The organism is Plantibacter sp. MDV22-iso1 (assembly GCF_058408345.1).
The window spans coordinates 54056-110205 of sequence record NZ_JBZVDY010000002.1 but is presented as its reverse complement, the minus strand read 5'-3'; the positions used below and the strand labels follow the sequence as shown (position 1 = coordinate 110205).

Below are 56150 nucleotides of genomic sequence, written 5' to 3'. Positions count from 1 at the left end.
GCGTCCTGCCGGGGGCCACCATGACGAGTGGCATGGAGGGGGACCTGGTCTGCGTGCGGGTCGACGCCGTCGGCGGATCCGGCCTCGCCGGCGTCGTCCCGGTGTCGGCGTCCTCGTGCGCCATGGGTGGCGGTCGGTGAACGTGCAGCTGCGCCGTATCGCCCTCCGCGCGACGGAAGGCCTGCGCGACGAGACCGGAGCCGGGTCGGTTCTGGCGGCAGGCATCCTCGGAGCGCTGGTCGCCGTCCTCCTGGCGACCCTGCCCGTGGTGACGCTGTTCGCCGCTCATCAGCGAGCGGCCAACGCGGCCGACGCAGCCGCGTTGGCGGCAGCCGACACCGCGTCCGGTCGTCTCCCAGGCTTCCCCTGCGAAACTGCTCGCATGGTCGCGGCGCGCAATGCGGCGTCGCTCGGCACCTGCAGTGTGGAGGGCGTCACCGTCCTCGTCGACGCCACTGTCGACACGGCCTTCGGCGCCATCACGGTCGCCGCGAGAGCCGGGCCTCCTCCGGAGGCCTCCAGCGCCGTCGTCGGGGTGTCCGTGACCGCCACCTATTAAGAGGTAGCGGTGCGATCGGTCAGCCCTGACCGGAGTCGGTCGTGAAGACCGCCTCCAGGAAGCGGTAGTCGACGGCGCTCGGGGCTCCGGAGTCGTCGTACTCCTCGCCGGTCGTCCGGGCGTACCGGTAGACCTTGCCGGCGGTGCCGCTCGGCACGTCGACGGTGGGCGTCGGTGATCCATGGTCGCTGAGTCGGGCGCTGATCGTCTTGCCCTCCAGTGGACCGTCGGTCAACTTCACGGTGTAACTCGTCTGGGTACTCATGGCAGACATTCTGCTCCGAACGCCGCAGAACGCAAGGGGTTGGACACGCGCGTGGCCGCCCCACGATTGGACAAGCCTGCTGTGCACGTGTGTATGGTGTGCCTGATGGAAGGAGCCTCGTGGCAGGCAAGAAACTCGTGATCGTAGAGTCACCGACCAAGATGAAGTCGATCGCCGGATATCTCGGTGACGACTACGAGGTGCTGTCCTCGGTCGGTCACATCCGCGACCTCATCGAGCCGAAGAACCTTCCCGCCGAGCTCAAGAAGGGCTCGCTCGGCAAGTTCTCGGTCGACGTCGACAACGGCTTCGAGCCGTACTACGTCGTCTCCGACGCGAAGAAGAAGACCGTCGCGGACCTCAAGCGCGCACTCAAGAACGCCGACGAACTCCTCCTCGCGACTGATGAGGACCGCGAAGGCGAAGCCATCGCGTGGCACCTCCTGCAGGTCCTGCAGCCCAAGGTCCCCGTCAGCCGCATGGTCTTCCACGAGATCACCAAGGACGCCATCCTCGCCGCGAAGGACAAGACGCGGCCCCTCGACACCGACCTCGTCGACGCCCAGGAGACCCGCCGGATCCTCGACCGCCTCTACGGGTACGAGATCTCGCCCGTGCTCTGGCGCAAGGTCGGCCCCGGGCTGAGCGCCGGACGCGTGCAGTCCGCCGCCACCCGACTCGTCGTCGACCGGGAGCGCGAGCGCCTTGCCTTCCGCGCCGCCTCCTACTGGGACGTCATCGCCCGCTTCCTCCCCGAAGCCGACGCCACCGGGGCGCCCTTCACCGCGCGTCTCGTCCGGCTCGACGGCGACCGCGTCGCCACCGGCCGCGACTTCGACGACCTCGGACAGCTCAAGGGCAGTGCCGTCCCGCTCGACGAACAGCGCGCCACGGCGCTCGCCGCAGCACTCGAGCACTCGAAGGCGACCGTCCTCTCCGTCGAGTCCAAGCCGTACTCCCGCCGACCGGCGGCTCCCTTCACGACCTCCACGCTCCAGCAGGAGGCCGGACGCAAGCTCCGGTTCTCCGCTCGCCAGACGATGAGCGTCGCGCAGTCGCTGTACGAGAACGGCTACATCACCTACATGCGTACCGACTCGCCGTCGCTGAGCAAGCAGGCGATCGACGCGGCCCGGAAGCAGGCTGCTGCCCTCTACGGCGCCGAGACGGTGCCCGACAAGCCGCGCCTCTACAGCGGCAAGAGCAAGAACGCTCAGGAGGCGCACGAGGCGATCCGTCCCTCGGGCGACACGTTCCGCACGCCGTCCTCACTCGCCTCGACGCTCCGCGGCAACGACTTCAAGCTGTATGACCTGATCTGGAAGCGCACGGTCGCAAGCCAGATGGCCGACGCGAAGGGCTCGACCGCGACGATCACGCTCGAGTCGAAGACCGACGTGGGCCGCGCCGAGTTCACCGCCTCCGGCACCGTCATCACCTTCCGCGGCTTCCTCGCCGCCTACGAAGAGGGCCAGGACGAGGACCGCAACTCCCAGGACGACGCGTCCGAGGCGAAGTTGCCGCCCCTCACCGAAGGCCAGCAGCTCGGCATCGAGGACCCGGAGGCGAAGGGGCACGAGACCTCGCCGCCCCCGCGCTACACGGAGGCCAGCCTGGTGAAGCGGCTCGAGGAGCTCGGCATCGGCCGACCGTCCACGTTCGCATCGATCATCTCCACGATCATCGATCGCGGTTACGTGACGCAGCGCGGTCAGGCGCTCATCCCCAGCTGGGTGGCGTTCAGCGTCGTCCGTCTCCTGGAGGAGTACTTCGAGGAGCTCGTCGAGTACGACTTCACCGCAGAGATGGAGAACGACCTCGACCGGATTGCCGGCGGCTCGGTCGACCGCGTCGACTGGCTCAAGGGCTTCTACTTCGGCGACGACTCGGGTCGCGGCCTGCGTCAGGTCATCGACAACCTCGGCGACATCGACGCCCGCCGCATCAACTCGATCGTCATCGACGACGGGGTCACGCTCCGCATCGGCAAGTACGGCCCGTACCTCGAGGTCACGCCCGACGGTCCGCCGCCGGCCGAGGGAGAGGAAGCCCCGACACCGCGTCGAGTCAACCTGCCCGAGGACCTCGCGCCCGATGAACTGACGCCCGCGAAGGCGCACGAGCTCATCGACGCACCCGTCGTCGGCGATCGCGTCATCGGCGTGAACCCGACGACCGGTAAGGAGATCGTCGCGAAGGACGGACGCTTCGGCCCGTACATCACCGAGGTCGACCCGGAGCCCGAGGCGGAGCTCTCCGTCGACACGGCGACCGGCGAGGTGACCGAGCCCGCAGCGGGTGCCAAGAAGAAGGCTCCCGCCAAGAAGAAGGCGGCGGCCGAGAAGCCGCGCACCGCATCGCTCTTCAAGTCGATGGACCTCGCGACCATCGACCTCGAGACCGCGCTCAAGCTCCTCGACCTGCCGCGGGTCGTCGGCGCCGACCCCGAGTCGGGCGAGGAGATCCTCGCGCAGAACGGCCGCTACGGTCCGTACCTGAAGAAGGGCACCGACACCCGGTCGCTCACCTCCGAGGACGACATCTTCGCGGTCGACCTCGCCGGTGCCGTCGAGCTGTTCGCCCAGCCCAAGTACGGAGCCAGGAAGGCGTCGAGCGCCCTCAAGGAGTTCGAGGCCGACCCCGAGAGCGGGAAGCCGATCAAGATCAAGGACGGCCGGTTCGGCGCGTACGTGACGGACGGCGTGACCAACGCGACGATCCCGCGTGGCGAGCAGGTCGAGGACGTCGACTTCGAGCGAGCGGTCCAGCTCCTGGCGGACAAGCGTGCGAAGGGCCCGGCGAAGCCGAAGGCCGGTCGCAAGGCTCCCGCGAAGAAGGCACCCGCGAAGAAGGCTCCGGCCAAGAAGACCCCCGCCGCGAAGACGGGGACCGCCAAGGCGACGGCCACGAAGTCCGCGTCGGCCACGTCGATCGCCCGTTCGGAAGCGGCGAAGAAGGCTGCCGCGACGCGCGCCGCGAACAAGGCGGCTGCGGCGAAGGCCGACGCCGTCACGTGAGCGGGGGAGGACGCCCTCGGGGCCTGTTCATCACCCTCGAGGGCGGCGACGGCGTCGGGAAATCGACGCAGGCGCGGCTGTTGAGCGACTGGTTCGAGCAGCAGGGGCGGACGGTCGTCCGGACCCGCGAGCCGGGCGGCAGTGAGCTCGGTGTCGAGATCCGCGAGATCGTGTTGCATCACCGAGGCGACATCAGCCCGCGTGCCGAGGCCCTGCTCTACGCGGCGGACCGCGCACACCACATCGCCACCGTCGTGCGCCCGGCTCTCGCGAGGGGCGAGGTCGTCCTGCAGGACCGGTACCTGGACTCGTCCGTCGCCTATCAGGGCAGCGGACGCGTGCTCGACGCCCAGCAGATCCGCGACATCTCGCTCTGGGCCGCCGAGGACCTCCTGCCCGACGTGACCGTCCTGCTCGACTTGGACGTCGCCGTCGCCCGCGGCCGTCTCGACAACGCCAACAAGCGCTTCGACCGGCTCGAGGCCGAGGCGCAGGACTTCCACACCCGGGTGCGGGAGTCGTTCCTCGCCCTCGCGGCCGCGGAGCCCGAGCGGTTCCTCGTCGTCGACGCCGCGCTCCCACCCGAGCGACTGGCCGCCGACATCCAGGCCCGCATCGCGCCGCTCCTCTGAGCGCACACCGTCCCGGTCCCTGAGCCCGCGCCCTTCCGGTCCCGGAGCGCGCGCCCTTCCGGTCTTCGTGCGCATGCCCTTCCGGTTCCTGAGCCTGTCGAAGGGCGAGCGTGAGGGGTCGGCACTTCGACAAGCTCAATGACCGGTGGAGCAGCTCAGTGACCGGTGGAGCAGCTCAGTGACCGGTGGGTCGGCTCGGTGACCGGCACTGACCCCGCCGGCTCACGTCGGTACCGCCCGGTATCGTAGTCGCATGGCTTCCTGGACCGACTTGACGGGTCAACGCGACGCGATCGAGCTCCTCCAGTCGGCGTCGGACCCGATCACGCCCAAGGGCCTCACCCACGCTTGGCTCATCACCGGGCCGCCCGGTTCCGGTCGCTCAACCCTCGCCTACGCCTTCGCCGCCGCGCTCCTCAGCCGCGAGCCCGGGGGCGACGACGTCACCCGTCGTCAGGTGGAGGCGCGCACCCACCCCGACCTCTCCGCGCTGAGCACCGATCGCGTGATCATCACGATCGACGAGGTCCGCGACCTCGTCCGGAACGCCTACCGCGCGCCGTCCGTCGGTCGCTTCCGCGTCATGGTCGTCGAGGACGCCGACCGCATGACCGAGCGCACCTCCAACCTGCTGCTGAAGTCGCTCGAGGAACCGCCGAGCAGCACGATCTGGGTGCTGTGCGCGCCGAGCGAGGCCGACCTGTTGCCCACCATCCGGTCGCGCGTCCGCTCGGTCCGCCTCGGCGTCCCCACCATCGACGACGTCGCCGAGCTGCTGGAACGGCGGGACGGCGTGGCGCCCGAGCTCGCCGAACGCGCCGCCCGCGAGGCGCAGAGCCACGTCGGCATGGCCCACCGCCTCGCGACCGACCCCGGCGCGCGGCAGCGCCGTGAGTCCACGCTCCGTGCCGTGCTCGACATCCGTAGCGCCGGCCAGGCGGTCGTCACCGCTGGCCGCCTCCTCGAGCTGGCGGGCGACGATGCGAAGGCGTACACCTCGCTGCGCGACGAGGCCGAGCGGGAGAGCACCCTGCGCTCGCTCGGCGTCGAGCCCGGTCAATCGGTCCCGCCGGCCCTCCGCTCGCAGGTGCGGGCGATGGAGGAGGACCAGAAGCGGCGCGCCACCCGCAGCCTGCGCGATGGCCTCGACCGGATCATGGTCGACCTGCTCTCGCTGTACCGCGACATCGTGCTCCTGCAGCTGGGGCACGACGCCACGATCATCAACCGTGAATTGCGTCCGGAACTCGAGGAAGCCGCTCGCCGGACGACGCCTGCGGTTACGATCGAAACCTTGGAGGCGATCTCCGTCGCCCGCACACGAATCGAAGGGAACGTCGCCCCGGCGCTGGCCTTGGAGGCCATGCTCGTGTCGGCGGTCCGGTAGGGAGCCTCTGTGACTTCGCCCAGGCAGCAGCCGTCGGACTCGACGGGATCGACCGGTGCGCCCCGTCGCAGGGGTCCCGGTGCGCGCCGTACGGCGCGGGTCGCCCTGGTGGCCGGTCTCGCGGTCGCGGCGCTCACCCTGAGCGGGTGCGTAACCGCCTTCCTGCCGCCGAAGGCCGCCGAGCCGACGACGTCGTCCTCCTCGCCGGCGACGAGCGACGTCGACGCCGAGCTGAAGCCCTTCTACGAGCAGAAACTCGACTGGAAGACCAGCGGCTGTGCCGACGGCTTCGAGTGCGCCACGGCGAAGGCGCCCATCGACTGGGACAACCCCTCCGACGGCGAACTCTCCCTGGCGCTCGTGCGGCACCAGGCCACGAACGGCAAGCCGATCGGCTCGCTCTTCATGAACCCCGGCGGCCCGGGTGGTTCCGGTTACAGCCTCGTCGCCGACAGCCTCGATTTCGCGGTCGACAAGGACCTCCAGGAGAACTTCGACGTCGTCGGCTTCGACCCCCGCGGTGTCGGGAAGTCGACGCCGGTGAAATGTCTGACCGACTCGGAGATGGACGCCTACCTGTACGACGTCACGCCGGGGAAGCGCGGTTCCGACGAGTGGATCGCCGCGAACGAGAAGGCCGCGAAGGACTTCGGCGACGCGTGTGCGGAGGAGACGGGCAAGATGCTCGAGTTCGTCGACACGCAGAGCGCCGCGAAGGACCTCGACATGCTGCGCGCCGCCGTCGGCGACAAGCAGCTCTACTACCTCGGGTACTCGTACGGCACGTTCCTCGGAGCGACCTACGCGGAGCTCTTCCCGAAGAACGTCGGGCGCCTCGTGCTCGACGGCGCGATCGACCCGTCGACGTCGAACTTCGAGGTCGTCAAGGAGCAGGCCAAGGGCTTCGAGAGTGCTCTGCGCGCCTACCTCGAGGACTGCATGACGGGCAAGGACTGCCCGTTCAGTGGCTCGGTCGACAGCGCGATGACCGAGATCAAGACGCTCCTCGACGAGGTCGACGCGAACCCGATCCCCGGCGACGACGGACGTGAGCTGGGCGGCAACACGCTGCTCACGGCGATCATCTACCCGCTGTACCAGGCCGATGCCTGGCCGTACCTCAGCCAGATGTTCGACGAGGTCATGCAGGGCGGGACCGACATCGCCTTCCAGTTCGCCGACGGCTACAACGGTCGCAACGAGTCCGGCAAGTACGCCGACAACCAGACCGAGGCCTTCAACGCGATCAACTGCCTCGACTACAGCTACGACGACGACAAGACGAAGATGGCCGACGAGGCGAAGCAGCTGGAGGAGGCGGCTCCCGTGATCGGCGAGTACATGGCCTACGGCGACACGTTCTGCGCCAACTGGCCGTACCAGACGCGGACCGAGCGTGGGGAGATCCACGCGAAGGGTGCTGCGCCGATCCTCGTCGTCGGGACGACGAACGACCCGGCCACGCCGTACGTCTGGGCGCAGAACCTCGCGGAGCAGCTCGACAAGGGTCAGCTGATCACCTACAAGGGTGAGGGTCACACCGGCTACAACAAGGGCAGCGACTGCGTGAACCAGGCAGTCGACCAGTACCTCATCGACGGCACGGTGCCGTCGAAGGACCCGATGTGCAGTTGACGGTGGGATCCTGATGACCATGACGGCGCCGGCTGAACTCGGGCTCCGCGAGCGGAAGCGGCTCGCGACGCGTCGGGCGATCCAGCACGCGGTGCTGACGCTTGCGAGTGAGCAGGGGCTCGAGAACGTGACGGTCGAGGAGGTGAGTCGTCGGGCGGAGGTCTCGCCGCGGACCTTCTTCAACTACTTCGGGACGAAGGAGGAAGCGCTGATCGGCGACATCCCGCTGATCCCTGACGGCGACGCCCTGCACGCCTTCCTGACCGCGGGGCCTGCCACCGACGTGCTCACCGATCTGGGGGAGCTCCTGGCCAGGACTGTCGGTGACGCCGACGAGGACGTCGAGATCCACCATCTCCGCAAGGACGTGCTGCGCGACCACCCGCACCTGCTGGGTGCGCGGATCGCGAGCATGCGCGGCTTCGAGGAGGGCCTCTACAAGGTCGTCGAGCGCCGGGTGTTGAACGACGACCCGACGCTCGCGGAGGACGCCGAGGCGCTGTTCGACCGCTGCTGGATGGTGACGATGGTGGGCTTCGCCGGCCTGCGCCACGCGTGGCGTTGCTGGGCCGATGCGCCGACGCCAGGGTCCCTCGCCGAGCGGATCCGTCGTTCTTTCGCCGAGCTGTACACGACGGTCCAAAAGCTGCGCTAACATGGATACTCGTGCGCCGGGCGACCAGCGCACGCGCCGCCCTAGCTCAGTCGGCAGAGCATCTCACTCGTAATGAGAAGGTCAAGGGTTCGATTCCCTTGGGCGGCTCCACCAGCATCACCCGGCCGTTGCCCTGGAAAACCCAGGTCAGCGGCTGTTCTGGTTTTCGGGGCGCTTCCTCGTCCGCCGCCGAATCCGGTGCGGAGACAGCCGTAGGATGAGCTGATGGGTGCACTCGCCAGAGCCACGAACGCACAGATCGATGCCGTCAGCAAAGCCTTCGCATTGGTGTCATGGCTGCTGGGTCGCGACGATTTCAAGGCGCTTGCGGAGCGTCTCGGGTGGCAGCTCAAACTGGAGACGTCGAGCGGTGTCCAGCACCGTTCCGGGTATCCCGTGAACCTGCCGACCGTTCGTTCGCTCGTCGCAGATGAAGCGATCGCCCAGGTCGTGATCGCGGTCTCCGACAAGAGCGACGACCCCGGCGCGCTGCGGGGTGCCGCTCAGGAGTTGCAATCGGCGCTGAGCGTGCACCTCGGTCAGTCCTCCGGCTCCCAGGCCGGCGACCCGTACTGGGAACTGGCGAACGGCGGCAGGATCTGGCTGAAGACGGTTCCCAAGAAGGTGCTGTTCGTCGTCGAGGGGCAGCGGTTCGCGGACGTGGAGCGGAGCGAGGAGCGGCTGCGCATCGATCCCGGCCGCACGCCGGGCGCTGACGACGACACTGACTGATCGCGTTTGGTCGACTGCGGCGTCATGACGACCCGGCCGCCGGCCTGATGAACACGCTCGCGATCGCGGTGAGAAGGATGAGCGCCGCGGCGATGACGAGGCTGAGTTGCAGCCCGGCGACGAAGCCCGTCGAGCCCGTGAGGAGCGCGCCGAAGACTGCGATGGCGACCGCACCGCCGAGTTGGCGGAAGATGTTGAACACCGCACTTGCGGTGCCGGCACGCGATGCCGGCACGCTCGCGAGGACCACGGAGGTCACCGGCGGCATCGCCACGGAACCTCCCGCGGCGGTGAAGCAAGCGAACAGGCCCACCCAGATCGGCGACCCCAGGTTCGCGGTGGCGACGGTGCCGACGAGCCCGACCACCATGAGGAGCAACCCCGACACGATCGGGACGCGCACCCCGAACCGGTTGGCGACGGTGCCACTGACGATGTTGCCGACGACGGCGAAGAGGGCCGACGGGAGGAACACGAGTCCCGCGAGTAGCGGAGGCAGTCGGAGCTGCTGCTGCAGGAACAGACTCAGGACGAACACCGTCCCGAAGTTGCTCACCATGAACGCGAATCCGACGGCGAGGGCGATGCGCATACCGCTCGATCGGAACAGATCCGACGGCATCATCGGGTGCGCGCCCCTGGCCTGGATGACGAGGAAGCCGACGATACCGACCAGCGCGACACCGAGGCTGGCGACCACGACGGGACTGGCGAACCCGTCCGCCCCGCCCTCGATGAGTCCGAACACCAGCGCCGTCGCCGCGATGAGCCAGACGAACTGTCCGGCCCAGTCGAATGGCTCCGGCCGTGAGGGGGATGACGCGACCGTCCGGAGCAGGATGATCCTCATGATGCAGACGGGCAGGTTGATCGCGAACACCAGTCGCCAGTCGAGCGTCGTCAACGCGCCACCGAGGACCGGCCCGAGTGCGGTGGCGACCGCGCCGCCGACCGCCCAGACACCCAGGGCGCGAGCGCGCTCGCGACCTCCCGGGAACGCCTCACGGATGAGCGCCATGGACGCCGGCAGCATCAACGCCGCACCAGCGCCCTGCAGGGCTCGAGCGGCGATGAGGACACCGATCGACGGGGCCACCGCACACGCGATCGACGTGACGAGGAAGACGGTGATGCCGACGCCGAACGCCCGCTTCGCGCCGAACCGCTCCGAGAGGTTGCCGGCGAGGAGCAGGAGGGCCGCGAACAGCACGGTGTAGGCGTCGATCACCCACTGCAGCGATGCCGTCGTTCCGCCGAGGTCTCGCGCGATGCTGGTGAGCGCGATGGTGACGATGAGGATGTCGAGGGTGATCAGGAAGAACCCGAGCGCAGCCAGCAGCAGCGTCAGGCGTTGTCGCGGCGTCCGGCCTGCACGGTCGGCGAGGCCATCGTCCGAGGTCGGCGATGACACGCGGTGTGCTGCCCCGTTCCCGTGGTCGATCTGCATCCCTCGATCACACACCACCGGCGGCGAAGCAGGGATACTCCGCCAGGGCACGTCTCAGGGCGGCCCGAGCACGTGAGACGCTGCGCGCCTGCTCAAAACGAGCTTCACGAGGTCGAGGATGGGTGTCCTGCGGGAACACCCCAGCGCCGGAGGCCGCGTCATATCGTTGTCGGCATGGACAATCGAGACGAGGTGCGCGAGTTCCTGACGACCCGTCGGGACCGACTCACGCCAGAGCAGGTGGAGCTGCCTGGCGGAACGAACCGACGCGTACCGGGGCTGCGTCGCACCGAGGTCGCGATGCTCGCCGGAGTGAGCGTCGAGTACTACTCGCGTCTCGAGCGCGGGAACCTCTCGGGGGTGTCGGAGGCGGTCCTCGACGCGATCGGCACCGCACTGCGGTTGGACGACGCGGAGCGTTCCCACCTCACGGACCTCGCTCGGGCGGCGAACGAATCGCCGATCAGGGCCCGCCGACGGTCTGCGCCGGCCGGCGTGCGGCCCGGTATGCAACTCGCCCTCGACTCCATCACCGCAGGCCCGGCGTTCGTCCGGAACGGCCGGATGGACGTGCTCGCCGAGAACGCACTCTTCCGCGCGCTGTACGCCGACCTCTACGCGCTCCCGGAGCGCCCGGTGAACCTGGCTCGGTTCGTGTTCCTGCACCGCGACCTCGCGGAGGCGTTCTACCCGAGCTGGTCGACCTCGGCCGACATCAACGTCGCGATCCTCCGCACCGAGGCGGGGCGCAACCCGCACGATCGGGCCATGCAGGACCTGGTGGGTGAGCTGTCCACGCGCAGCGAGGAGTTCCGCGTCCGTTGGGGCGCGCACAACGTCCGCCATCACACGTCCGGCGAGAAGGTGTTCCATCATCCGGTCGTCGGCGAGCTCCGCATGATCTACGAGGCGATGGAGCCGATGGACCAGCCCGGCCTGAACTTCTTGATCTACAGCGCCGAACCCGGCTCACCGAGCGAAGAGTCACTCAAACTCCTCGCCAGCTGGGCGGCCACCTCCGAACACCCCTCGCCCCAACACTGAAGCAAGGAGCACCAAGCATGGAGTACACCCGCCTCGGAGCGACCGGACTCCGCGTCAGCCGCCTCGCGCTCGGCTGCATGACCTACGGCGATCCGAACCGCGGACTCCACCGTTGGACCCTGGACGAAGCGGCGTCAGCGCCGTTCTTCCGGCAGGCGGTCGAGCTGGGGATCACGTTCTGGGACACCGCGAACGTCTACCAACAGGGCAGCGGCGAGGAGTACGTCGGACGCGCGATCACGCGGTTCAGCCGCCGTGAGGACATCGTCCTCGCGACGAAGGTCTCGGGGAGGATGCATGACGGGCCCGGGGGATCGGGACTCTCCCGAACGGCCATCCTCGAACAGGTCGACGCCTCGTTGCGACGACTCGGGACCGACCACATCGACGTGTATTACGTCCACCGCTTCGACGAGGAGACCCCGGTCGAGGAGACGATGCAAGCGCTCGACGACATCGTCCGCGCGGGGAAGGTGCGCTACCTCGGCGCCTCCTCCATGTACGCCTGGCAGTTCGCGAAGCTGCAGACGGCCGCAGCGGTCCACGGGCTGACACCCTTCGTCGCGATGGAGAACCAGTACAACCTGCTGAAACGCGAAGAGGAACGGGAGATGATCCCGATGTGTGCGGACACCGGCGTCGGCCTCACGCCGTACTCGCCGAACGGTAAAGGACGGCTCGCCCGTCCGCGCGGTGCAGCCACGGACCGCTCGAACATCGATGAGGTGGCGAAGGCGTTCGACACGGACGCCGACGGCCCGATCATCGACGCCGTCGAGGAGATCGCGGTCGAGCGAGGCATCCCGATGGCGCAGGTCGCACTGGCCTGGGTCCTGCGGAACCCGACGGTCGCAGCTCCCATCATCGGTGCCACCAAACCGGCACACCTCACGGATGCCGCCGCCGCACTGGACGTGCAGCTGACGGACGACGAGGTCGCCAGGCTCGAATCGCCCTACGTGACGCAAGCGCCCTTCTGGTGGTGACCCTTGCTCGACCCGGTTGCCTCGGCGACTGAGACGCCTCGTCGGCGGTGTCAGCCGGCCGAGCGGTTCCGGCGGGCCAGCGGGAGGCGGACGATGAAGGTCGTTCCGGGGTCTCCGGTGGCGAAGGCCTCGATCGTGCCGCGGTGCGCGTGCGCGATGGATCTGGCGATGGTGAGTCCGAGGCCTGAGCCGCGGATCGTCTCCTCGCGCACGTTCCCGGCTCGGTGGAACCGTTCGAAGACCCGGGTGAGTTCGTCCGCCGGGATGCCGATCCCCGTGTCGGTGACGCGGGTGAAGGTCACCGCGTTGTCGAGCATGATCGAGAGCAACTCCCGGAGGCGTGCTCGATCACCGACCAGCTGCAGCGTCGGCACGGCAGCCGTGCGCAGATCCACACCGTCGGGGAGGCCGATCCGTCATCGCTCGTCGGCCGCCTCCAGGACGATGGCACTGAGGTCGACGGGGCTGAGCCTGGATTGGCTCGGGCGACGTGTCGATGCCGAGCGGGGCTGCTCGATGTGGTGAGCCGAGGAACGACCGGAGCCGTCAGCCGCCCCCACGTGCACTCCCTGAACCCGTCCTACGGGCAGGAGACCGGGCCCGAGCTCGGACATCGGGACCGAGGTCGGAGACGAAGGTACAGCTCAGTCGTCGACGCGGGACACCGAGGAGCCAGGGATGAGGTGCGCCTCGAGGTACTTGACCGTTGGGGCCGGGCGTTCGCCGGCCTCGATGTGGTCTGCGATGAGGCGCGCGGCGTGCTTGGCGATCTTGCGGGTCGGTTGCACGATGACCGTCAGTTTCGGGACGAGCGCTTGTGCCAGTTCGCGGCTGTCGAACCCCACCACCGAGATGTCGCGGCCGATGCGGAGACCCGAATCGTTGATCGCGGTGACCGCGCCGAGGGTGAGTTCGTAGTTCGCCGCGAAGAGCCCCGTGGGACGGGGGTATCGTGCGAGCAGTTCCTGGGTGGCTCGGTATCCGGCGTCGACCGTCAGCGGCACGAAGCGTTCGAGCGCCGGGTCGGCCTGGATCCCTTGCGTGAACAGCGCCGTCTCGAAGCCCTCCGTGCGCAGTCGCATCGAGGAGATCGTCGATTCGCCGCCGACGAAGCCGATGCGGCGGTGACCATGGTCGAGCAGGTGGCGCGCCCCGAGCGCGCCCGCCGCGATGTTGTCGAGGAAGACGCCGTCGGCATGCACGTCGTCGATGTGCCAGTCCACCATGACGACCGGGACCTGCGAAGCGGCGGCGCGGAGAGCCGGAACGTCATGTGGCGGTGTCACCGCGATGATCCCGTCGACCATCCGATCCATGAGCAGGTTGACGGAGTCGTCGGCCGGATCAGGGCTGGCTGCCACGATGACGCTGAACCCTCTCGGGCGGAGCGCTTCCTCGACGCCGGCGACAATCGTGAGGTGGAAGTCGTTGTTGATCGCCGGAAGCAGGACGCCGACGGTCCTCGATCGCCGTGAGCGCAACGATCGGGCGTTCTGGTTCGGCCGGAACCCCAGCTCGCGCGCGGCCGTCTGAATGGCGTCCCGGTTGGCTTCGAGGACGTTGCGCCCGTTGTAGTACTTCGAGATCGTCGCGAGCGAGAGGCCCGTGGCCCGCTGAATGTCCTTGTAGGTCGTCACAGCCCAGCCTTTCCTGGTGTCGCCGCTCACCACTCTTGCTCGGGCACCGCCGAGCGAGAGGCGTTTCCGCTCAGCATAGGCCAGCTCGGCCGTCTGTTCGTGCGACCTTTGTTGATCAGCACGAATCGTTTCGACCATGGGCCACGCGGATGTTCTCACGCCTATCGCCCTGATGATACCGCCGTACGAAAGATTTCGAAGTCGACACCTGTGCTTGACTCGTGAATTTCGCTTTCTTAGCATTCACGGAGAACGTAACGTTTCGCCCAAACACTCAAGGAGGAGTTGTATGCAGACACAGACGAACGGTGCCCGGAGGTGGAGGCGCGTGGGCGTCACCACGACCGCCGGGGCCCTGGTGCTCGGGCTCGCCGCATGTTCAGGAGCCGACGGTGGGGCGTCGGGTCTCGACGGCGATACGGTCACCATGTACACCTGGGTCGGTGGGAAGGCCGACAAACAGCAGTGGGCCGACTACATCGCCGGAGGAGTGCACGCCGACCCCTCGATGTCGGTGAGCTTCTCCGGACCGCCGATCGGCGATTACTACACGAAGCTGCCCACGGTGATGCGCAGCAGCAGCGCGCCCTGCCTGGTCACGTTCCAGAACGGGCGGGTGAACCCGTACGTCGAGGGGCTGGAGCCGCTCGACGAACTGGCGAAGGAGAATAAGCTCGATCTGTCCGCCTACAGTTCGGCGATGCTCGAGCAGCTCCGGGTGGACGGTGAGCTCTACGCCCTTCCGTTCAACGCCGGTCCGACCGTGATCCTCTACAACAAGCAGATGTTCAAGGACGCCGGCGTCGCCGAGCCGTCGAACGACTGGACCACCGACGACTTCATCGCCGCGGCCAAGGCCACGACGAAGGACGGCGTCTACGGGTTCGCGATCGGCCAGGGGTCCAACCCCATCAGCACGCTGATGGCGGCGGACGGACATCCCTACGCGGACGAGAACGGTCCGCTGCTCGACGACCCGGCCTTCCACGACGCGCTGCAACTGCTCGTCGACCTCGCCACCGTGCACAAGGTCGCGAAGCCGCTCGAGGCGGCCGCCGGCGGAACGTTCCCCGACATCGACGCGTTCAACACCGGCCAGTCCGCAATGGAGATGCAGGGGCTCTGGGATCTGCAGCACGCTCAGGAGTCGCTCGGCAAGGACAACGTGGGCATCGCCGTCATCCCGAGTGCGAACGGGCAGTCGAAGGGCTTCATTGGCGGCTCGGGCTTCGGCATCACGAAGACGTGTGGTGACAAGCAGAAAGCGTTCGAGGCCATCACGGCCATGACCAGCAAGGCGGGTCTCGACGAGGTGACGAAGTCACAGGCGTCCGTGCCGGCCCGGCTCGACTCGCTCGACGCCTGGTCCGCCAATGTCGGGTCACCGGAGTTCACCGAGGTGATCCGGCAGATGACCGGTGATGCGACGCCGTCTCCGGTGCCCGCGAACCAGTCCCAGCTCGACACCCTGTTGACGCAGTACGAGGTGGAGGCGTTCTCCGGTCAACGCACGGTCGCCGAGGTGCTCGAACAGGTGAAGGCAGGCCTTGCGCAATGACGTTCGTGCGTCTCGACAGCGCGGAGGGTGAGGTCACCGACGGCGCGGTCACCCGACCGGAGCGTCCGAGGGGTCGGCCTCGCCGCCGGCCCCTCGGGGGCCCGCGTTGGGTGGGATGGGTCTTCGTCCTCCCAGGGCTCATCGGGCTGGTGGTCTTCATCGTCGTCCCGCAGCTGGCGTCGCTGATCCTCGGGTTCTCCGACTCGACCGTGCTCGGTGGGACGGAGTTCACCGGCTGGGAGAACTACGCCCGGCTGTTCCGTGATTCGCAGTTCCTCAACAGCGTCCTCGTCACGGCGATCTTCGTGCTCGTCTACGTTCCGGCGAACATCGCGATCTCGTTGGCGATGGCGATGTGGCTGCAGACCCGCATCGCCGGTCGGAACTGGCTGCGCGTGATCTTCCTGATCCCGGCCCTGTCTCCGATGGTGGCGAACGCCGCGGTGTTCCGACTGCTCTTCCAGCAGGACGGGGCCGTCAATCAGGCGCTCGCAGCCGTCGGGCTTGCGCCGATCCCATGGCTCAGCGACGGCAACTGGGCGCTCGCCGTCGTGATCGGCGTGTCGCTCTGGCAGTCGTTCGGCTACAACATGATCGTGCTCGGAGCCGGGCTCGACTCGATCAGCCCTGACGTCATCGCCGCGTCGCGCATCGACGGCGCCGGTCGGTTCCGGCGCCTGTTCTCGATCACCCTCCCGCTCGTCAGCCCAGCCCTCTTCTTCACCACGGTGTTGACCGTGATCGGCGCGTGGTCGACGTTCGCCCAGGCCTACGTGATCACGGGCGGCGGACCCGGTAACAGCACCATGACGATCATGCTGTACCTCTACCAGGCCGCGTTCTCCAACAACCAGCTCGGTTACGCGTCGGCCATCGCGACCGTCCTGTTCGTGATCATCGCGATCTTCACCCTGTTCCAACTCTGGGGACAGAAGAAATGGGTGCACTATGACTGATCAGCAGCTCGCGGTACGAGGCCCTCGGCGGCGTCACCGGGGACGCACGCTCGGGTTCGTGGCCAACTCGACGATCGCTTGGCTGTTCGCGCTCGTGTTCTCGTTCCCGCTCATCTGGACGTTCTTCACCGCGTTGAAGCCGGCGAACGAGGTGTTCGGTGCGCGGATCACGTTCATCGGCTCCGAGGTCCTCTGGTCGAACTTCGCGGACGCGTGGGTCGAGGTCGACTTCGGACGGCTGCTCACCAACAGCCTGGTCGTGGCGGCCGTCTCGACCCTGTTGACCCTGATCGTCGCGACCCTGACGGCGTTCGCGTTCGCCCGGCTGCGATTCCCCGGTCGGAGCGCCGTCTTCGTGCTGTTCATCATCACGCTGACCTTGCCGGCCGAGGTCGCGGTCGTGCCACTCTTCCTCGGCTTCGACCAGGTCCGGCTCGCCGACACCTGGATCGCGCTCATCCTCCCGGGCCTGTTCGGCGCGTTCGGGGCCTTCCTGCTCCGGCAGTTCATGCTGCAGATCCCAGCGGAACTGGAGGAGGCGGCCCGGCTCGACGGTGCCTCGACCTGGCGCATCCTCACCAGCGTCATCGTCCCCCTCGTGCGACCGGCCATCTCGGTACTCGCGATCTTCAGCTTCCTCGGCAGCTGGAACAGCTTCCTGTGGCCGTTGATCATCCTCAACAGCTCCGACAAGTGGACGATCCCCATCGGCATCGCCGGCTTCACGACCCAGACGGGCACGCAATGGGAACTGCTGATGGCGGCATGTGTGATGACGATCGCCCCGGTGGTGGTCGTGGTCGCCGTCGCCCAACGACAACTGGTGGCCGCGATCGGCGCGGGCGCCTTCGGCGGCCGATGAGCCGCGACGAATGGAGACCCATGAACCTCGAACCGCTCGACCCCACCTCCTTGCCGGCACCGGTCGACGTCTCGGACAACCGTGCAGCGCTCGCGGCGGTGGATGCCGTCATCGACGCCGGTCCGTACGACGCCACCTGGGATTCACTGTCGCACTACCGTGCTCCGCAGTGGTACCGCGACGCCAAGTTCGGTGTGTTCCTACACTGGGGCGCCTTCTCCGTGCCGGCGTTCGGCAACGAGTGGTATTCGCGCACCATGTATCGGCGTGGCACCCCCGCCTTCGACCACCACGTGGAGACCTACGGCCCGCACGACCGCTTCGGATACAAGGATTTCCTGCCGCACTTCCGCATGGAGCGCTTCGACCCGCAGGCCTGGGCTGCACTGTTCAAACGCGCCGGCGCGCAGTTCGTGGTGCCCGTCGCCGAACACCACGATGGCTACACGATGTACGACACCGCCCGCTCGCGGTGGAAGGTGACCGAGGTCGGCCCGCAGCGTGACGTGATGGGCGACCTCCTCGAAGCGGTCGACCAGTCGTGGCTGGTCACGGGCGCGTCGAGCCACCGGGCCGAACACTGGTTCTTCATGAACGACGGGACGACGTTCGACTCCGACGTCCGCGACCCCGCCTACAGCGACCTCTACGGACCGGCGATGCGCCAGGAGACGAACCCGACCGAGCGCTTCCTGGAGGACTGGCTCTTGCGCACGGTCGAGATCATCGACTCCTACCGACCGCAGATCCTGTACTTCGACACCGGGATCGAGACTCCGTCGTTCGAGCCCTACCTCCGGAGGCTGGCGGCGTACTACTACAACCGGGCGGCCGAGTGGGGACGTGAGGTCGTCATCAACTACAAGTGGGAGTCGTTCGCGCCCGGGTCCGCGGTCCTCGACATCGAGCGTGGCACCATGGACGCCATCCGGCCGGAGGTGTGGCAGAACGACACCTCGGTGTCCCGGACCTCATGGAGCTGGGTGGAGGGGCACGACTACAAGGACGCCTCCGAGCTCATCCAGGAACTCGTCGACGTCGTCTCGAAGAACGGGAACCTCCTGCTCAACGTCGGTCCGCGTCCCGACGGGACGATCCCCGAGGAGGAGGTCACGTTGTTGGAAGCGGTCGGTGACTGGTTGGCCGTGAACGGAGAGGCGATCTACGGTTCACGTCCGTGGGTCGTGTTCGGTGAAGGGCCGACCGCACCCGCCGCCGGCTCGTTCACCGACGCCGCGGCGGCCGTGTACACCGCCGAGGACATCCGATTCACGCGGATGACCGAGGTCGGTCACGAGTACGTCTACGGGATCGGACTCGTCCGTCCGGAGGACGGCCGGATGCGCATCCGCAGTTTCGGCTCGGACTATCGGCTCCTCGACCGGCCGATCGTCGACGTCCGGGTCCTCGGCTCACGGGAACCCGCCGAGTGGACACGCACACGCGAGCATCTCGAGGTCGTGCTGACCGACTCGGAGCTGACGGGTCCGGGTGGCGCCGTGGTGCGGATCGAGCTGGCGCCCGCGGGCCCGGCGTCGCGCACCGACTTCTTCCACGGCCTCAACATCTAGTGGCGGCGCGCCGAGGCGATGGTGCACGGCTGCGGAACGCTCCGGTGGCACCGTCCGGTGACCACGCTCGAACCGAATGAAACGGAGAACACAGACATGATCAAGATCGACAGCGTGCCCACCCGACGACTCGCCAGCGGGGCGTCGATACCGGCGATCGGAATGGGGACGTTCGGGTCCGACCGATACGGCGCGGACGACGTGGCGGCGGCGGTCGGCGGAGCGATCCGAGCCGGATACCGCCTGATCGACTGCGCCTCAGTGTACGGCAATGAGGCGCAGGTCGGTGCCGTGCTCGAGGAGGAGATCGCCCGCGGTGTGCCGCGCGAGGAGCTCTTCGTCATGTCGAAGGTGTGGAACGACGCCCACGAGCCGGCGGCCGCGATCGCCTCGGTCCGACGATCCCTCCGGGATCTCCGACTCGACACCCTCGACGCCGTCTTCGTGCACTGGCCGTTCCCGAACCACCACGCACCGTTCGCGGACGCGGCCGACCGCGACCAGCACGCGCGCCCCTACCTCCATGAGGAGTTCATGGCGCTCTGGCATGCCCTCGAGAGCCTGGTCGACGAGGGGGTCGTCCGGCACCTCGGGACCTCGAACGTCACCATCCCCAAGCTCACGGCCATCATCTCCGATGCGCGGATCCGCCCCGCGCTGAACGAGATGGAGCTGCACCCGTGCTTCCAGCAGCCCGAGCTGTTCCGGTTCTGCCTCGACCACGGCATCCAGCCGGTGGGCTACTCTCCCCTCGGGTCGCCGTCGCGACCGGATCGTGACCGCATCGACTCCGACGTCTCCGACATGGACCACCCCGTCGTCGCATCGATCGCCCGCGCGCACGGCGTCCATCCGGCGCTCGTCTGCCTCAAATGGGCGGTGCAGCGCGGTCAGATCCCGATCCCGTTCTCGGTGAAGGCGTCGCAGTTCGTCGCCAACCTGCAAGCCGTGATCGAAGACCCCCTGACCCCTGCCGAGCTGGAGGAGTTGCGTTCAGCAGAACGGAACAACCGACTCATCAAGGGTCAGGTGTTCCTCTGGCCGGGCGCCGGCAGCTGGCTCGAGCTGTGGGACGTCGACGGGACGATCCCGGGATGGCACGGTTACGCCGCAGACGGCGCGACGGTCCCTGCGACGGCTGGAGCGTCCGCGTGATCACCGGCCCACTCGTCCACCCGCCGCTGCTCGAAGCGCTCGCGTCGTCGGGCCACGGCTCCGGGGTCCTCATCGCCGACGGCAACTACCCCTACCTGACCGGGACCCGTCCAGGCGCACGACTCATCCATCTCAACCTTCGCCCCGGCCTGCTGGACGTCACGACGGTGCTCGACGCCGTGCTCACGGTCGTGAACGTCGAGTCGGCGACCGTCATGCAGACCCCGCCCGGCGTCGAGGCCCCCGCGCAGGACGACTACGCGCGGGCACTGGGCTCCGAGGTGCCGATCGAGCGGGTCGAGCGCTTCGCGTTCTACGACCGCGTGCGATCCCCGGACGTCGGCGTCGTCATCGCGACCGGAGACGAACGTCTGTACGGGAATCTCCTGCTCACGATCGGCCTGCGCTGACACCGGAAACCGACCGCCCCTATCGATGTTGCAACACCGGATCGCATCCGAGGAGACCATGAACGCGACACCCGAATGGAACGACCCTGCCGTGTACGAGCGGGGGACCGAACCGGCACATGCCACGCTGGTCACGTACGACAGCCTGGCGAGTGCGGTGCGGGCGGACCGCTCCGCCTCGCCGTTCAGGCTCAGCCTGGACGGTGACTGGCGGTTCCGCTGGTCCCCGGACCCCGCATCCCGGATGCCCGACTTCGAGCGGGAGGACGTCGACGACTCGGACTGGGACCTCCTCCCCGTCCCCGCAAGCTGGCAGGTGCACGGGTACGACTTCCCGATCGGGGTCAACACCGTGCTGCCGTGGACCGGCGCGAACGGCCACCACGAGCAGCCGCTTCCGACCGGCGACTACCCGCACGCCCCGACCCGCTACAACCCGGTCGGACTGTACCGGACGAGCTTCGAACTCCCGGCGGACTGGGACGGTCGGCGGACGTTCCTCCAGTTCGAGGGCGTGGAGTCGGCGTACACCGTCTGGATCAACGGTCATCCGCTCGGCTATCGCGAGGACAGCTACACCCGCGGCGAGTTCGAAGTGACGTCGCACCTGCACGCCGGGTCCAATGTGCTCGCCGTCGAGGTGTACCGATGGTCGACCGGGTCCTACCTGGAGAACCAGGACAACGTCCGACTCTCCGGCATCTTCCGGAGTGTCAACCTGCTCTCCAGGCCGTCCGTGTTCGTCCGTGACTTCACGGTCAGGACTCCGCTCGCGGACGACTGGTCCGAGGCGACACTCGAGCTGGACGTCGAGGTACAGGACGGTTCAGGCGAGCTTCACGGAGAGCGCCTCCACGCGCGGGGGACGCTGTTCGACGGGACGGACGTCGACGCGCCACAGCTCTGGTCGCGCGCCGCATCCGTTTCATCGGAGGCGTCCGAAGGGGGAGTGTCCGCCACGCTGGCGGAGTCCGTGCGGCCGCCTCGGCTCTGGACGGCCGAGCACCCGGAGCTGTACACCCTCGTCGTGGAACTGGTGGATACGGACGGTTCGGTCGTCGATCGCGTGTCCACTCGCGTGGGGTTCCGACGCGTCGAGATCGTCGACGGCGTGTTCCTGATCAACGGCCGGCCGCTCTCGATCCGAGGCGTCAACCGACACGAGTGGAACCCGCGGACCGGTCGCACCCTCAGCCTGGACGACATGGTCGCCGACATCACCCTGATGAAGCGGAACAACATCAACGCCGTCCGCACTTCCCACTACCCGAACGACCCCCGGTGGTACGAGCTCGCCGACGAGTACGGGCTCTACATCTTCGACGAGGCGAACAACGAGACCCACATCAACCGCGTCGACGGCGACGGACGGCCGAACATCCCGGGAGATCGACCCGAGCTTCGAGCACCACTGCTCTGGCGCATGCGGAACATGGTCGACCGGGACAAGAACCATCCCTGCGTGATCGCGTGGTCGATCGGCAACGAATCGGGCGTCGGTTCGAATCTGCGGGCCATGTACGACTGGGCCAAGGCCTACGACCCGTCACGGCCGGTCAGCTATCAGGATTCGACCGGCTCCGGTTCGCCGATCGTCCCATCGGACCACTCCGACTTCGACGGCGACTTCTACCCACCGGTCCCGCAGCTGATCGAGCGAGCGACCCGAGACCCGAGGCCGTACCTCCTCGTCGAGTACGCGTTCAGCCAGGGCAACACCTCCGGCTATCTCGACGAGACCTGGAACGCGATCCGGCAACACCCCGGCCAGGTGCTCGGGGGCTTTCTCTGGGACTGGGCCGACAAGGGACTGTGGTGGGACGTGCCGGGGCGGCCGGGGGAGGAGTTCCTCGCCTACGGCGGCGACTGGGGCGACGATCCCAATGAGGAGGGAGCCCACATGAGTGGGCTGGTGCTCGCCGACCGCACGCCGACGCCGAAGCTGCAGGAGGCCAAGCTGGCGCATCAGCCGGTGAGCATGACGCTCCTGGATCCTGACAGCTGGGTCGTCGCGATCACGAACGAGTACCTGTTCACGAGCCTGGACGAGCACCGATTGCGGTGGGCGGTCACTGAGGACGGTCGAGCCGTCAGCAGCGGAACGATCATCGGCACTGCACTGTCGATCGGGCCGTCGCAGCGTACGGAGGTCACCCTGCCGTGCGAACTGCCGGCGGAGCGGCGTCACCGAGCCGAGTACCGACTCGAGCTCTCGATCGAGCTCGACGCACCGACTCGGTGGGCGCCAGCAGGGCACGTCGTCGCCCGAGCCCAGTTCGCCCTCCCCGTGCCGGGGGCTGCGCCGGAACCGCTAGCTGTGTCGGACGCAGCAGCGCCTCGACTCCAGGAGAGCGATGGCTTGATCGAGGTCCACGGGACCGGCTTCTCGGTCACCGTCGACCGCACGACGGGGCGGATGACGTCGCTGCGATACGACGAGCGGGAGCTGCTCGCGAGCGGCCTCATGCCGAACTACTGGCGTGCCCCGAACGACCCCGAACTGTCCATCCCGGAGTTCAGGGAGACCCACCCGGAGCCGTCGCTGCCCTGGCGTGGTGTCGGCGAGGCCTGGGCCGTCGGCTCGGTCGAGACGACCCACACGCCCGGCGCGGTCCGCGTCATGGTGAGCGGGTCCGTCACGACCACGGTGCCGTTCCGTCCGAGCCAGCGCATCACGACCTCGCCGCAGTCCATCGTCTACACGATCCATGGCGACGGGCAGGTGGACGTGCTGTCGACGTTCGAACCCGTGCCCGACACGCCCAATCCGCAGGTCGTCGGGACCACCTTCGGTCTCCGGCCCGAACTCGCGAACCTCGAGTGGTACGGACGGGGACCATGGGAGTCGACCGTCGACCGGCGCAGCTCGGCGTTCTTCGGCAGGTTCTCCGGCCGGGTCGCGGACCAGATCACGAGATACAGCCGACCGCAGGACACCGGGAACAAAGCCGACACCTGCTGGGCGGCGCTGACCGACGACGCCGGCAGCGGGGTGCTGATCGTGGCTGAGGGAAGCATGTACCTCAACGCCCAGCCGAACAGTCCTGACGAGCTCGCGGGACGTCGCCACTGGTACGAGGTGCTCGCATCCTGGCGGACCGTCGTCCGCGTGGACGCAGCGCAGGAGGGGGTGCAGGGCGGAAACTGGGACCTGCTGACCCGCCCGGAGCAGTACAGCAACACACCGGCGAAGGGCCCGTACCGCGTGCTCTACAGCCTGCTTCCTCTCCGCGAGGGTCAGGACCCCGCGGTACTGGCGCGGTCACCCCTCCGCTGACCGTGCCCCCAAGGGTGCGCCGGACACGCGCTGTTCGCCGGTTCCCGGTTTGACTCTCGTTTCGCGGCCGCGACGATCAGCCTGGACGTGGCCAGCGATGAATTCGGCGCACTTGTATGGGTCCTCGGTCCTGCTCGCTGTCTCCGACGAGAGCGACGACCCCGGCGCGCTGACGCCTCGTCGGCGGTGTCAGCCGGCCGAGCGGTTCCGGCGGGCCAGCGGGAGTCGGACGATGAAGGTCGTCCCGGGGTCACCGGTGGCGAAGGCCTCGATCGTGCCGCGGTGCGCGTGCGCGATGGATCTGGCGATGGTGAGTCCGAGGCCTGAGCCGCGGATCGTCTCCTCGCGCACGTTCCCGGCTCGGTGGAACCGTTCGAAGACCCGGGTGAGTTCGTCCGCCGGGATGCCGATCCCCGTGTCGGTGACGCGGATGATCGCATCCACGCCGTCCGAGCGCACGCTCAGGAAGATCTCGCCGGCGCGGGTGTAGGTCACCGCGTTGTCGAGCATGATCGAGAGCAACTCCCGGAGGCGTGCTCGATCGCCGACGAGCTGCAGCGTCGGCACGGCAGCGGTGCGCAGCTCCACGCCGTCGGGCAGGCCGAGCCGTCGTCGCTCGTCGGCCGCCTCCAGCACGATGGCGCTGAGGTCGACGGGTTCGTCGGTGATCTCCAGGTGGGGTGCGCTCGCTGCGAGGAACTGTTCAGCCAGACGCCCGAGATGATCGGCGCTCCGGCGGACGACGGCGAGCTGGGCTTGCACCCGGGGTGCGACGTCCGAGTCGTCGTCGAGCATATCGAGATAGCCGAGGATGCTCGTGAGGGGCGTCCGCAGTTCGTGGCTCAGGCTCGTCAGTGACTCGGTGCGCATCCGGACGGCTTCGGTGAGCTCGGTCACGTCCTGCCCGACGAGGACCGCCCCGTTCGGTGCCCCGTCCGCGCCACTGACCGGCCGACCGTTCGCGACGAGGGCTCGTTGCCTGCCGGGAGGCCCCACCCAGTAGAAGAAGTCGCGGACGTCCTGTCCGTCGAGGACCCGCAGGACCGGTTGGTCCTCCACCGCCAGCGGGGTGAGACCGTCCGCCGCCCAGATGAAGCGGGCGCCCCCGGTCGACGCGTCGTAGCCGGCCAGTGCCGCGAGTTCGACGGCGAGTCGGTTGTTGAGGATCTCGGTGCCGTGTTCGTCGAAGAAGACCAGTCCGACGTTCACCTCGTCGGCGACGGTGCGGAGCATCACGGCCAGCCGGTTCTGCCGCTCCACGGCTTCGACCTTCGCTTCGCCTTCGGCCCGCACGCTCGCCTGGGCGCGTTCGAACCGTTGCGACTGCAGGCCGACGGCGAGGATGACCAGCACGAGCAGCAGGGTGAGCGCGATGAGCTCGCTCACGTCCTGCGTGCTCACGGGGCCCTCGCCGTACAGCAGGCCGGGCAGCCAGACGACGAGCACGCTCCCCACGAGAGCGAGGACGACGCCGAGGCGTCCGAAGCTGTAGGACAGCCAGAGCACGGGGAAGGCGAGCAGTACGATCGAGGCGCCGAGGACGGGGGACACCGCGTGGTTCACAAGTCCCACGACGGCGAGGTCTGCGCTGACCAGGGTGAGCGCCCACGGGCGGGCGATCCGCTCCCACGGAAGCACGAGCGTGGCGACGAGCGCGAGTCCCATCACGGCCCAAGCCAGTTGGAGTTCGGTGACACGGAGGACGGCCGGACTGGTGATGCCGACGATCGCCGTGACGATCCCGACCCCCAGCGCCAGCGGTCCCTGACTCCGGCTCAGCAGGCCGAGCCGTGGGTGGCGCTCGGTGCCTTCGATCCAACGTGGCATCGGGCCTCCCAGGTGTCCCGCCCGGTGTCGGGCAAATTCACTGTATCGCCGCCGCGACCGATGGACGGCACCCGTGATCCGCCTCATCCGACGGGCCAGTCGGCGCGCGCGTCCACCTCGATGGGCGTGTCCGAGTGACCGATGCCTACACTCGTCGCATGGGCTTCTTCCGACGCAAACGCCAGCAGCCACCGACGCCGCCCGCCGCGCCCGATCCCGCGGCGGCCGGCCCAGCCGATCTCGACGACCTCGACGAGCGGGGATGGGACGCCGTCACGCAGGCGGTCTCGCAGCACTACCCCGGGGCCCGTGAATTCCACGTCGCCTACTCGCCCGGCCTGCACTTCGGGTCCGCCCTGCAGGGGTGTTCGGCGCTCCCCGGGCCCGACCACTGGTTCTACGTCACCTACGGGCTCACGGAGCTGTGGGGCAAGGACTCCGACGATCCGACGACCAGTGGCTTCGGATACGAGCTGACCATGCGTGTGCGCCGGTCACCGACCGAGGAGACCCCGCCTGAATGGCCGTACCGTGCGCTCGTCGTGCTGGCGCAGTACGTGCGCAGCGGACCGCAGGAGCTGTGGTTGGGGGATCGCATCCGACTCGCGAACGGCGTGACCGACGACCCCGACGGTGCCCTCACGACGCTCGCCGTCAGACTCGACCCGGTGGTCGAACCCATCGAGACGCCGAACGGCCGGGTCGCCTTCTGGCAGTCCGTCGCGCTGACCGACACCGATGTCGAGGAGGCGAAGCGGTCGACGACGGACGAGGTGCTGGAGCGTCTCGCAACGGACAACGCGCTGCTGATCACCGACCCGGAGCGCCGCTGAGTCGTCAGGCGAACCGCGTCAGGCGAAGCGCGTCGGGCGCGATCGCTCGTCGTCCACGACGGTGAGGGCGAGTTCGCAGAACATCGACTCGGCCCAGGAGAACCAGGGGCGTGAGAAGACGGCGGGATCATCGACGTCGATGCTCTCGTGCACGCGGCCCGTTCCGGCATCCGTGTCGGCGATCATGCGCAGCAGATGGCGACGGTCGGCCGGGGTGCCCACCAGTCCTTCGACGGCGAGTGCGATGGGCCAGACCCGCCGATCACGGGTGTGCGGACTGCCGACGCCTCGCAACACCGAGCCCTCGAACCAGTACGGGTTCGCCGGACTCAGCACGACGTCGCGCGTGGCCGCCCAGACGGCCGGATCGAGGACGGTCGGTGCGATCAGGGGGAGCGAGAGCAACGACGGGGTGTTCGCGTCGTCCATGATGAGGCGGCCCCCGAGCCCGTCGACCTCATACGCGTAGATCGGGACCCCGTCCGGCCCGGGCACGATCCCATGCGCCCGGACGCCGGCGACGAGTTCGGCGGAGAGGGCGCGGGCATCCTCGGCCAACGGCATGTCCTCGAGCACCTCGGTCGCGATCTCGGCGAGCGAGAGCAGAGCTTCCGCGGCGAAGAGGTTGGCCGGGATGTTGAACCCGAACGTGCACGCGTCGTCGGACGGGCGGAATCCACTCCAGGTCATGCCGGTGTGCGCGACCGCGGAACCCCGGCCGCCACGCGGCAGCGTCTCGGTGGGGATGGTGGTCGTCCGTTCGAACCGGTACGGAGAGGTCTCGTGCTGTTGCTCGGCGCGGAGCTGATCGACGACGGTCCGCAGCACGCCGGGCGTCGGCGCGTCGAGCAGGAATCCGGTCCGTCCGGTCCGGCGCCACAGCGCGTGAGCGAGGGTGACCGGGTAGGCGAGACTGTCGACCTCGTACTTCTGCTCCCAGACCTCGGGATCCTCGCACACGTCCGCGGGATCGTAGCGGGCACCCGTCGGTCCGTCGTTGAACGCGTTCGCGTACGGGTCGTGGGCGATGAACCCGAACTGCCGGCGCACCACCTGCTCCACGAGGTCGGCCAATTGCCCGCTCTGCTCGACGAACCGCAGATACGGGGTGAGCTGGGTCGTCGAGTCGCGGAGCCACATCGCCGGGATGTCGCCCGTGATGACGAACACCCGTCCCGCGGGATCGACGCCGATGGTCTCGGTGAGCGTGGCGAGCAGCGCCCGGCCGACCAGGTCGCCGATGCGGCCGTCGGTCGACCGTCGCACCGCCTCGGCGGCGTCGGCGAGCAGCTCCCGGGTGCGGGCGTCCGGTGCGAAGGCGGTCAGTGTTCCCACCCGGTGCCTCCTTCCTGATCGGTGATCCGCACGACGAGGGCGTCGGACGGAGGATCGTGGCTCGGGGCCGTCCAGGCGACCACCTCCGCGGGAGCGGGCACCGGGCGACCACTCGCCCAGGAGCCGAGCTCGTCGAGACCGAGGGTGAACCGCACGACTGCCGTCGACCGGGCAGCGACCTGGACCCGTTCGACCGCGAGCACACTGCGCCGGCGCGGACGGAGGCCGAGCTCATGGCGGCGGCCGTAGAGCGGCACCGGCAGGGAGACAGCCCGATCGGTGTCGTTGACGAGGTCGGCGGTCAGCGTGACCGTGCCTCCCTCGCGCAGCGCCTCCGCGGTGAGCGTCGCTTCGACGGGACGCAGCCGGACCGACACGGCGGAGGCGCCACTGCCGAACAGTCCGCCCACGGGATGGCGGGCGTCGACGTAGCCGCGGGCCGTCTCTCGACGCTCGTCGTGCGCGACGGGCCACACGCCGTCGGCCGAGGGGAAGGTCGCCGGGAGCAACCCGCCACCGACCCCGGTCGCGAGGACGTCGACGATCGCCGCACCACCGTTCGGGCCGGGGAACGGGGCGACGATCAGTGCGTCGGCCAGCGTGACGAGTGGCTCGAGCGGGCGCGGGCGGCCGTCGATCAGCACCGCGATCACGACGGGGACGGCTGCCCGAGCGGCACGGAGGAGGTCGAGTTGCGACTCGGGTAGGGCGAGGCGCGCGAGGTCGACACCCTCGCCGTTGGTGGTGTCGGGAGCGGGGCCGTCGACGGCGCCGTTGTCGGCGAACTCGTCGTCGTAGCGTCGTCGACTCGTCCCACCCAACACGACGACCGCGGCGTCCGCCCCGGACAGCGCCGCGTCCACCTGTTCCGCGACGTCACCCGGAAGACGGGAACGGTGCGAGGCGCCCTGCGCGTATCGCACGTGGCCCGTACCGTGCCGTGCCTCGAGTGCGGATCGCACGGTGGAGGCCTGCGGGTCGTCGTCCGGCCGCGGCGGCGTGTAGTCACCGAGCTGGGCTTCGAGATCGTCGGCGTTCGGGCCGATCACGGCGACGACCGCGGATGCGGAGAGCGGGAGGACGCCATCGTCCTGCACGAGGACGCAGGACTGCGCCGCCGCGCGGTGCGCGAGTTCGAGGAACTCCCTCGGAGGGCGATCTTCGGCCGGACCTGCGACGGCGTGTTCCGGCTGCGCTTCCTCGAGCAGGCCGACACGCCGCTTCAGCGCGAGGACCCGGTCGGCGGCGCGGGTCACGAGCGCCTGATCGAGGAGTCCGCGTCCGACCGCCTCCTCCACGTGCGTGAAGGCCTCGTCCCACAGGCTCAGATCGACCCCCGCTGTGATGGCGAGTGCCGCGGCGCTCGCCGGGTCGGGCGTACTGTCGCGCAACCGGTCCACCGCCGTGCCGTCGGCCATGACGATGCCCTCCCATCCCCAGTCCTCGCGGAGGACCCCGGTGAGGAGGTCCGCGTTGGCACTGCACGGGACACCGTCGATGTCGTTGTACGCCGCCATGAACCCGGACACGCCGGCCCGAGCAGCGACGTACGCCGGCCGCAGATGGATCTCACCGAGCTCGCGGCGTCCGATCGGAGCACCGGATCCGTTCCGGCCGCCGATGCCGGCACCCTGCCCGGCGAGGTGCTTCGCGACCACGGCGATGCGGTCGTTTGCGAGCTGCCCGTGCGGGTTCCGCCCCTGCATGCCCCGCACGGTCGCCTCCACGAGCAGCGCCGCCAGCGCCGGGTCCTCGCTGAAGCACTCCTCCGCACGACCCCAGCGCGGATCCCGCAGCACGTCGAGCCCGGAGACGAGCGCCACGTGCGTGCCTCGCGCCCGGGCCTCGGCGGCCACCTCGGCGCCGAGGCCTTCGACGAGGTCGACGTCCATCCCGGCACCGAGTGCGAGGTTCACCGGGAGCGTGGTGCCGCCGAGCGCCATGAGGCCGTGCGGGACCTCCTCGACGAAGAGCGTCGGGAGGCCGGACCCGCGGGTTCGGACGACCTCCTGTACCGCTGCGTAGGCCTCGGCGCTCCGTTCGGGTGGGACGCCGTTCTCCCAGCGCACCTGCGACCACGGGTCGGCGCGCAGGACGCCGTAGATCGCGCCGATCCCACCCCACCGGTCGACCTCGCGCCGGAGCACGTCGGTGACCCGTGGGGCGCCGTCGACCCATTCGACGGCCTCCCACCCCTTGAGACGCTGGTTGATCTGGCCGATCCGCTCGCGCAGGCTCAGCTCGGCCGACGACCGCGTCATCCCTTGACCGCTCCCGACACCAGCGCCTTCTGCATCTGCTTCTGGAGGACCGTGTAGACGAGGTAGACCGGAAGCAGGGTGAGCAGGGTTCCGGCCATGAGGACACCGTAGTCGGTGCCGGCGTCGACCTTGAGCGTCGGCAACGCGACCTGGATCGTGCGTTGGGCGGTGTCGGGGCCGATGAGGATCAGCGGATAGAGGTAGGCGTTCCAGAACGACAGGAAGTTCAGCAGGAGCACCGTGGCGATGCCGGGGATGCAGATCGGGAGGTACACCTGACGCAGGACCTGCAGGGTGGATGCGCCGTCCATGGACGCGGCCTCCTCGAGTTCGCGCGGGATGGTCCGCATGAACGCGGTGAGGATCACGATCGACAGCGGGAGCGCGGTGGCCGGGAGCAGGAGCACGACGAAGGTGCGGGTGTGGAACAGCCCGACGGCGGCGGCGAGGAGGAACGTCGGGAACAACGCCGCGAAGGCGGGGATCAGGAAGCCGAGGTTGAAGACGTTCTCGATGACCTTCCCGAGCCGGCCCTGCGCCCGTGCGAGCGCGAACGCCGCGGGGAGGGCGAGCAGCAGGGTGAGCACGAGCGCACTGATCGTGGTGAGCGCCGAGTTCGCGATCGCGAGCCCGAGGTCCGCCTGCCGGAACGCGGTGGCGAAGTTCGAGAGGTCCCACGATGTCGGCAGCGCCAGCGGCGACTCGAAGATCTCCTCGTTCGTCTTGAAGGACGACGAGATGAAGTAGTAGAAGGGGATGAGGAGGATCGCCGCGTACAGCCAGGCGAGGGTGCCGCTCGTGAGGGACCCCAACCGATCACGGAGGGGGAGGACGGTGCGTGATGCCATGAGAGTCTCCTTGATCCGATCAGTGGGTGGCGCGCAGGGTCCGGCGGATCAGCCACATGCCGAGCAGCCCGAGGACGAACAGAACCACACCGACCGCCTGGCTGTAGCCGAGGTCCGTCTCGACGAACGCCTTGCTGTAGATGAGGTACGACAGCGTCATCGTCGAGGTGCCCGGTCCGCCCTGGGTGAGGAGGAGGACCGTCTGCGCCGAGTTGAACAGCAGCGACAGGAACTGGAGCATGGTGACCACGCCGATGAAGTCGCGGGCGATGGGCCAGTACATGCGCCAGGCGATGCGCCAGTCGCTCGCGCCGTCCACACGGGCCGCCTGCACGATCTCCGCGTCGACGCCGTCGAGACGGGCGGCGATGAGCACGGCCGAGTAGCCGATGCCGCTCCACAGCTCCACAGCGATGATGGCGCCGAGCGCGGTCGACGGGTCGGCCAGCCAGGCGTTGCCCGCCAGGCCGAGCGGCGCGAGCAGGCCGTTGACGAGTCCGTCCGGGTTGAGCATGGCGTAGAACACCATGGCGGTCGCCGGCGCCGAGATGAGCGCAGGGATGAACAGGATGTACCGCAGGACGCGGTGCCCACGGGGCTTCTGGACGACGTAGAAGGCGAGGAGAAAGGCCAGCACGATCATGATCGGGAGTCCGACGACGATCTGGACGGCGGAGTTGCCGAGGGCGGCCCAGAAGGTGGCGTCCGCGAAGACGACGCTGAAGTTGTCCAGGCCCGCGAACGACGGGGTTTCGAGCATCCCCGGCCAGCGTAGGAAGGCAATCACGAAGATCGCGACGACCGGCCCGATCATGAAGACCGCGTACCAGATGAGCGCCGGGAGGGCGAGGCCGGGGAAGCGCTCCCGGAGCGGAGAGCGACGCGGACGAGCGCCAGGTGGTCGGGCGGAGACGGGTCGTCCCGTCGTGGGGGTGACTTCGAGCACGGTCATGATGTCCTTTCGGGCCCTCAGGCCGCGTCGTAGGCCTGCTCGAACCGGTCGATGATCTGGTCGGCGCTCGCGGAGCCGTAGGCCATCGCGGTCACCCGGATCATCGGTTCGAAGACCGCATCGGGGATGAGCAGATCGGGCAGCATCACCGGGGTCACCTGATCGGTGGTGAGCTGCGAGGCCTGCGCGACGAGGGGGAAGTCGGTGCTCACGACGTCCGTGATCCGGTTCATGTCGCGACCGGAGCCGAGGATGAACTCGCTCGTGACCTCGGGGGAGTAGAGGTTCTGGATGAAGGGCTTCAGCAGCTCGAGCTTCTCCGCGCCGTTCGCGCTGATCCAGATGCCGTGTCCGTTGTAGCTCTGGATGACGGTCGGATGGTCGACGACGCCTCCCTGCGAGGGTGTCGGCCACCCGCCGACGGTCACCTCGGCTGCACGCTCCGCGGGGACGAGGGCGAGGGCGGACGACATCGCCGGCACGATCGCGGCCTTCCGGGTGTTGAACTGCGTGAGTTCCGAGTCGGAGGTGTACCCCTGCACGTTGTCGACGAACACGCCGGCATCCCGCAGTTCGACGAAGTGCTCGACGCCGGCGACGGCTCCGGGGAACTCGGAGAGCTTGCCGGTGGAGAACGCTCGGGTGGCCTCGTCCTTCGTGAGGAAGCCCTGCAGGATCTGCAGGAACAGCTTCTGCCCGCTCCAGTCCGATCCTCCGACGGTGACCGGCCCGATGCCCTTCGACCGCAGGGCGTCGGCGACGAGGATGAGCTCGTCGGACGTCGTCGGCAACTCGACGCCCGCCTCCGCGAGCAGGCCGGTGTTGAACGACACCGGCCAGTTGGTCCGGGTGAAGGGGAACGCGCGGAGGTGTCCGTCCTCGTCGGTCCACTCCTCGAGGGCCTCCGGGATGATCTTGTCGCGGAGGCCCCAGTCGTCCAGCAGATCCTCCACCGGGATCGTGGCGCCGAGCCGGGTCCAGGAGAGCGTGCGTCCCTGCAGGTTCACCATGGCGATGTCGGCCTCCTTGCCCGCGAGCGAGCTCGTCTCGAAGACGATGGGGAGGTCGGAGCCGTTCTTCAGGAGGGCGACGGCGCGGTCGGTCGCGCGGGAGTAGGCGGCCACGACGTCCGAGAAGACCTGGGCTCCGGAGACGGCGCCGCTCAACTGCGTGTGCACCGAGATCGACCCGGGGATGCCGGACGCCGGAACGAGGGGGCCGCATCCCGTGAGCAGGGGGATCATCACCCCGCCCCCGATCACCGTGCCGAGGAACGTACGTCTGCTGATGCCATCGGTCATGAGACCTCCTGAGAGCTGCGGTGCGTCGGGATGGGACGTGATCGTGTTCTCCGCGTGGGGCTTGTGTAGCGGTACACATCAACGTGCGGTCAATGTATACCGCTTTACAAGATCCGGTCAAGCCCCTACTCTCGGACACGATGAACGACAAGAAACCGGCTCGCGCGACCATCGCCGCCGTCGCCGCCCGCGCGGGGGTCTCCCCGTCGGCGGTGTCGCACGTGTTCAACGGACGACCGAACGTGTCCACGGCCACGGCGGACCGCATCCGCCGCGCAGCCGACGAACTGCACTGGCGGCCGAACTACGCCAGTCGCAAGGTCAGCGGCCGCGGCGGGCGCAGTCTCGGCCTCGTCGTGACGCGTTCCGGCGACACGTTCGAGCGCGACCCCTTCTTCATGCGGCTGATCGCCGGTCTCACCGAGCCCCTCGCAGCCATCGGTTGGTCGTTGTCGCTCACGCTCGTGCGGGACACCGACGAGGAGCGCGTGTACCGCGAGTGGTGGAGCGAGCAGCGGGTGGACGCGTTCCTGCTCGTCGACGTCCGCGACGACGACCCCCGGATCCTGCAGGTGCGCGAGCTGGGGGCGCCGGCCGTCCTCCTCGGTGCGCCGGTGGACGATCTCGTGCCGGCCGTCACGGTGCACGACGACGCGGCCTACGAGGAGGTGCTGGAGCATCTCGCCGCACTCGGTCACCGCGCGATCTCCCGCGTGAGCGATTCTCCGGGCCTCGTCCACTCCAGGGAACGAGACCGTCGCTTCGTGGAGGCTGCGGAACGTCGGGGTATGACGCCGACGGTGCTGCACTGGGAACCGTCCGCCGAGGATCCCGTCGCCGACGTGCTGCGGCGCTCCGGCCCGGCCACGGCACTGCTCGTCGACAGCGAGGCGATGGCCGCCGAGATCATCGCGCATGCGCCGGAGCTGGGCGTCCGGGTCCCCGAGCAGCTCTCCGTCATCGCCTGGGAGGACTCGTGGGTGTCGACCCTCGTGCGTCCCCGCATCACCGCGCTCGACGCTCCCGTCGAGGAGAGCGCGAGGACGGCGGTGAAACTGCTCGAGCGGCTCGTGAACGGCGAGCGGGTCGCCTCGCAGACCGTCTCGGCGCGACGACTCATCGTGCGGGAATCCACCGCGCGGGCGCAGGCCCCGGACCAGACCCCGATCGAGAAGGACGAGTGACACCGTGACCGACCACACTCCGCGCTTCGGAGCGAACTACACACCCTCCAAGGACTGGATGTTCCAATGGATGGGCATCGACGCCGACGTCGTCCGCAGGGACTTCGAGGCGTTGGCCGGTCTCGGTCTCGACCACGTCAGGGTGTTCCCGCTCTGGCCGGTGCTGCAACCGAACCGGACGCTCATCCGACGCCAGGCACTGGACGACGTCTCGCTCGTGGCCGACCTCGCCGCCGAGTTCGGGCTCGACATCGCCGTCGACGTCATCCAGGGGCACATGTCCGGGTTCGACTTCGTCCCGGCCTGGCTCGTCAACTGGCACGACGGCAACATGTTCGTCGACGAAGCCGCCGTCGACGCGCAGGCCGCGCTCGTGTCCGCCGTCTACGACGCCGTGCGGGACCGCCCGAACCTCATCGGCCTGACCCTCGGCAACGAGCTCAACCAGTTCCAGCCACCGAATCCGGCCGCGATGCCCGCTGACAGCGATCAGGTCGCGCACTGGTTGACCAGACTCCTGGAGGCGCCGGTCGACCCTGATCCCCGGCACCTGCTCACCCACAGCGAGAACGATCACCTCTGGTATCGGGACGGGCATCCGTTCCTCCCGGTGCACGCCTCGCGGCTCGGCGACATCACGACCGTGCACTCCTGGATCTTCAACGGCACGGCGAAGCGCTACGGCGGGCTGTCCACGCAATCCGTCCGCCACGCCGAGTGGATGATCGAGCTGTCGAAGGCGTTCGCGACCGACTCGGGGCGTCAGGTGTGGCTGCAGGAGGTCGGTGCTCCGTCGATGAACCTGGCGGACACCGAGATGCCGGAGTTCGCGGCCCGGACGGTGGAGGCCGCGCTCTCCTCGCCCGGTCTGTACGGGATCACCTGGTGGTGCTCGCACGACGTGTCCCGGTCGCTCGGCGACTACAAGGACCTCGAGTACTCGCTCGGCCTGCTCGACGTGGACAACGCGGTCAAGCCGCTCGGCCGTCGCTTCGCCGAGCTCGTCGCGGACGCGCGCGTCAGCGCGAGGGACCGGGTGCTCGCACGCACGGTCGGCGTCGTCGTCGATGTGGACGAGCACGACCTCCCGATCGCTCGGGCCGACCTCGCACCGGGTGGCGTCGTGTTCGAGCGTTGGCACGAGCTGCGTGAACAGGGCGAGCCGGTCACCGTCGTGACGTCTCGGACCGCGGCGGATCCGGCTTCGCTGGCGAAGCGTGGCATCACCGACGTGCACGCCGTCCCCAGCTCGGGATCGGTTCGATGACGGAGTCCGACGACCGCGGTGCGGTCGTCGGGAAGGTCGGCTGACGGGCGTCAGCGGCGATCGCTCGCCAGCAGGCCGAAGACGACCGTGTCGGTCCACTCGCCCTTGTTCCACCAGTCCTGCCGGAGGTGGGCCTCGCGCCGCATGCCGACCCGCTCGGCGAGCCGCGCCGATGCCGTGTTCCGGCCGTCCATCTGCGCGGCGACCCGGTGCATCCCCGGCGTGCTGAACGCGAGGTCGAGGACCGCGCCGACGGCCTCGCTCGCGAACCCCTTGCCGCCGTGTGCCGGGTCGAGGACCCAACCGATCTCGGCGACGCCCCGCTCGTGGTCGGTGTACCAGAGCAGGACCTCGCCCACCGGCGCACCCTCGTGCTCGACGATGAGCGCGAGCGCACGCGACGGGCTGTCCAGGCCGGTGCGCTGGAGCCGCTCGGCGCTCTTCCGCTGCGCGACCTCCTCCGTCCACGGCTCGTCGAGGAGGTAGGTGGCGACGTCCGGCCGTCCGTAGACCGCGAGCAACCAGGCCACGTCCGACGGTTCGTGCGGGCGGAGGACGAGCCGATCGGTGGACAGCGGGAAGGTCGTGGGAAGGGAGGTGCTCACGTCGATCAACGATACGAGATGGCGCTCCGCACCGCGCAGCGGGCTTTCCGGACCGCCCACGGGTACGGCAACATGGATCGCGCCGACTCGTAGATCGTTGAAGGGGACCTCGTCCATGACCGCACCGCACCGCAGCCGACCCGCCCTCGTCTGGGGCTCCGGCCTCCTCGTCGCCGGACTCCTCGCCGGATGCTCGGCACCGTCCAGCGGGGATCGCGACTCCGCGGCGCCGTCGTCGACCCCCACCGCCACGGCGACCGCCGATGCCGCGGACGGGCCCGCCGACTACACGGCGTTCTGCGCGGCCAACCGCGCGGCGGCGACCGCGAAGTCGGGCACCGTCGGCGAGGACCTCGAGGCCGTGCAGGCGCAGGTCACGACGATCCGCGACCTCCTGCCCCTGGACGGCGTGAGCACCGAGGTCGCAGCCGGCGCCGAGGTCTTCGCGACCTCCGCTGAGGAGACCGCCGCGATCCTCGCCGAGTTCCCGGCCGACAGCCTCGTCTCCGACGTCGGGCTCGACCCGAGGTTCACCGAGTCACAGGCCGTGCAGAGCGCCGCGACCGACCCGGACTACCAGGCGTTCATCGCCTGGACCATCCAGACCTGCGGTTTCGACACCGAGTGACCGCGCTGCCGGCCGTCACCGCGTCTGGGCGATGATCGCCTCCGCGACCGTCTGTGCACCGTCGCCGGAACTCACGGCGTAGAACGTCTCACCGACGCTGAGGTAGAGCGGCGACCGCGGACCGTCCATGCGGCGCGCGACGAACGCCGACTCGCCGTCGACCGCGCCCTCGAGGATGACCGGCTCGAGCGCCGCCGCCATGTCGGGCCGGGCTGTCAGCTCGTCGATGATCGCCGCGCCGTCGCGCACGACCAGGATGTCGGTGTACCCGAAACCCTCAGCGAAGAGTTCGCAGCTGAACGCACCGACGCGGGCGCTCGCGGCATCCTCCAGATCGCCGATCGGCTGGGCCCGTGGGTCGATGACGGTGTAGGTGGTGGTGGCCTCGCCGTACTGCAGTGCTGAGACGATCCCGGCCTCGTCCAGCCCGCCGTCGCAGCTCGCGTCGCCCTCGCGTGGCGCGAGCGCAGGCCAGGCGAGCTGAGCCTCGGAGGCGGGCTCCACCGTCGAGAAGGTGGTCTCCGCCGCCGAGGCGAGGTTGTCGAGGACCTCGCCCGACGGCGTGCCGTCGAACCGGCTGCCGGTCGAGGTCAGCCCGGAGGCGGTGATCGACAGCTCGACCCAGGCCGAGCCGACGGGAGCGGACACGCGCCATCCGGTCTCGCCCGACGTGGTGGTCGCCTCGACACCGGCGATCGTCCTCGTGTCCTCGGACGGTGTGTCGCCGGCGTAGGGCGGCGCCCAGTCGTCGGCAGCGCCCGGCAGGATCTCGATCGAGAGGTAGGCCCAGTCGCCCGCTCCGTCGCCGATCATCTGCTGTCCGGCGCCCACCCGCCAGGAGCAGGCGAGCCCGCCGGCCGCCGTCAGGACGGCCAGATCCACGGCGTCGGACGGCTGCACGGCCTCGACGACGTCAGCCGGTTCAGCAGCGAGGACGCCGGCGACGGTGTCGAGCGACGCGAGGTCGCTGCACGCGAGGAGGTCGGCCGACGCCGGGGTGCTCGGCGCATCGGAGGTCGGCGACGCGTCCGGCGTCGCGGATGACGCGCACGCCGATGCCGACAGCGCCACCATCACGGCGAGTCCCGCACTGATCCCGACCGAACGCATCCCCGCACCCCTGATCCCCATGCGCCGAGACTATCGGTGGCGCGCGTCGTCCGCTTCCGCGGGAGGATGGAACCGGCGTCGTGTGGATGCCATCACCGAACCGAGGAGTTCTCCGTGACCACGACCCGTCGCGCCCTGATCCTGATCGACGTCCAGCAGGAGTACTTCGCCGGTCCGCTCGCGATCCAGTACCCGCCGCGCGACGAGTCGATCCTGCGGATCGCGGACGCCATCGATGCGGCGACGACGGCCGGAATCCCCGTCGTGGTCGTCCAGCACTCATCCGGCAGCGGGGCCCCGGTCTTCGATCCGGACACGAGTGCGTTCGAGCTGCACCCCGAGGTCGCCCGCCAGGTGCAGCCGTCCTGGAAGGGCGTCGTGAAGCAGTACGGTTCGGTCTTCGCCGGGACCGAGCTCGAGGCGTGGCTGCGCGAGCAGGGTGTCGACACCATCACGCTCGTCGGGTACATGACCAACAACTGCGTCATCGCCTCGGCAGCAGGCGCCGAAGAACTCGGTATCGACGTCGAGGTGCTCTCCGACGCGACCGGAGCCATCAACCTCGAGAACGCGGCCGGGTCCGTCGACGCGAAGACGGTGCACACGACCCTTATGGCGCTGCTGGATTCGAACTTCGCCGCCGTGGCGACGACGGCGTCCTGGACGCAGGCCCTCACGTACGGCACGGCGTTGCCGAAGGACGACCTGGTGTCCTCCGCCACGCGCGCCGCCGGTCGCGACTAGCCTCCCGCCGCCGATCAGTCGGTGACGGCGACGTCCCGGAGGTCGAGGTGCTCGCTGACGAAGTCGGTGGGGAAGCCGGTGACGCCGTTGCGCACGACGGTGAGGGTGATCCCGGTGTAGAGCCAGTCCGCGGCGTGGTCCTTCGAGACCAGCGCGGCGGCTTCGCGGAGTCGTTCGTCGGCGACCTTCGGGTCGATCGCGGCCTCCGCCTCGGCGACCAACGACTGCACCGCCGGGTTGTCGTAGCCGAAGTAGTAGTCCGGGTCCGCCCAGTGCTGGATGTCGCGTGCCTCGACGTGGTTCACGAGACTGAGGTCGTAGTCGTGGTTGGTGTAGACGTCGTTCAACCACGTGGGGAACTCGACGCTGTCGACCGTCAGGGTGACGCCGACGGCCTTGAACTGCGACACCAGGACATTGGTCGCGGCGGTGCCGTAGTGGTTCGGGACGGTGAGCGTGAGCGCGAGGTCCTCCTGGCCGGCCTGCGCGAGGAGCGCCTTCGCCGCGTCCGGGTCGTAGCTCACGACGTCACTGAGGTCCTCGTAGCCGGGGTCGAGCTCCGGGATCGGTCCGTACTGCAGGGCCGCGGCGCCACCGACCGCTTCGACGATGGCGGCGTGGTCGATCGCCGTCCGGAGGGCCTGGCGGACGAGGGGGTCGTTCAGGGGCGCGCGCTGGTTGTTGAAGGCGAGGGTGTACTTGTCGGTGGTCTTCCCCTCGACGATCGTCAGGCCGTCGGCACGCTCGACCTGGTCCCGCAGGTTCGCGTCGAGACCGATCTGCACGTCGACCTCGCCCGCGAGGGTCGCGTTGACGGCCGAGGACGCGTCGGGGATGTAGCTGAAGACGACCTCCTGGACCTTCGGAGCGTCGCCCCAGTAGTCGTCGTTCCGCTCGACGGTGATGCTGTCGCCCTGCTTCCACGATGTGAGCGTGAACGGCCCGGTGCCGTTCGCCGTCGTCGACAGGTCGTTGTCCGCCCCGGCCTGGAGGACGAGCCCCGCACGACCCGTCAGTGCCCACAGCAGGTCGGAGTCGGGGGAGCTGAGCTGCAGCCGGACGGTGCGCTCGTCGACCGCCGTGATGCTCTGGAGCTGCTCCAGGTCGAGGTGGTCGACGAACGCCTCGTTCTGCTGGACCTGCGTGAGCGAGTCGACCACATCGGCGGTGGTGAGCGGAGCGCCGTCGTGGAAGGTCACGCCGTCACGGAGGACGAAGGTGTAGGTGAGCCCGTCGGCGCTGACCTCGTGGCGCTCGGCGAGGGTGTCGACGATCTCGTTGTCCGTCGTGCGCGAGACCAGCCCCTGGTAGACGTTGTCGATGAGGACCTGCTCGAGTGCGACGCCGGAGGTCGTGCGGATGTTCAGGTCCGAGGGCTCGAGGACGAGGCCCACGCGGAGTGTCGCGTCGGTGTCCGCGGTCGGCGTCGTCGCCGGGTCGGCGCAGCCCGTGAGGACGAGGAGGGAACCGGTGGCCGCGATCACGGCGGTGAGCAGGTGACGACGCAGTCGATGACGGGGCATGGGGAACATTCTCGCGGATCCCGGCACCGGTCCGAGCCGGTCTGCCCGAGCCGGGTCAGTCCGAGGCGTCGTCCGACAGCGAGCCGCTGATGACCGCGAGCGTCGCCGACTGGGCGCGCTGCGCACGATCGCCCCGTCGGCCCACGAGCAGGCCGACCACGGATTCCGTCACCAGCATGATGGCCGCCCGGGAGGTGTGCACGAGTTCGTCCCGGAAGGTCGCGTCGATGGGAGCGACCACGAGCGCGACATCCGCGAGTTCGGCGACGGCCGAGCGCGGGAAGGAGGTGATCGCGAGGACGGTCGCGCCACTCGCCCGAGCTGCCGCGGCCACGTCGACGGACGCCCGGTTCGCGCCCGAGCCCGACAGGACCAGACACGCCGCGCCCGGGCCGAGGTGGGTGGCGGCGATCTGCTGCCCGAGCGTGTCGGGCAGGTACTCGGCCGGCCGGCCTGCGGAGATGAGCCGCATCGCCAGATCGGAACCGAGCGGTGAGGAGAGGCCGTTCGCCGCGATGAGCAGTCTCGGCGCCTCGTCGAGCACGCGGACGAACCGTTCGAGCGTCTCCTCCGTCATCGCCGACGTCGTCTGGCCGAGGCGACCGGCGAAGTGGTCGATGGCCCCGCGGAGGGTGCCGAGCATCGTGTCGTCGCCGTCGTCGCGGGTGGTCGGTGTCCCGAGCGCGACCTCGCGGGTGAGGGCGACCCGCAGCTGCGGGTAGCCCTCGTACCCGAGCGACTGCGCGGTGCGGATGACCGTGGCGCGGCCGACACCGGCGAGGTCGGCGACCTCCTGGGCGGTGCGCTCGATGCTCGCCTCGATGTCCTCGGCCACCGTCTCGGCCACCCGGCGTTCGCTGGGCTGGAGCGACGGCGCGAGCATCGCGATCCTGGCCGTCGGCGGGGCGTCAGCGGACCCTGTCCACATTGCGGCTCCTCGTCGTGCGGGCGGGAAGGGCGGTACGGGTGGTGCGGGCGATGCCGGGGCCCCGGGTGATCCTGCGTCGGATGGCTCCCGAGATCGCGTCCATCGTCATGGTCACGACGACCACCACGATCAGCAGCATCCCGACTGTATCCCACTGGCGATAGTTGGTGTAGTTCGCCAGCATGCTGCCGATCCCGCCTGCGCCGACGAGCCCGAGGACCGCCGAGGTGCGGATGTTGATCTCGAACCGGTAGAGCGCGAGCGACAGCAGTGCCGGTGCGGCGGCGGGCCAGAGCGCCCAGCGCGTCACCTCGGCGGTACCGCCTCCGGCAGCGCGGACGGCCTCCGAGGCGCCCTCCTGCACGGACTCGATCGTCTCGTAGACCCACTTCCCCTGGGTGCCGACGCCGGCGATCCCGAGCGCCAGCGCGCCCGTGAACGGGGTGAGTCCGGTGATCGTGAGCAGGATGAGGGCGATGATCACCTCCGGGACCGCGCGGATCACGGCGAACACCCCGCGCAGCGGCAGCCGCAGCCAGACCGGACCGACCGACCCGGCGGCGAGCATGCCGAGCGGGATCGAGACGAGGACGCAGAGGATCGCGCCGATCCAGGCCATCGAGATCGACCGCCACATCTCGGTGAGGGCCCGCGGGAGCTTCTCCCAGTTCGGGCTCTCGAACATGAGCCCGCCGAAGTGCACGAGCTGCGCCGGGACGGTCCCGAGGTCGCGCCAGTCGATCGGCAAGCCGGCGGTCGCGGCGATGACGACGATCCCGACGGCGACGGCCGCGAGGGTCGGGACGAGCCGCGAGGGACGGCGGGGGAGCAAGCTGTTCGGATCGGTCGCGGTCATACGAGTCGCCTCCGCAGCAGGTTGGACGCGACCTCGATGAGGACGACCACGACGAGGATCTCGAGGACGATGACCGAGACGTCGTCGTAGGCGTAGAACGCCCGCCGCTCGTCGAGCAGCCGACCGATGCCGCCGGCGCCCACGATGCCGAGGATGGCGGAGATGCGGACGTTGAGCTCCAGGGTGTACAGCCACTGGTTCGCGAACAGCGGCCAGACCTGCGGGAGGACGGTGACGCGGTTGATCTGCGACTGCGTCCCACCGGCGGCCTTGCCGGCCTCGATGTACGGGTGGTCGGCGGAGTCGATCGCCTCGGAGACGAGTTTGACGATGATGCCGAGGTCGAAGAGGAAGAGCGTCAGGAGGCCGGGCAGCGCACCGACGCCGACCATGGCGACGAGGATGGTCGCGTAGACGAGGTCGGGCACCGCTCGGACGACGTTGACGATCGCGCGCAGGATGCGACGCGACAGGCCGTTCGGGTTCGTCGGGGCCGCCGCCCACAGCGTCAGCGGGACGGACAGCAGCGCAGCGGCCACCGCACCCACGAGCGCCATCTGCAGCGTCTCGAGCATCGGTTGCACCGTCCGTGGCAGGAAGGCGACGTCGGGTTGGAAGAGCTGGAGGAGCAGACCGGAGCCGTTGTCCCAGTGGGAGATGAGCGCGCCGAAGTCGAGCTGTACGCCGCCGATCGCCGGGAGGCAGGTGGCGATCGTGAAGGCGGCCACGGCCCCGATGATGAGCGCGGTCCGCAGCCGGGTGCTCGGCCTGGGCGGCAGCTGCCAGTCGGTCCCGGGCGGCAGCTTCACGTCGGTCCTGGTCGCCGTCATCGGTCCAGCCGATCGTCGGGCTGGATGGGGCGACCGTAGATCCGCTCGAAGTCCGCCTCGGTCGCGTCGGCTGCGGAGCCGTCATAGACGAGTTCGCCGTCGCGGAGCCCGATCATGCGGGTCGTGTAGGTGCGAGCGAGGTCCATGAGGTGGATGTTCACGAGCACCGTGAGACCCGTCTCGGTGTTCACCCGGCGCAGGTCGTTCATCACCGTGTGCGCGGTCGGCGGGTCGAGACTCGCGACGGGCTCGTCGGCGAGCATGACGCTCGGCTGCTGCGTGAGGGCGCGGGCGATCGCGACGCGCTGTTTCTGCCCGCCGGAGAGTTGCGCCGCGCGGGTCCAGACCTTGTCGAGCATGCCGACCGACTGGAGCGAGCGCAGGGCGAGCTCCCGGTCGGCGGCGGTCGTCAGGCCGAGGAGGTTCCGGTACGTCGGGGTGCCGGCGAACCGGCCGACGAGCACGTTGCGGTACACGCTCGTCCGATCGGCCAGGTTGAAGCCCTGGAAGATCATGCCGACGTGCCCGCGCAGCCGACGGAGCTGTCGGCCGCGCAGACCGGTGACGGTGTGCGGCCCGACGGCGACGGTCCCGCTCGTCGCCGGCACGAGGCCGTTGATCGTGCGGATGAGCGTCGACTTGCCGGAGCCGGAGAGCCCCACGACGGAGACCATCTCCCCGGCGGCGATGTCGAGAGAGACGTTGCGGAGCGCCTTCGTGCCGTTCGGGTAGGTGACCGAGACGTCGTCGAGACGGATGGACCACGACGCGGAGGCCGCGAGCTGGGCTCGGGCCTCCGCGCGATGCTGATCAGTGTTCATGCACCGGATTCCTGGAGAGGGTCGATCGGTTGAAACGGGTCAGTTCGAGAACTGGTCGAGGATCTCGCCATAGCGGGTGATCTCGTCCGGTGCGGTCTTGTCGGTCCAGCCGGAGAGGCCGACGAGGTCGAACATGACCTGCTTCGCCGCATCGGAGGAGTCCGCGTAGCCCGCCATGAGCTTGGTGAGCTGCTTCGTGAGGTCGGCCGGGAGCGACTTCGAGACCGCGACGCCGCCGTTGGGGATCATCTCGGTGTAGGCGAACGCGACGACCTTGTCGGCGACGTCGGGCGCCTCCTTGAGGACGGTCGTGCGCGCGTCCCAGTAGCCGAACGAGACCTCGGCGTCGCCGTTGTAGACGGAGAGGACCGCGTTGTTGTTGCCCTCGACCGGCACCTGGGTGATGTCGGCGTCGGTGTCGATGCCGGCGTCACGCATGGCGACCACGGGGTACTGGTACCCGGCGGGCGAGGTCGCGGCCTGCAGGGCGACCTTGGTGCCCTTCGAGATCTTGTCGAGGGCCTTCAGCGCGGCCGGCCCGGAGCCGGTCGCAGCGTCGGCGCCGGGCTCGATGCCGTTGCAGTACGAGAGCGGGGTGTCGCTTGCTGCGTAGGTGACCATGACCGGAGCCTCGGCGCAGTACTTGTCGGGGTTGTTCGTGTAGGCGACCGACGCGTACGAGGTGGCGCCGAAGCGGACGTCGCGCAGGACGAGGTTCGCGTCGTAGCGTTCGGTCGCGTTGTAGAGCGAGCCGGCGTCGGTGATGATGACCTGTGCCTGGTCGCTGCCGAGGGCCTCGACGGTCGCGGCGTAGTCGGTCGCGACGACCCCGTTGACCTCGATGCCGAGGTTCTCCGAGAGGTAGCTGGTGAGCGGGTCGAGTGCTTCGGCGAGGTCCTCGCCCTCCACCGACGGCACGAGGGAGATGGTGATGGAGTCGGGCCAGGACGCCGTGCCCGTCGCCGACGGGGAGGAGGCGGCGGGGCTGCAGCCGGCGAGGGCGAGGGCGGCGACGGCCGCGACGCCGGTGAGGAGCAGGGTCTTGCGCATGTTCGGGGTGCCTTTCGAGGGTGGAGGGTGGTCAGGAGGCGGACGGAGCGGGACTGGAGGTCGGGGAGGCGTCGGGGAGGCGCGATGCGGCTGCGGCCCACGCGATGATCTGGTCGTACAGATCGGCGAGCGAGCGCCCACGCATCGTGGCGGTGGCCGTCGAGCGCTCGAAGGTCGCGCCGACGAGGGCGGTGTCGGCGCCCAGTTCGGCGGCGGGAGCGAGGTCGTTCTCGACGATGTCGCCGACGGCGAGGACGGGGCCGGCGGCGAGCGCGTCGCGGATGAGCGGGACGAGGCCTGCCGGCTTCCCGACGGTGAAGTGCACGGCGTCGAACGCCTCGGCGACGCCCCAGGACTGGAGGACGGCCGTGATGCCGTCGCCGGGGGCGTTCGTGGCCAGGACGAGTCGGGCGTGGGCGCCCAGCGTCTCGAGGAATGCGGGCAGGCCCTCGGGGGAGTCGACCGCCGCCTCGCTCGAGCCGAGCAGAGCGCGCGAGTCGTCGTAGGACGCGCCGATGACGTCGGCACCGACGCCGGCTTCGCGGGCGATCCGGGTCACGGCGTCGTAGCCGTCGCGGGCGTCGGTCTCGCCGTTCGAGAACGCGGCGAGGGCGGCCTCGGCGCGCATCGCGAACTCGGAATCGCCGGTGCGCTCGGCGATGGCGCGGGCGAAGGCCGTGATCGGCCCGTCGCCGAGGGCGAGGGTGCCGTCGAAATCGAAGAGGATGGTGGGGGCCACAGGCGCTCCTTCTGAGCGGGTCGTTCACACGGCCGCTCCTGCGGACGCTGCGTCCATCATGGATGGCGAGTGTGGACGCAATCACCATGGCGGGTGAACGGCGGGTGAATTCACCGACGCACGAGCCGCCTATGCTGTGGTGCTGTGATGATGACGGAGCTCGCGCGACGAGCAGAGACCGAACCCTCGACCGTGCTCGAGGAGCACTCCTGGTTGGGTGCGGCGATCGACGACGACACGGCGGCCCGCCGGTTCGCCTCCTGGGGAGCGTCGACCGTCATCGACGAGCACACGGGTGGGCCGGTGATCCCTCGTGTGCTCTTCGAGGCGCTCCATGCGCGCGCCGACCTCACCGCGGTCTGGCCGGTCGGGAACGCCGGGCTCCTCCACGTCTACGGCTACCTGCTCTCGTCGGTCCCGACGCCCTACGGGTTGAAGCGCGACCGCTGGCTGGACGGAGCGCTCGCACGCGCGTTCGGGCTCCCCGACGACGAGTTCGTCCCGTGGGCCCGTGCGTCGTCCCTGCTGTCGCGGGTGACGGCGGCCGCGCAGGACCTGCTCGCACGACCGGCACGGACTGCCGACGGCCCGTCCGGTCGGATGCGTCTGGCGCTCGGCGACCCGACGGAGACCGACGCCGTCGCGCTCGCGTACGGCATCGACGAGCGCCTGATCACGACCTTCCCGGTCGCCTCCGGAGCAGCGGTGCTGGAGGAGTGGGACGCCGACCCCGACCGTCCCCGGTGGAACGCTGCTGTCGAACGCTGACGTGGATCAGGCGTCGGAGGATCCTCGGCGGGCGTCGCCGCGACGTACGGATCGCACGCCGGATCGGCGGAGGCGCCCGGCGACGAGACCGGCCAGCTCCATGGCGAGGACGTAGCTCACGACGCGGACCGCGAGCAGCACGATGACGAGCACCGGCGAGACGAGGTCGGGTGAGATCACCGCGAAGGACAATGCCCAGATCGTGACGCCGCCGGCCGCCGCAGCAAGCCAGGTCGTGGTGCGGGCGGGGTGACGGCGGCGCGCGAGCACCAGGTCGATCGCCGCGGCCGGAACGACGAGCGCGACGATGATCGCGGGGCCGAGGGCCGTGACGGGCAGTGCGAGGAGCCCGGTGACGGCTGCGGTGAGCGCCGTCGCACCGGGGACGCCCGTCCAGCGCCTGGCGAGCATCGGCATCACCATCGTGACGGCGGCGATCGCGGCGTAGAGCACGGGGTTGAGCACCGCGGCGGTCGAGGTCAGCGGGCTGACGAGGAAGAGGATGACGGCACCGACGGCGCCGAAGGCCGCACAACGCAGCAGGGTCGTGGTGGTCGCGGATCTCATGGCCTCAACAGGGTAGTGGTGGTGGCAGGACGACGGGCGAGCCGAGCCCGAAGGCCCGACCCGCCCGATCGGTCAGGTCCGGGTCAGCGCCCGGTGACGAGGCGGCGTCGGATGACGAGCCCGGTACCGAGCAGCAGCAGGACCGCCGCCCCGACCACCAGCGGTGCCACGGTCGTTCCGGTCGAGGCGAGCACCGGACCCGGCGTGCTCACGATGGCCGTGGACGGACCGGAGGCGAACGACTCGCCGCCCGGCGTCACGCCGGTCCCGAAGGCGGTGTTGCGGATCGAGCCCGCGTTCAGGTCCGCCTGGGTGACCGTGTAGGTCGCGGTGCAGACGACCTGGAGCCCGGGGGTGAGGAGCGCCGTGCCCGTCGGGCAGGTGATCGCGGAGAGCGTCCCGGTACCGGTGAAGTCACCTTCCTGGACCGCGACGTCACGCAGCGTGACGTTACCGGTGTTCGTCACCTGGAACGAGTAGGTGATGACCTGTCCCGCAGTCGTGGCCCGCTCGACGTCGGCCGTCTTGACCACCGAGAGACCGGGGACGGGCGGCGACGGGATCGTGACCTCGGACGGCGGCGAGACCGGCGGGACACCGTTCACGCTGTTCGGCGGCGTCGCCGTCGCGGTCGCCGAGTTCGTGATCAGGCCCGCGTCGACGTCGGCCTGCACGACCGTGTAGGTGGCCTCGCAGGTGATCGTCGCGCCCGGTGCCAACGAAGCGGCTTCGGCGGGGCAGACGACGTCGGACAGCTCGCCGGCGCCGGAGAACTCCCCTTCCACCACCGTCGGGTTCGTCAGCGTGACGTTCCCGGTGTTGGTGAGGAGGAAGGAGTAGGTGACGACCTGGCCGACCGCGAGGCCGCCTTGGGCCACTGCATCGGCCGACTTCACGACCGTGATGGCGGGTGTCGCCGGGAACGCGACCGTGGTCTCCGACGGCGGCGAGACCGGGGGCGTGCCACCGTCCGGCGGGGTGCCGGTCGCGGTCGCGCTGTTCGTGACCGATCCCGCGTCGACGTCGGCCTGGGTCACCGTGTAGGTGGCCTCGCAGGTGACGGTCGCCGCCGGGGCGAGCGAGCCTGCCGCGGGCGGGCAGACGACCTGGGACAGCTCACCGGTCCCGGTGAAGTCGCCCTCGACGATCTGGACGTCGGCGAGCGTGACGTTGCCGGTGTTGGTGACGAGGAACGAGTAGGTGACGTCCTCACCGGCGTTCGCGACCGTGGTCGGCGTCGCGGACTTCGCCACCGTGATGGCGGGCGCTGCCGGGAACGCGACCGTGGTCTCCGACGGCGGTGAGACCGGGGGAGTGCCGCCTGCCGGCGGGGTGCCGGTCGCGGTCGCGGAGTTGGTCACGGAGCCGGCGTCGACGTCGGCCTGCGTGACCCTGTAGCTCGCTTCGCAGGTGACGGTCGCCGCCGGGGCGAGCGAGCCGGCCGCGGCCGGGCACACCACGTCGGAGAGCTCGCCGGTGCCGGTGAACTCGCCCTCGATGATCGAGACGTCGGTCAGGGTGACGTTGCCGGTGTTGGTGACGAGGAACGAGTAGGTGACGTCCTCGCCGGCGTTCGCGACCGTGGTCGGCGTCGCCGACTTCGCGACGGTGAGCGCCGGGGCCTGGGCCACGCCCGGGATGGTGACCTCCGACGGCGGTGAGACCGGCGGCCGGCCCTGCGGAGGTGTCCCGGTCGCGGTGGCCGAGTTGGAGACGGTACCGGCGTCGATGTCGGCCTGCGTCATCGTGTACGTGGCTTCGCAGGTCACCGCCGCCGCGGGCGCGAGCGAGGCGGCTCCCGCCGGGCAGACGACGTCGGAGAGGTCACCGGTCCCGGTGAACGTGCCCTCGTCGACCTGGACGTCGGTGAGCGTGACGTTGCCGGTGTTGGTGACGAGGAAGGAGTAGGTGATCTCGTCGCCGACGGCGTACTCCGCCGCAGCGGGGGACGCGGACTTCACGACGGTGATCGCGGGAGCCTGCGGCACGAACTCGACCGTGGCGTCGGCCGGCGGGTTGAGGCCCACGCTCGTGATGTTGTCGGGCCCGTTCGTGAACGTCCCGGCGACGGGCGACGTGACCTCGACGGTCACGGCGCAGGAGGTCATGCCCTGGCTGAGGTTCCCGGAGACGTCGATCGACGAGCCGCCCTCGGGCGCGGTGACGACACCCGACGGGCAGGTGGTCGACGCGTCGCCGTCGGCGATCGTCAGGCCGGCGGGCAGCGCGTCCGTGAAGGACCAGCCGTTCTTCGCCGCGAGTTCGTCGGTGTTGGTGATCGTGAGGGTCAGCGTGGACGTCTCACCGGCGACGACGCTCGCCGGGCTGAACGACTTGTCCAACTGCGGGGAGACGTCGAGCACCTGGATGTTGTCGAAGGCGTGGTCGTTGCCGGCCGTGCCGCCACCGGTCAGGTTGCGGGCGACGATGCCGACGGTCGCCCCGGGCAGCAGGACCGCTCCCGGCGAGACGTAGGTGCCGACACGGACGTTCTCGGCCCCGGCCGCGCCGGTGGCCGGTGCGGTGACGGACCGGGAGCCGGCTGCGGTACAGCCGTTGACGGCCCCGACGGAGTGCGCGCCGCCCTGGTCGTCGGTGAGGAAGAACTCGAGGACGGGCTGCTGCGACGCGTTGCAGGACACCGCGGCGAGATCCACCGAGGTCGTGAGGTACCGGCCGGCGCTCGTGAGCGCGATCGGGTCGACGGTCGCGAACTCGACCGCGTTCGGCGGGTTCATCGTGAGGGTCTGCTGCGAGGTCCAGGCACTCACGGAGTGGTTGGCCGTGTCGCCGGCGCCGAGGGCCCAGGCGAGCTGCCGCGTGCGCCCTTCACCGGACGCCGACGCCGCGAGGCACTGCGGCTCCGCGGACGAGGCGAAGCTCGTGATGTTCCCGTTGCACTGGGTGTGGTCGCGCCAGGAGGCGTCCGCGGTGTACCGCGTGCCGTCGGCTCCGACGTAGTCCTCGAGGTACGTCGGCGACGTCACGCCGTTCTCGAAGTCCTCGGAGTAGACCACCGAGCCCGACTGCGGCGTCCCCGGCGTCCCTGGCAGCGCCTGCGCGCTCGACCCGACCCCGACGATCGAGAGCGCCGACAGGACGGTCACCCCGATGATCCCCATGGAGGCGCGACCGGCGGACGGAGCCCCCCACCGGCTCCGCCACCGTGCGCGGTGACTCCTTCGACCCGTGTGCTGCTGCATGTGTGTCGCCTTCCCCGTGAAGCGGCGGTGCGCCCGCCGAAAACCTGGCCCCAGCTGCGGGGCCGAGGATCAGTAGAGCGGCAACCCCGACGCGGTCCGGGTGGATCGGCCAAAGACCACCCCGCATCCTGCCCCGGGTGTTCCCCGACAGGTGGCGGTCACTTAGGGTTGACCCGTGCACACCGGTTGGAAGAGGTACTTTCCCTCCCTCGGGGCGGGGTTCCTCCACCCCACGGACGTCGCCCCGGTCACCCGTCTCCTCACCACGGCCATCCAGGAGGAGGACTGGGACACGGTCGTCTCGGTGATCGAGTACGAGTGGGGGATCCTCATGGCGCTCGACCTCGCGACGCTCGACCGCGCGCTGCAGGCACTCCCGGTGCGCGTGCTCTCGAACCACCCCATCGTCTTCGCCGTCCGGGAGATCCGCCTCAACATCCGTGGGGAGACCGACGCACTCGACCAGTCGGTGGGGCGGTTCCAGCTCCCGACTGATCCCGACGACATCCGTGACCGCGCCCGCTCCGAGCTCGCGCGCATCAGCCTGAGTGCATCGACGGCGTTCATGATCGCCTACCGCGTGCACGGCCGGCACCAGCGGGCGTTAGACTACGCGCGGATCACCGAGGAGCTCGCTCGCCGAGCCCGCGTGCACCGCCCGACCGAGTTCGCGCCCCGCGTCCCCACCGCCCTGCTGCAGGTGGGGATCACGAAACTGCTCGTGGGAGACCTCCACGAGGCGAGCCTCGTGCTGCGTGAGGCGTACGAGCTCCGGCACGAGTCCTGGGACGGCCGGAACGGTGGGGACGCCTCCGGCAAGCTCGCCCTGCTCTACGCGGTGCGCGGCGAGATCGTGGAGGCGGACCGCTGGCTCGAGCGCCACGACGACGGGGGCGGCGCGCACGGGTGGATGGTGCCCCTGGTCCAACTGTCGGGGTCCATCGCCCGCGCCTTGATCGCCATCGCCCGCGTCGACCGTGCGGCGGCGGAGGCCGCGCTCGCGACGCTGGAGCTCCAGGTCAACCGTGAGCGGTCCTGGGCCCCGTTCATCACCTACGCGCAAGCGCAGCACGCACTCCTGTGGGGCGATCGACGGGCGGCGCTGCAGCTCATCGAGCGCACCCGCGTGTTCGCCGGTCGCAGCCTGCGTCATGCCGGATCGGAGCGACTCCTCGACGCCGTGGAAGCGTCACTCCTCCTCGCCCTCGACCGCCCGACGGAGGCCAGCGTCCTCCTCGACGGTCGTGACCGGAACGCCCACACCGCGGCGGTCGCCTCGCGGCTCGCGCTCCTGACCGACCGCAAACCCCTCGCGCGGGAACTCGCCACCGCCGGGCTCGCGGAGGAGCACATCGACGCCGGTGCGCAGACGGAGCTGCTCATCACCTCGGCGCTCGCCGACGACTCGGACGAGGACGGTCGGCGGCATCTCCTCCAGGCGATCGCCACGACGGCGCGGACCGGGATGCTCACGCCCTTCGTGGTCGCGCCGCGCAGGCCGCTCCGACACCTCCTCGGCACGATGTCGCCCAGCGAGACCCATGCGCGGATCGAGCGGACGCTCGCCTCGAGTCCCGAGCCGACGCCGGAGACCGTGCAGCTCGTGGAGCTCACCGCCACCGAGCGCCGGATCCTGCAGCTCTCCGCGGAGGGCCGGACCCGGCAGGACATCGCACTAGCGCTGTACGTGTCCGCGAACACGGTGAAGTTCCACTTCCGGAACGTCTACCGGAAGCTCGGCGTCGACTCCCGCGAGGACGCGCTGGCCACCGCGCGGCGGTTGGGGTTGCTCCCGACCGAGCGGTGAACGTCACTGGTCGCCACGTCGCCGGAGTCTTCAGCGGATAGGACATCGCCTCGCGGTTCGCAAGCCCCCATCCGCTCGCACCGCCTCCGCCGAAGCTGGTCTGAGTGGCCGCGACCCGCGGCCCGGGAGAGGAGCACCATGACGGAGATCACCGCACACCACGGCCTGCTGAAGGACACGAAGCTGCACGTCGACGACACCGGTGGCACGGGACGCCCGGTCGTCCTCATCCACGGTTGGCCGCTGTCCGGTGCGTCGTGGAAGGAACAGGTCCCGGCTTTCGAGGCCGCAGGCTACCGCGTCATCACCTACGACCGCCGCGGCTTCGGTCGCAGCGACAAGCCGCTCACCGGTTACGGCTACGACCGGCTCACCGACGACCTGCAGGCGGTGCTCGAAGCGCTCGACCTGCGCGACGTGACGCTCGTCGGGTTCTCGATGGGTGGCGGTGAGGTCGCCCGGTACTTCAGCCGCCACGGTTCGGAGCGCATCCACAGCGCGGTCTTCGCCTCCGCGGTTCCGCCGTACCTGCTGCAGACGGCCGGAAACCCTGACGGGCCCCTCCCGGTCTCCGAGGCCGCGAAGATGACGGCCGGGCTCACGGCGGATCAGGACGCGTTCTACGACCAGTTCACGACCGACTTCTTCTCAGTGGACGGCGAGCTGAAGGTCACAGAGGAGCAGCGTCAGGAGGCCCTCGCGCTCGCGCACCAGGCGTTCAAGCCCGCCGCACTCGAGGCCATGGCGTCGTTCGCGAACACCGACTTCCGCGACGACCTGCCGAACGTCACCGTCCCGACCCTCGTCATCCACGGCGACAGCGATGCGACCGTCCCCTTCGAGGGCTCCGGTGCACGGACGCACGCGGCGATCCCGTCGTCGACGCTGTACGTCGTCGAGGGTGCGCCGCACGGCGTCAACGTCAGCCACGCGGAGGAATGGAACCGGGCCGTCCTGGACTTCCTCGCGAAGTAGGTCCGGCAACCGCATGCGGTGACGCGCGGCGCACCCAGCGCTGCGCGTCACCGCGTCTCCGGGTCAGCGGGACGCCGACACGCCGCCCGCGACGGGGAGGGCCAGCGACCAGGCGTCGGCTCGCACGGTCGCATCGTGCCGCACGGCGTACCGCTCGCCATCGGCCGGATACGCGCGGAAGGTCCGAGCGGGGTGCCCGGTGTGGTGGATCTCGACGATGGACGCGTCGATGAGGATCCGGACCTCGTCGCCTTCGATCAGCTCGCCCCGCCAGATCAGCTGCGTGTCCGAGCCCTCCAGCTCGAGGGAGGCCGTGCCTGCGCCTGTGAGTCGCACCTCCGCCTGATCAGGGAGTTCCGCCGCGTCGACGAGCTCGGCACGGAGCCTCGTCAGCTCCCGCGCCGGTATCAGCTCGACCTCGTCGCCGCGGACCACGAGCTCGCGCGGGAACGTCAGCATGCCCGACCACCCCTGCTCGTCGGTGTCCGCCTGCGTCCGGCCACGCACGCCCTCGGGTGCGATCTCCTGGGCCCAGCCCCAGAGCAGTACCCGCTCCGACTGTCCGTCCGAGCCGTCGGACTGCACGGCCTGCGGCGCGTAGAAGCTCGACCCCTCGTCGATGATGCCGGTCCGGCGGGCGCTGAACACGGGTCGCCCGGTGGCGTCGTCGAGCTCCATCGAGCCGAGGACCCAGGCCACCCCGCGGTGCGGACGGCCGTCGAGCCACAGCGAGACCAGCAGCACCCAGTCGTCGCCGACGCGCACGAGCTGGGGGCACTCCCACCCTTCGCACGGAGCGAGCTCCGAGACGACCGGCGCCTCGGCCGTCAGCAGGTACCCCTCCTCGGTCCAGGCGTCGAGGTCGTCGACGCCGTAGAGGAGCAATGCGCCACCGACGTCGGAGCGACCCGCGCCCTGGATCGCCCAGCGGCGCCCACCCAGCTCGAAGACGAACGGGTCGCGCACCATCGTCACGCGCTCATCGGCGGGGAGCGAGGCCGCGACGACACGTTCGCCGCTCCAGTCCTGCGCATCCGCCGAGCCGTGGACGACGACGACCTCCGACAACCCGTGTCGATCACGCGCGCCCGAGTACACGACGGCCGGCCGGCCCTGATCGACGACCCCGACGCCGCTCCAGCAGCCGAAGCCGTCGGTGGTGTTCGGGCGTGGAGCCAGGGCCACCGGGTGTTCCTCCCAGGCGAGCAGGTCCGGCGAGCTCACGTGACCCCAGTGGATGTCCTCGTGCCTGGCCGACCCCGGGTTGTACTGGAAGAAGACGTGCCAGCGACCGTCGACGAACATGATGCCGTTGGGGTCGTTCAACCACCCGGCCTCGGGTCGGGGGTGCAGCAGCGGGAAGCCGCGGTCGAGGACGTGCGTTGCGTGGAGGCCGGTCATGGCTTCCTTTCGGTTCGAGATCGGTCGGATCGAGGGGAGGGCGGTGGTGTCGGTCACTTGCTGACGCCGGCGGTGAGCCCTTCGCGCAGCGGCTTCTGGCCGAAGACGAAGACCAGCGCAGCCGGGATCATGGACAGGACGACACCGGCGAGGACGGTCGCGACCGACCCGGTGCCGAGGTTGCCCTGCAGGGTCACGAGCCCGAGCGGGAGGGTGAAGTTCTGCTCGCTGATCGTGAGGATCAGTGGTCGGAAGAACTCGTTCCAGTGGTAGTTGAACGCGAGGATGCCGACGATCGCGAGGCCCGGGGCGGCGAGCGGCAGGTAGATGCGGAAGAAGATCTTCCACGGTCCCGCCCCGTCGATCTGCGCCGCCTCGGCGAGCTCCGGCGGCAACCCCATGAAGTACTGCCGCATGAGGAAGGTGCCGAACGCCGTCGGGATCATCGGGATGATGAGCGCGAGGAGCGTGTCCGACAGTCCCATGCCGCGGATGAGCATGAACACGGGGACGATCGTCACCTGCATCGGCACCATCATCGTGGCGAGGATCAGTCCGAACAGGATGCGCTTGCCGCCGAAGTCGAAGCGCGCGAACACGTAGCCGGCCATCGCCGCACTGAGCATCTGTCCGGCCGCGATGAGGAGCGTCACCAGTGCGCTGTTCCACGTGTAGAGCAGGATCGGGATCTTCTGGAAGACGTCGATGAACGCGCCCGGGCCGAACTCGGTCTGCCCGGTGGCGACGTTCGCGGGGGTGAGCGCGGTGATGAGCGTCCACACGACGGGCGCGAGCGTGAGGAACGCGGCGATGACGAGGATGAGGAACTTCCCGGCCGTGGCGAGTCGGCGGCGTGATGAGTCGGGGGTGACTGCTGCGATGGACATCTGGGACCTCATCCGTAGAAGACGAAACGCTTGCTCAGTCGGAACTGTGCGGCGGTGACGAGCATGATCAGGAGCGTCAGCACGATGCCGATCGCTGCGGCGAGACCGAAGTCGAGCTGCTGGAACGCGGACTCGTAGATCACCATCACCGCGGTGCGGGTGTCGTCTCCCGGCCCACCGCGCGTGAGGACGTACGGCTGGTCGAAGATCTGCAGGGCGCTGATGATGGCCATGACGGAGGCGACGAGCATGGTCGGGCTCACGAGGGGCAGGGTGACGTTCCGGAACTGGCTCCAGCCGTACGCGCCGTCGAGGGACGACGCCTCGTAGACCTCGCGCGGGATCGCGGCCAGTCCACCGATGAACAGCAGGAAGGTGAAGCCGAAGTTCTGCCACACGTAGACGAGGAGGACGACGATCTTCGCGCCGAACCCGGTCGTCAACCAGCCGATGTTCCCGACGCCGAAGAGTCCGAGGAACTCGTTGACGAGGCCGAACTCCTGGTTGAACAGGTACGACATCACGAGCGACACGGACGCGGCCGACAGCACCAACGGGAAGAACAGTGCGGAGCGGAAGAAGGTACGCAGCCATTCCGGCATCCGCGACTGCACGAGGATCGCGAGCAGGAGGGCGACGGCGAGCTGCAGCGTGACCGCCACCACGACGAAGCCGACCGTGTTCAGGAAGGACACGCGCACCGTGGGGTTGGCGGCGAGGTCGACGAAGTTGCCGACGCCGACGAACTCGGGTGCCGAGATGATGTCCCACCGGAAGAAGGCGAGGACGAACGACCCGATGATCGGGACGAAGCTGAAGAGTCCGAGGCCGATGAGCGTCGGGGCGAGGAACACCCAGACGAGCAGTCGGCTGCCGCGAGGGGCACGCTTCCGGCGTCCGGTCTCGGCCTCGGGCGGGACGACCAGGGCCCGGGTCGCCGTCGGTGACTGCAGTGCCATCATCGTCCCTTCAGTGCGAGCTCGAGGTCCCGCTGCATCGTCTCGAGGCCACGGCGGACGCCGTTCGGGCCGTTCGTGATCGTGCCGACCACGTTCTTGATGAGAGCCGACTCCACGGCAGCCTGCTGGGGTGGCGCGGGCATCGGGCCGGTCGTC

General features: G+C 69.4%; 50 protein-coding genes and 1 tRNA gene (2 of these 51 running past the window's edge). 26 read left to right on the top strand and 25 right to left on the bottom strand.

What is annotated here, in order from left to right:
* Together AC4PMY_RS11250 and AC4PMY_RS11245 are read left to right on the top strand one after the other, a co-directional pair.
* Window positions 1-140, top strand: partial view of a TadE family type IV pilus minor pilin gene (locus AC4PMY_RS11250; RefSeq protein WP_491622746.1) — the final stretch only. 172 nt of this gene lie to the left of the window's left edge; 140 of the gene's 312 nt are visible here — the last part of the coding sequence; the start codon falls outside the window, past its left edge; the stop codon is at window positions 138-140.
* Entirely contained in the window at window positions 137-559 is a 423-nt protein-coding gene (locus AC4PMY_RS11245) for an Rv3654c family TadE-like protein (RefSeq protein ID WP_491622745.1), read from the top strand. The genes AC4PMY_RS11250 and AC4PMY_RS11245 overlap by 4 nt, the downstream gene beginning before the upstream one ends.
* A gap of 19 nt (window positions 560-578) precedes the next feature.
* On the opposite strand, the gene AC4PMY_RS11240 is transcribed toward AC4PMY_RS11245, so the two are convergent.
* Window positions 579-824 (bottom strand): DUF8847 domain-containing protein, encoded by a 246-nt coding sequence (locus AC4PMY_RS11240; protein WP_064294660.1) that lies wholly within the window; start codon window positions 822-824, stop codon window positions 579-581.
* A 161-nt stretch (window positions 825-985) separates the two neighbouring features.
* On the opposite strand from AC4PMY_RS11240, the gene topA reads away from it, so the two are divergent.
* From topA to AC4PMY_RS11205, 7 genes are all read left to right on the top strand, one after another.
* Window positions 986-3841, top strand: coding sequence for a type I DNA topoisomerase (gene topA / locus AC4PMY_RS11235; protein WP_491623087.1), 2856 nt, complete (start codon window positions 986-988; stop codon window positions 3839-3841).
* Window positions 3838-4473: a dTMP kinase gene (gene tmk / locus AC4PMY_RS11230; protein WP_121293959.1), complete on the top strand. Its 636-nt coding sequence runs from the start codon at window positions 3838-3840 to the stop codon at window positions 4471-4473. Before topA ends, tmk begins: the two co-directional genes overlap by 4 nt.
* Before the next feature lie 253 nt (window positions 4474-4726).
* The gene (locus tag AC4PMY_RS11225; protein ID WP_064294662.1) at window positions 4727-5860 is read left to right on the top strand and encodes a DNA polymerase III subunit delta'; all 1134 of its coding nucleotides are present in this window, start codon (window positions 4727-4729) and stop codon (window positions 5858-5860) included.
* A gap of 9 nt (window positions 5861-5869) precedes the next feature.
* Window positions 5870-7495 carry an alpha/beta hydrolase gene (locus tag AC4PMY_RS11220; protein WP_083397144.1) on the top strand — a complete coding sequence of 542 codons (1626 nt, stop codon included), beginning with the start codon at window positions 5870-5872 and terminating at the stop codon, window positions 7493-7495.
* A 19-nt stretch (window positions 7496-7514) separates the two neighbouring features.
* Window positions 7515-8150 (top strand): TetR/AcrR family transcriptional regulator, encoded by a 636-nt coding sequence (locus tag AC4PMY_RS11215; protein WP_175117477.1) that lies wholly within the window; start codon window positions 7515-7517, stop codon window positions 8148-8150.
* 35 nt (window positions 8151-8185) lie between these two features.
* Window positions 8186-8261: transfer RNA gene (locus AC4PMY_RS11210), tRNA-Thr, on the top strand.
* A 114-nt stretch (window positions 8262-8375) separates the two neighbouring features.
* Complete coding sequence (locus AC4PMY_RS11205; protein WP_491622744.1) at window positions 8376-8882, top strand: DUF6301 family protein; 507 nt, start codon at window positions 8376-8378, stop codon at window positions 8880-8882.
* Between the two features lie 22 nt (window positions 8883-8904).
* Here the strand turns inward: AC4PMY_RS11205 and AC4PMY_RS11200 are convergent, their stop codons facing one another.
* Entirely contained in the window at window positions 8905-10329 is a 1425-nt protein-coding gene (locus AC4PMY_RS11200) for an MFS transporter (RefSeq protein ID WP_491622743.1), read from the bottom strand.
* A gap of 174 nt (window positions 10330-10503) precedes the next feature.
* On the opposite strand from AC4PMY_RS11200, the gene AC4PMY_RS11195 reads away from it, so the two are divergent.
* Both AC4PMY_RS11195 and AC4PMY_RS11190 read left to right on the top strand, forming a co-directional pair.
* Window positions 10504-11373, top strand: a complete 870-nt coding sequence (locus AC4PMY_RS11195) for a helix-turn-helix transcriptional regulator (protein ID WP_491622742.1) — start codon at window positions 10504-10506, stop codon at window positions 11371-11373.
* A 17-nt stretch (window positions 11374-11390) separates the two neighbouring features.
* Window positions 11391-12359 carry an aldo/keto reductase gene (locus AC4PMY_RS11190; protein ID WP_071259082.1) on the top strand — a complete coding sequence of 323 codons (969 nt, stop codon included), beginning with the start codon at window positions 11391-11393 and terminating at the stop codon, window positions 12357-12359.
* 50 nt (window positions 12360-12409) lie between these two features.
* On the opposite strand, the gene AC4PMY_RS11185 is transcribed toward AC4PMY_RS11190, so the two are convergent.
* Together AC4PMY_RS11185 and AC4PMY_RS11180 are read right to left on the bottom strand one after the other, a co-directional pair.
* Window positions 12410-12754 (bottom strand): ATP-binding protein, encoded by a 345-nt coding sequence (locus AC4PMY_RS11185; RefSeq protein WP_064294667.1) that lies wholly within the window; start codon window positions 12752-12754, stop codon window positions 12410-12412.
* A gap of 249 nt (window positions 12755-13003) precedes the next feature.
* Window positions 13004-13996 carry a LacI family DNA-binding transcriptional regulator gene (locus AC4PMY_RS11180; protein ID WP_064294668.1) on the bottom strand — a complete coding sequence of 331 codons (993 nt, stop codon included), beginning with the start codon at window positions 13994-13996 and terminating at the stop codon, window positions 13004-13006.
* Window positions 13997-14324: 328 nt separating this feature from the next.
* Between AC4PMY_RS11180 and AC4PMY_RS11175 the strand changes: the two genes are divergently transcribed.
* From AC4PMY_RS11175 to AC4PMY_RS11145, 7 genes are all read left to right on the top strand, one after another.
* Window positions 14325-15554 (top strand): ABC transporter substrate-binding protein, encoded by a 1230-nt coding sequence (locus tag AC4PMY_RS11175; protein ID WP_491622741.1) that lies wholly within the window; start codon window positions 14325-14327, stop codon window positions 15552-15554.
* Window positions 15551-16510 (top strand): carbohydrate ABC transporter permease, encoded by a 960-nt coding sequence (locus AC4PMY_RS11170; RefSeq protein ID WP_491622740.1) that lies wholly within the window; start codon window positions 15551-15553, stop codon window positions 16508-16510. The genes AC4PMY_RS11175 and AC4PMY_RS11170 overlap by 4 nt, the downstream gene beginning before the upstream one ends.
* A complete protein-coding gene (locus tag AC4PMY_RS11165) occupies window positions 16503-17372 on the top strand; it encodes a carbohydrate ABC transporter permease (RefSeq protein ID WP_071259090.1) in 870 nt (289 codons plus the stop codon). The genes AC4PMY_RS11170 and AC4PMY_RS11165 overlap by 8 nt, the downstream gene beginning before the upstream one ends.
* Window positions 17373-17392: 20 nt before the next feature.
* The gene (locus tag AC4PMY_RS11160) at window positions 17393-18943 is read left to right on the top strand and encodes an alpha-L-fucosidase (protein WP_491622739.1); all 1551 of its coding nucleotides are present in this window, start codon (window positions 17393-17395) and stop codon (window positions 18941-18943) included.
* 96 nt (window positions 18944-19039) lie between these two features.
* On the top strand, window positions 19040-20098 hold the full coding sequence (locus AC4PMY_RS11155) for an aldo/keto reductase (RefSeq protein WP_079002980.1): 1059 nt from the start codon (window positions 19040-19042) through the stop codon (window positions 20096-20098).
* Window positions 20095-20508, top strand: a complete 414-nt coding sequence (locus AC4PMY_RS11150; RefSeq protein ID WP_064294673.1) for an RbsD/FucU family protein — start codon at window positions 20095-20097, stop codon at window positions 20506-20508. Before AC4PMY_RS11155 ends, AC4PMY_RS11150 begins: the two co-directional genes overlap by 4 nt.
* 58 nt (window positions 20509-20566) lie before the next feature.
* Entirely contained in the window at window positions 20567-23785 is a 3219-nt protein-coding gene (locus AC4PMY_RS11145) for a glycoside hydrolase family 2 TIM barrel-domain containing protein (RefSeq protein WP_491622738.1), read from the top strand.
* A gap of 189 nt (window positions 23786-23974) precedes the next feature.
* Here the strand turns inward: AC4PMY_RS11145 and AC4PMY_RS11140 are convergent, their stop codons facing one another.
* Window positions 23975-25612 (bottom strand): ATP-binding protein, encoded by a 1638-nt coding sequence (locus AC4PMY_RS11140; RefSeq protein WP_491622737.1) that lies wholly within the window; start codon window positions 25610-25612, stop codon window positions 23975-23977.
* A gap of 158 nt (window positions 25613-25770) precedes the next feature.
* Here AC4PMY_RS11140 and AC4PMY_RS11135 point away from each other — a divergent pair, with 158 nt between their 5' ends.
* Window positions 25771-26445, top strand: coding sequence for a suppressor of fused domain protein (locus tag AC4PMY_RS11135; protein ID WP_491622736.1), 675 nt, complete (start codon window positions 25771-25773; stop codon window positions 26443-26445).
* 18 nt (window positions 26446-26463) lie between these two features.
* Here the strand turns inward: AC4PMY_RS11135 and AC4PMY_RS11130 are convergent, their stop codons facing one another.
* From AC4PMY_RS11130 to AC4PMY_RS11110, 5 genes are read right to left on the bottom strand one after another with little or no spacing between them, the layout of a single operon-like run.
* The gene (locus AC4PMY_RS11130; RefSeq protein ID WP_491622735.1) at window positions 26464-27780 is read right to left on the bottom strand and encodes a glycoside hydrolase family 125 protein; all 1317 of its coding nucleotides are present in this window, start codon (window positions 27778-27780) and stop codon (window positions 26464-26466) included.
* On the bottom strand, window positions 27768-30041 hold the full coding sequence (locus AC4PMY_RS11125) for a glycoside hydrolase family 3 N-terminal domain-containing protein (protein ID WP_491622734.1): 2274 nt from the start codon (window positions 30039-30041) through the stop codon (window positions 27768-27770). Before AC4PMY_RS11125 ends, AC4PMY_RS11130 begins: the two co-directional genes overlap by 13 nt.
* Window positions 30038-30889, bottom strand: coding sequence for a carbohydrate ABC transporter permease (locus tag AC4PMY_RS11120; RefSeq protein WP_071259104.1), 852 nt, complete (start codon window positions 30887-30889; stop codon window positions 30038-30040). Before AC4PMY_RS11120 ends, AC4PMY_RS11125 begins: the two co-directional genes overlap by 4 nt.
* A 19-nt stretch (window positions 30890-30908) precedes the next feature.
* Window positions 30909-31841, bottom strand: a complete 933-nt coding sequence (locus AC4PMY_RS11115; RefSeq protein ID WP_064294678.1) for a carbohydrate ABC transporter permease — start codon at window positions 31839-31841, stop codon at window positions 30909-30911.
* A gap of 17 nt (window positions 31842-31858) precedes the next feature.
* Window positions 31859-33142: an ABC transporter substrate-binding protein gene (locus tag AC4PMY_RS11110; RefSeq protein ID WP_071259107.1), complete on the bottom strand. Its 1284-nt coding sequence runs from the start codon at window positions 33140-33142 to the stop codon at window positions 31859-31861.
* Window positions 33143-33282: 140 nt separating this feature from the next.
* Here AC4PMY_RS11110 and AC4PMY_RS11105 point away from each other — a divergent pair, with 140 nt between their 5' ends.
* Both AC4PMY_RS11105 and AC4PMY_RS11100 read left to right on the top strand, forming a co-directional pair.
* Entirely contained in the window at window positions 33283-34326 is a 1044-nt protein-coding gene (locus AC4PMY_RS11105) for a LacI family DNA-binding transcriptional regulator (RefSeq protein WP_071259110.1), read from the top strand.
* A gap of 4 nt (window positions 34327-34330) precedes the next feature.
* Entirely contained in the window at window positions 34331-35593 is a 1263-nt protein-coding gene (locus AC4PMY_RS11100; RefSeq protein WP_491622733.1) for a glycoside hydrolase 5 family protein, read from the top strand.
* A 50-nt stretch (window positions 35594-35643) separates the two neighbouring features.
* On the opposite strand, the gene AC4PMY_RS11095 is transcribed toward AC4PMY_RS11100, so the two are convergent.
* Window positions 35644-36198: a GNAT family N-acetyltransferase gene (locus tag AC4PMY_RS11095; protein WP_491622732.1), complete on the bottom strand. Its 555-nt coding sequence runs from the start codon at window positions 36196-36198 to the stop codon at window positions 35644-35646.
* 115 nt (window positions 36199-36313) lie between these two features.
* Between AC4PMY_RS11095 and AC4PMY_RS11090 the strand changes: the two genes are divergently transcribed.
* Complete coding sequence (locus AC4PMY_RS11090) at window positions 36314-36826, top strand: hypothetical protein (RefSeq protein WP_491622731.1); 513 nt, start codon at window positions 36314-36316, stop codon at window positions 36824-36826.
* Window positions 36827-36841: 15 nt separating this feature from the next.
* Here the strand turns inward: AC4PMY_RS11090 and AC4PMY_RS11085 are convergent, their stop codons facing one another.
* Entirely contained in the window at window positions 36842-37957 is a 1116-nt protein-coding gene (locus tag AC4PMY_RS11085; protein ID WP_491622730.1) for a hypothetical protein, read from the bottom strand.
* A 93-nt stretch (window positions 37958-38050) separates the two neighbouring features.
* Here AC4PMY_RS11085 and AC4PMY_RS11080 point away from each other — a divergent pair, with 93 nt between their 5' ends.
* A complete protein-coding gene (locus AC4PMY_RS11080; protein ID WP_491622729.1) occupies window positions 38051-38680 on the top strand; it encodes an isochorismatase family protein in 630 nt (209 codons plus the stop codon).
* Between the two features lie 14 nt (window positions 38681-38694).
* On the opposite strand, the gene AC4PMY_RS11075 is transcribed toward AC4PMY_RS11080, so the two are convergent.
* The 7 genes from AC4PMY_RS11075 to AC4PMY_RS11045 are packed head-to-tail and all read right to left on the bottom strand — an operon-like array spanning window position 38695 to window position 45427.
* Window positions 38695-40203: an ABC transporter substrate-binding protein gene (locus AC4PMY_RS11075; protein ID WP_491622728.1), complete on the bottom strand. Its 1509-nt coding sequence runs from the start codon at window positions 40201-40203 to the stop codon at window positions 38695-38697.
* 55 nt (window positions 40204-40258) lie between these two features.
* The gene (locus tag AC4PMY_RS11070; RefSeq protein ID WP_071259124.1) at window positions 40259-41131 is read right to left on the bottom strand and encodes a MurR/RpiR family transcriptional regulator; all 873 of its coding nucleotides are present in this window, start codon (window positions 41129-41131) and stop codon (window positions 40259-40261) included.
* Window positions 41112-41987 carry a phosphonate ABC transporter, permease protein PhnE gene (phnE, locus tag AC4PMY_RS11065; RefSeq protein ID WP_121293988.1) on the bottom strand — a complete coding sequence of 292 codons (876 nt, stop codon included), beginning with the start codon at window positions 41985-41987 and terminating at the stop codon, window positions 41112-41114. Before phnE (AC4PMY_RS11065) ends, AC4PMY_RS11070 begins: the two co-directional genes overlap by 20 nt.
* Complete coding sequence (gene phnE / locus AC4PMY_RS11060; protein ID WP_491622727.1) at window positions 41984-42817, bottom strand: phosphonate ABC transporter, permease protein PhnE; 834 nt, start codon at window positions 42815-42817, stop codon at window positions 41984-41986. The genes phnE (AC4PMY_RS11065) and phnE (AC4PMY_RS11060) overlap by 4 nt, the downstream gene beginning before the upstream one ends.
* Entirely contained in the window at window positions 42814-43638 is an 825-nt protein-coding gene (gene phnC / locus AC4PMY_RS11055) for a phosphonate ABC transporter ATP-binding protein (RefSeq protein WP_071259130.1), read from the bottom strand. The genes phnE (AC4PMY_RS11060) and phnC overlap by 4 nt, the downstream gene beginning before the upstream one ends.
* A gap of 39 nt (window positions 43639-43677) precedes the next feature.
* Window positions 43678-44688: a phosphate/phosphite/phosphonate ABC transporter substrate-binding protein gene (phnD, locus tag AC4PMY_RS11050; protein ID WP_121293990.1), complete on the bottom strand. Its 1011-nt coding sequence runs from the start codon at window positions 44686-44688 to the stop codon at window positions 43678-43680.
* Between the two features lie 31 nt (window positions 44689-44719).
* Window positions 44720-45427, bottom strand: coding sequence for an HAD family hydrolase (locus tag AC4PMY_RS11045; RefSeq protein ID WP_071259135.1), 708 nt, complete (start codon window positions 45425-45427; stop codon window positions 44720-44722).
* A gap of 147 nt (window positions 45428-45574) precedes the next feature.
* On the opposite strand from AC4PMY_RS11045, the gene AC4PMY_RS11040 reads away from it, so the two are divergent.
* The gene (locus AC4PMY_RS11040; protein WP_071259138.1) at window positions 45575-46195 is read left to right on the top strand and encodes a hypothetical protein; all 621 of its coding nucleotides are present in this window, start codon (window positions 45575-45577) and stop codon (window positions 46193-46195) included.
* A 6-nt stretch (window positions 46196-46201) separates the two neighbouring features.
* Here the strand turns inward: AC4PMY_RS11040 and AC4PMY_RS11035 are convergent, their stop codons facing one another.
* Together AC4PMY_RS11035 and AC4PMY_RS11030 are read right to left on the bottom strand one after the other, a co-directional pair.
* Window positions 46202-46762, bottom strand: coding sequence for a hypothetical protein (locus AC4PMY_RS11035; RefSeq protein WP_491622726.1), 561 nt, complete (start codon window positions 46760-46762; stop codon window positions 46202-46204).
* Between the two features lie 83 nt (window positions 46763-46845).
* The gene (locus tag AC4PMY_RS11030; protein ID WP_491622725.1) at window positions 46846-49965 is read right to left on the bottom strand and encodes a DUF7507 domain-containing protein; all 3120 of its coding nucleotides are present in this window, start codon (window positions 49963-49965) and stop codon (window positions 46846-46848) included.
* 175 nt (window positions 49966-50140) lie between these two features.
* Here AC4PMY_RS11030 and AC4PMY_RS11025 point away from each other — a divergent pair, with 175 nt between their 5' ends.
* Window positions 50141-51772 (top strand): helix-turn-helix transcriptional regulator, encoded by a 1632-nt coding sequence (locus tag AC4PMY_RS11025; protein WP_491622724.1) that lies wholly within the window; start codon window positions 50141-50143, stop codon window positions 51770-51772.
* Between the two features lie 138 nt (window positions 51773-51910).
* A complete protein-coding gene (locus tag AC4PMY_RS11020; protein WP_491622723.1) occupies window positions 51911-52747 on the top strand; it encodes an alpha/beta fold hydrolase in 837 nt (278 codons plus the stop codon).
* A gap of 63 nt (window positions 52748-52810) precedes the next feature.
* On the opposite strand, the gene AC4PMY_RS11015 is transcribed toward AC4PMY_RS11020, so the two are convergent.
* The 4 genes in view from AC4PMY_RS11015 to AC4PMY_RS11000 are tightly spaced (at most 53 nt apart) and all read right to left on the bottom strand, a layout consistent with a single transcriptional unit that may run on beyond the window.
* The gene (locus tag AC4PMY_RS11015; protein WP_071259368.1) at window positions 52811-54148 is read right to left on the bottom strand and encodes a glycoside hydrolase family 32 protein; all 1338 of its coding nucleotides are present in this window, start codon (window positions 54146-54148) and stop codon (window positions 52811-52813) included.
* Window positions 54149-54201: 53 nt separating this feature from the next.
* Entirely contained in the window at window positions 54202-55035 is an 834-nt protein-coding gene (locus AC4PMY_RS11010) for a carbohydrate ABC transporter permease (RefSeq protein ID WP_491622722.1), read from the bottom strand.
* Between the two features lie 8 nt (window positions 55036-55043).
* Window positions 55044-55994 (bottom strand): carbohydrate ABC transporter permease, encoded by a 951-nt coding sequence (locus AC4PMY_RS11005; protein ID WP_079002957.1) that lies wholly within the window; start codon window positions 55992-55994, stop codon window positions 55044-55046.
* A protein-coding gene (locus AC4PMY_RS11000; protein ID WP_071259152.1) for an extracellular solute-binding protein crosses the window boundary here: on the bottom strand, window positions 55994-56150 show its 3' end. 1226 nt of this gene lie beyond the right edge of the window; 157 of the gene's 1383 nt are visible here — the last part of the coding sequence; its start codon lies beyond the right edge, outside the window; the stop codon is at window positions 55994-55996. The genes AC4PMY_RS11005 and AC4PMY_RS11000 overlap by 1 nt, the downstream gene beginning before the upstream one ends.

What these genes read in the sequence shown, in the direction of transcription:
- AC4PMY_RS11070 (WP_071259124.1), bottom strand. Translation starts at nt 41,131, where the DNA reads ATGTGGACAGGGTCCGCTGACGCCCCGCCGACGGCCAGGATCGCGATG.
- AC4PMY_RS11085 (WP_491622730.1), bottom strand. Translation starts at nt 37,957, where the DNA reads ATGGGGATCAGGGGTGCGGGGATGCGTTCGGTCGGGATCAGTGCGGGA.
- phnC (WP_071259130.1), bottom strand. Translation starts at nt 43,638, where the DNA reads ATGAACACTGATCAGCATCGCGCGGAGGCCCGAGCCCAGCTCGCGGCC.
- AC4PMY_RS11195 (WP_491622742.1), top strand. Translation starts at nt 10,504, where the DNA reads ATGGACAATCGAGACGAGGTGCGCGAGTTCCTGACGACCCGTCGGGAC.
- topA (WP_491623087.1), top strand. Translation starts at nt 986, where the DNA reads ATGAAGTCGATCGCCGGATATCTCGGTGACGACTACGAGGTGCTGTCC.
- AC4PMY_RS11115 (WP_064294678.1), bottom strand. Translation starts at nt 31,841, where the DNA reads ATGACCGTGCTCGAAGTCACCCCCACGACGGGACGACCCGTCTCCGCC.
- AC4PMY_RS11125 (WP_491622734.1), bottom strand. Translation starts at nt 30,041, where the DNA reads ATGACGCGGTCGTCGGCCGAGCTGAGCCTGCGCGAGCGGATCGGCCAG.
- AC4PMY_RS11165 (WP_071259090.1), top strand. Translation starts at nt 16,503, where the DNA reads ATGACTGATCAGCAGCTCGCGGTACGAGGCCCTCGGCGGCGTCACCGG.
- AC4PMY_RS11145 (WP_491622738.1), top strand. Translation starts at nt 20,567, where the DNA reads ATGAACGCGACACCCGAATGGAACGACCCTGCCGTGTACGAGCGGGGG.
- AC4PMY_RS11140 (WP_491622737.1), bottom strand. Translation starts at nt 25,612, where the DNA reads ATGCCACGTTGGATCGAAGGCACCGAGCGCCACCCACGGCTCGGCCTG.
- AC4PMY_RS11110 (WP_071259107.1), bottom strand. Translation starts at nt 33,142, where the DNA reads ATGACCGATGGCATCAGCAGACGTACGTTCCTCGGCACGGTGATCGGG.
- AC4PMY_RS11225 (WP_064294662.1), top strand. Translation starts at nt 4,727, where the DNA reads ATGGCTTCCTGGACCGACTTGACGGGTCAACGCGACGCGATCGAGCTC.
- phnD (WP_121293990.1), bottom strand. Translation starts at nt 44,688, where the DNA reads ATGCGCAAGACCCTGCTCCTCACCGGCGTCGCGGCCGTCGCCGCCCTC.
- AC4PMY_RS11030 (WP_491622725.1), bottom strand. Translation starts at nt 49,965, where the DNA reads ATGCAGCAGCACACGGGTCGAAGGAGTCACCGCGCACGGTGGCGGAGC.
- AC4PMY_RS11170 (WP_491622740.1), top strand. Translation starts at nt 15,551, where the DNA reads ATGACGTTCGTGCGTCTCGACAGCGCGGAGGGTGAGGTCACCGACGGC.
- AC4PMY_RS11135 (WP_491622736.1), top strand. Translation starts at nt 25,771, where the DNA reads ATGGGCTTCTTCCGACGCAAACGCCAGCAGCCACCGACGCCGCCCGCC.
- phnE (WP_121293988.1), bottom strand. Translation starts at nt 41,987, where the DNA reads ATGACCGCGACCGATCCGAACAGCTTGCTCCCCCGCCGTCCCTCGCGG.
- AC4PMY_RS11040 (WP_071259138.1), top strand. Translation starts at nt 45,575, where the DNA reads ATGATGACGGAGCTCGCGCGACGAGCAGAGACCGAACCCTCGACCGTG.
- AC4PMY_RS11200 (WP_491622743.1), bottom strand. Translation starts at nt 10,329, where the DNA reads ATGCAGATCGACCACGGGAACGGGGCAGCACACCGCGTGTCATCGCCG.
- AC4PMY_RS11240 (WP_064294660.1), bottom strand. Translation starts at nt 824, where the DNA reads ATGAGTACCCAGACGAGTTACACCGTGAAGTTGACCGACGGTCCACTG.
- AC4PMY_RS11035 (WP_491622726.1), bottom strand. Translation starts at nt 46,762, where the DNA reads ATGAGATCCGCGACCACCACGACCCTGCTGCGTTGTGCGGCCTTCGGC.
- AC4PMY_RS11010 (WP_491622722.1), bottom strand. Translation starts at nt 55,035, where the DNA reads ATGTCCATCGCAGCAGTCACCCCCGACTCATCACGCCGCCGACTCGCC.
- AC4PMY_RS11190 (WP_071259082.1), top strand. Translation starts at nt 11,391, where the DNA reads ATGGAGTACACCCGCCTCGGAGCGACCGGACTCCGCGTCAGCCGCCTC.
- AC4PMY_RS11155 (WP_079002980.1), top strand. Translation starts at nt 19,040, where the DNA reads ATGATCAAGATCGACAGCGTGCCCACCCGACGACTCGCCAGCGGGGCG.
- AC4PMY_RS11215 (WP_175117477.1), top strand. Translation starts at nt 7,515, where the DNA reads ATGACGGCGCCGGCTGAACTCGGGCTCCGCGAGCGGAAGCGGCTCGCG.
- AC4PMY_RS11075 (WP_491622728.1), bottom strand. Translation starts at nt 40,203, where the DNA reads ATGCCCCGTCATCGACTGCGTCGTCACCTGCTCACCGCCGTGATCGCG.
- AC4PMY_RS11105 (WP_071259110.1), top strand. Translation starts at nt 33,283, where the DNA reads ATGAACGACAAGAAACCGGCTCGCGCGACCATCGCCGCCGTCGCCGCC.
- AC4PMY_RS11090 (WP_491622731.1), top strand. Translation starts at nt 36,314, where the DNA reads ATGACCGCACCGCACCGCAGCCGACCCGCCCTCGTCTGGGGCTCCGGC.
- AC4PMY_RS11005 (WP_079002957.1), bottom strand. Translation starts at nt 55,994, where the DNA reads ATGGCACTGCAGTCACCGACGGCGACCCGGGCCCTGGTCGTCCCGCCC.
- phnE (WP_491622727.1), bottom strand. Translation starts at nt 42,817, where the DNA reads ATGACGGCGACCAGGACCGACGTGAAGCTGCCGCCCGGGACCGACTGG.
- AC4PMY_RS11205 (WP_491622744.1), top strand. Translation starts at nt 8,376, where the DNA reads ATGGGTGCACTCGCCAGAGCCACGAACGCACAGATCGATGCCGTCAGC.
- AC4PMY_RS11020 (WP_491622723.1), top strand. Translation starts at nt 51,911, where the DNA reads ATGACGGAGATCACCGCACACCACGGCCTGCTGAAGGACACGAAGCTG.
- AC4PMY_RS11120 (WP_071259104.1), bottom strand. Translation starts at nt 30,889, where the DNA reads ATGGCATCACGCACCGTCCTCCCCCTCCGTGATCGGTTGGGGTCCCTC.
- AC4PMY_RS11015 (WP_071259368.1), bottom strand. Translation starts at nt 54,148, where the DNA reads ATGACCGGCCTCCACGCAACGCACGTCCTCGACCGCGGCTTCCCGCTG.
- AC4PMY_RS11160 (WP_491622739.1), top strand. Translation starts at nt 17,393, where the DNA reads ATGAACCTCGAACCGCTCGACCCCACCTCCTTGCCGGCACCGGTCGAC.